General features: G+C 67.8%; 42 protein-coding genes. 24 read left to right on the forward strand and 18 right to left on the reverse strand.

The annotated features are described in order from the left end of the window. The first annotated feature begins 277 nt into the window (after positions 1 to 277). Together FZ983_RS31190 and FZ983_RS31195 are read left to right on the forward strand one after the other, a co-directional pair. Positions 278 to 982 carry a YoaK family protein gene (locus FZ983_RS31190; protein ID WP_149228485.1) on the forward strand — a complete coding sequence of 235 codons (705 nt, stop codon included), beginning with the start codon at positions 278 to 280 and terminating at the stop codon, positions 980 to 982. Between the two features lie 17 nt (positions 983 to 999). Next, the gene (locus FZ983_RS31195) at positions 1000 to 1575 is read left to right on the forward strand and encodes a TMEM175 family protein (protein WP_149228487.1); all 576 of its coding nucleotides are present in this window, start codon (positions 1000 to 1002) and stop codon (positions 1573 to 1575) included. A gap of 7 nt (positions 1576 to 1582) precedes the next feature. On the opposite strand, the gene FZ983_RS31200 is transcribed toward FZ983_RS31195, so the two are convergent. Continuing rightward, on the reverse strand, positions 1583 to 2923 hold the full coding sequence (locus tag FZ983_RS31200) for a ferric reductase-like transmembrane domain-containing protein (RefSeq protein ID WP_149228489.1): 1341 nt from the start codon (positions 2921 to 2923) through the stop codon (positions 1583 to 1585). A 332-nt stretch (positions 2924 to 3255) separates the two neighbouring features. Between FZ983_RS31200 and FZ983_RS31205 the strand changes: the two genes are divergently transcribed. The 3 genes from FZ983_RS31205 (at position 3256) to FZ983_RS31215 (ending at position 8977) form a co-directional block, all read left to right on the forward strand. Beyond that, positions 3256 to 4503 carry a TCR/Tet family MFS transporter gene (locus tag FZ983_RS31205; RefSeq protein WP_149228491.1) on the forward strand — a complete coding sequence of 416 codons (1248 nt, stop codon included), beginning with the start codon at positions 3256 to 3258 and terminating at the stop codon, positions 4501 to 4503. Between the two features lie 192 nt (positions 4504 to 4695). Beyond that, positions 4696 to 6822: a YgiQ family radical SAM protein gene (locus tag FZ983_RS31210; protein WP_149228493.1), complete on the forward strand. Its 2127-nt coding sequence runs from the start codon at positions 4696 to 4698 to the stop codon at positions 6820 to 6822. Between the two features lie 346 nt (positions 6823 to 7168). Then, on the forward strand, positions 7169 to 8977 hold the full coding sequence (locus FZ983_RS31215; protein ID WP_149228495.1) for an ABC transporter ATP-binding protein: 1809 nt from the start codon (positions 7169 to 7171) through the stop codon (positions 8975 to 8977). A 135-nt stretch (positions 8978 to 9112) separates the two neighbouring features. Here the strand turns inward: FZ983_RS31215 and FZ983_RS31225 are convergent, their stop codons facing one another. From FZ983_RS31225 to FZ983_RS31235, 3 genes are read right to left on the reverse strand one after another with little or no spacing between them, the layout of a single operon-like run. After that, positions 9113 to 9514: a response regulator gene (locus tag FZ983_RS31225; protein WP_149228497.1), complete on the reverse strand. Its 402-nt coding sequence runs from the start codon at positions 9512 to 9514 to the stop codon at positions 9113 to 9115. Beyond that, on the reverse strand, positions 9511 to 11391 hold the full coding sequence (locus FZ983_RS31230; protein WP_149228499.1) for a PAS domain S-box protein: 1881 nt from the start codon (positions 11389 to 11391) through the stop codon (positions 9511 to 9513). The genes FZ983_RS31225 and FZ983_RS31230 overlap by 4 nt, the downstream gene beginning before the upstream one ends. A gap of 7 nt (positions 11392 to 11398) precedes the next feature. Further along, positions 11399 to 12076, reverse strand: coding sequence for a chemotaxis protein CheX (locus tag FZ983_RS31235; protein ID WP_247884061.1), 678 nt, complete (start codon positions 12074 to 12076; stop codon positions 11399 to 11401). A gap of 386 nt (positions 12077 to 12462) precedes the next feature. Between FZ983_RS31235 and FZ983_RS31240 the strand changes: the two genes are divergently transcribed. After that, complete coding sequence (locus tag FZ983_RS31240; protein WP_149228501.1) at positions 12463 to 13218, forward strand: DUF2076 domain-containing protein; 756 nt, start codon at positions 12463 to 12465, stop codon at positions 13216 to 13218. 15 nt (positions 13219 to 13233) lie between these two features. On the opposite strand, the gene FZ983_RS31245 is transcribed toward FZ983_RS31240, so the two are convergent. Genes FZ983_RS31245 through FZ983_RS31255 form a run of 3 tightly spaced genes read right to left on the reverse strand, consistent with a single transcriptional unit; the run spans position 13234 to position 19470 of the window. Next, positions 13234 to 14349 (reverse strand): two-component system response regulator, encoded by a 1116-nt coding sequence (locus tag FZ983_RS31245; protein WP_149228503.1) that lies wholly within the window; start codon positions 14347 to 14349, stop codon positions 13234 to 13236. Next, positions 14346 to 18293, reverse strand: a complete 3948-nt coding sequence (locus FZ983_RS31250; RefSeq protein ID WP_149228505.1) for a PAS domain S-box protein — start codon at positions 18291 to 18293, stop codon at positions 14346 to 14348. The genes FZ983_RS31245 and FZ983_RS31250 overlap by 4 nt, the downstream gene beginning before the upstream one ends. 4 nt (positions 18294 to 18297) lie before the next feature. Continuing rightward, positions 18298 to 19470 (reverse strand): FIST N-terminal domain-containing protein, encoded by a 1173-nt coding sequence (locus FZ983_RS31255; protein WP_149228507.1) that lies wholly within the window; start codon positions 19468 to 19470, stop codon positions 18298 to 18300. 340 nt (positions 19471 to 19810) lie between these two features. Here FZ983_RS31255 and FZ983_RS31260 point away from each other — a divergent pair, with 340 nt between their 5' ends. Further along, positions 19811 to 22447: a methyl-accepting chemotaxis protein gene (locus FZ983_RS31260; protein ID WP_149228508.1), complete on the forward strand. Its 2637-nt coding sequence runs from the start codon at positions 19811 to 19813 to the stop codon at positions 22445 to 22447. 107 nt (positions 22448 to 22554) lie between these two features. On the opposite strand, the gene FZ983_RS31265 is transcribed toward FZ983_RS31260, so the two are convergent. Together FZ983_RS31265 and ppc are read right to left on the reverse strand one after the other, a co-directional pair. After that, complete coding sequence (locus tag FZ983_RS31265) at positions 22555 to 22761, reverse strand: hypothetical protein (protein ID WP_149228510.1); 207 nt, start codon at positions 22759 to 22761, stop codon at positions 22555 to 22557. Positions 22762 to 23035: 274 nt separating this feature from the next. Next, positions 23036 to 25807, reverse strand: coding sequence for a phosphoenolpyruvate carboxylase (ppc, locus tag FZ983_RS31270; RefSeq protein WP_149228512.1), 2772 nt, complete (start codon positions 25805 to 25807; stop codon positions 23036 to 23038). Positions 25808 to 26161: 354 nt separating this feature from the next. On the opposite strand from ppc, the gene FZ983_RS31280 reads away from it, so the two are divergent. The 7 genes from FZ983_RS31280 (at position 26162) to uxuA (ending at position 33949) form a co-directional block, all read left to right on the forward strand. After that, positions 26162 to 26920, forward strand: coding sequence for a GntR family transcriptional regulator (locus tag FZ983_RS31280; RefSeq protein ID WP_149228516.1), 759 nt, complete (start codon positions 26162 to 26164; stop codon positions 26918 to 26920). Between the two features lie 157 nt (positions 26921 to 27077). After that, on the forward strand, positions 27078 to 28574 hold the full coding sequence (locus FZ983_RS31285) for a mannitol dehydrogenase family protein (protein WP_149228518.1): 1497 nt from the start codon (positions 27078 to 27080) through the stop codon (positions 28572 to 28574). A 41-nt stretch (positions 28575 to 28615) separates the two neighbouring features. Further along, the gene (locus FZ983_RS31290) at positions 28616 to 29644 is read left to right on the forward strand and encodes a Zn-dependent oxidoreductase (RefSeq protein ID WP_149228520.1); all 1029 of its coding nucleotides are present in this window, start codon (positions 28616 to 28618) and stop codon (positions 29642 to 29644) included. Between the two features lie 70 nt (positions 29645 to 29714). Next, the gene (locus FZ983_RS31295; RefSeq protein ID WP_149228522.1) at positions 29715 to 30740 is read left to right on the forward strand and encodes a TRAP transporter substrate-binding protein; all 1026 of its coding nucleotides are present in this window, start codon (positions 29715 to 29717) and stop codon (positions 30738 to 30740) included. A 189-nt stretch (positions 30741 to 30929) separates the two neighbouring features. Next, a complete protein-coding gene (locus tag FZ983_RS31305; RefSeq protein ID WP_149228525.1) occupies positions 30930 to 31433 on the forward strand; it encodes a TRAP transporter small permease subunit in 504 nt (167 codons plus the stop codon). Beyond that, entirely contained in the window at positions 31433 to 32707 is a 1275-nt protein-coding gene (locus FZ983_RS31310; RefSeq protein WP_149228527.1) for a TRAP transporter large permease, read from the forward strand. Before FZ983_RS31305 ends, FZ983_RS31310 begins: the two co-directional genes overlap by 1 nt. 45 nt (positions 32708 to 32752) lie before the next feature. Further along, on the forward strand, positions 32753 to 33949 hold the full coding sequence (uxuA, locus tag FZ983_RS31315) for a mannonate dehydratase (protein WP_149228529.1): 1197 nt from the start codon (positions 32753 to 32755) through the stop codon (positions 33947 to 33949). Positions 33950 to 33965: 16 nt separating this feature from the next. On the opposite strand, the gene FZ983_RS31320 is transcribed toward uxuA, so the two are convergent. Next, positions 33966 to 35483 carry a sigma 54-interacting transcriptional regulator gene (locus tag FZ983_RS31320; RefSeq protein ID WP_149228531.1) on the reverse strand — a complete coding sequence of 506 codons (1518 nt, stop codon included), beginning with the start codon at positions 35481 to 35483 and terminating at the stop codon, positions 33966 to 33968. A gap of 228 nt (positions 35484 to 35711) precedes the next feature. On the opposite strand from FZ983_RS31320, the gene FZ983_RS31325 reads away from it, so the two are divergent. From FZ983_RS31325 to FZ983_RS31335, 3 genes are all read left to right on the forward strand, one after another. Beyond that, the gene (locus FZ983_RS31325) at positions 35712 to 37556 is read left to right on the forward strand and encodes a histidine kinase N-terminal 7TM domain-containing protein (RefSeq protein WP_149228533.1); all 1845 of its coding nucleotides are present in this window, start codon (positions 35712 to 35714) and stop codon (positions 37554 to 37556) included. 79 nt (positions 37557 to 37635) lie between these two features. After that, a complete protein-coding gene (locus FZ983_RS31330) occupies positions 37636 to 38175 on the forward strand; it encodes a TRAP transporter small permease (RefSeq protein ID WP_149228535.1) in 540 nt (179 codons plus the stop codon). After that, positions 38172 to 39455, forward strand: a complete 1284-nt coding sequence (locus tag FZ983_RS31335) for a TRAP transporter large permease (protein ID WP_149228537.1) — start codon at positions 38172 to 38174, stop codon at positions 39453 to 39455. The genes FZ983_RS31330 and FZ983_RS31335 overlap by 4 nt, the downstream gene beginning before the upstream one ends. Here FZ983_RS31335 and FZ983_RS31340 read toward each other — a convergent pair. After that, on the reverse strand, positions 39452 to 39718 hold the full coding sequence (locus FZ983_RS31340) for a DUF1488 family protein (protein ID WP_149228539.1): 267 nt from the start codon (positions 39716 to 39718) through the stop codon (positions 39452 to 39454). The genes FZ983_RS31335 and FZ983_RS31340 overlap by 4 nt on opposite strands. After that, positions 39715 to 41310 (reverse strand): nitric oxide reductase transcriptional regulator NorR, encoded by a 1596-nt coding sequence (norR, locus tag FZ983_RS31345; protein WP_149228541.1) that lies wholly within the window; start codon positions 41308 to 41310, stop codon positions 39715 to 39717. Before norR ends, FZ983_RS31340 begins: the two co-directional genes overlap by 4 nt. 135 nt (positions 41311 to 41445) lie before the next feature. On the opposite strand from norR, the gene hmpA reads away from it, so the two are divergent. Continuing rightward, positions 41446 to 42621, forward strand: a complete 1176-nt coding sequence (gene hmpA, locus FZ983_RS31350) for an NO-inducible flavohemoprotein (RefSeq protein WP_149228543.1) — start codon at positions 41446 to 41448, stop codon at positions 42619 to 42621. 498 nt (positions 42622 to 43119) lie between these two features. Further along, a complete protein-coding gene (locus FZ983_RS31355) occupies positions 43120 to 45285 on the forward strand; it encodes a methyl-accepting chemotaxis protein (RefSeq protein WP_149228545.1) in 2166 nt (721 codons plus the stop codon). A 52-nt stretch (positions 45286 to 45337) separates the two neighbouring features. Here the strand turns inward: FZ983_RS31355 and FZ983_RS31360 are convergent, their stop codons facing one another. Next, positions 45338 to 46180, reverse strand: a complete 843-nt coding sequence (locus FZ983_RS31360) for a fumarylacetoacetate hydrolase family protein (protein ID WP_149228547.1) — start codon at positions 46178 to 46180, stop codon at positions 45338 to 45340. Between the two features lie 192 nt (positions 46181 to 46372). Here FZ983_RS31360 and FZ983_RS31365 point away from each other — a divergent pair, with 192 nt between their 5' ends. From FZ983_RS31365 to FZ983_RS31375, 3 genes are all read left to right on the forward strand, one after another. Beyond that, positions 46373 to 47299: a MurR/RpiR family transcriptional regulator gene (locus FZ983_RS31365; protein ID WP_149228549.1), complete on the forward strand. Its 927-nt coding sequence runs from the start codon at positions 46373 to 46375 to the stop codon at positions 47297 to 47299. Then, positions 47299 to 47952, forward strand: coding sequence for a bifunctional 4-hydroxy-2-oxoglutarate aldolase/2-dehydro-3-deoxy-phosphogluconate aldolase (locus tag FZ983_RS31370; RefSeq protein WP_149228551.1), 654 nt, complete (start codon positions 47299 to 47301; stop codon positions 47950 to 47952). The genes FZ983_RS31365 and FZ983_RS31370 overlap by 1 nt, the downstream gene beginning before the upstream one ends. 163 nt (positions 47953 to 48115) lie before the next feature. Further along, positions 48116 to 48835 carry a hypothetical protein gene (locus FZ983_RS31375; RefSeq protein WP_149228553.1) on the forward strand — a complete coding sequence of 240 codons (720 nt, stop codon included), beginning with the start codon at positions 48116 to 48118 and terminating at the stop codon, positions 48833 to 48835. A gap of 27 nt (positions 48836 to 48862) precedes the next feature. Here the strand turns inward: FZ983_RS31375 and FZ983_RS31380 are convergent, their stop codons facing one another. Continuing rightward, a complete protein-coding gene (locus tag FZ983_RS31380; RefSeq protein ID WP_149228555.1) occupies positions 48863 to 49531 on the reverse strand; it encodes a response regulator transcription factor in 669 nt (222 codons plus the stop codon). A 167-nt stretch (positions 49532 to 49698) separates the two neighbouring features. Then, positions 49699 to 50742: an OmpA family protein gene (locus FZ983_RS31385; protein ID WP_149228559.1), complete on the reverse strand. Its 1044-nt coding sequence runs from the start codon at positions 50740 to 50742 to the stop codon at positions 49699 to 49701. A 213-nt stretch (positions 50743 to 50955) separates the two neighbouring features. Here FZ983_RS31385 and FZ983_RS31390 point away from each other — a divergent pair, with 213 nt between their 5' ends. After that, entirely contained in the window at positions 50956 to 52041 is a 1086-nt protein-coding gene (locus FZ983_RS31390) for an MBL fold metallo-hydrolase (RefSeq protein WP_149228561.1), read from the forward strand. A 34-nt stretch (positions 52042 to 52075) separates the two neighbouring features. On the opposite strand, the gene FZ983_RS31395 is transcribed toward FZ983_RS31390, so the two are convergent. Further along, positions 52076 to 52282, reverse strand: a complete 207-nt coding sequence (locus FZ983_RS31395) for a hypothetical protein (RefSeq protein WP_014249984.1) — start codon at positions 52280 to 52282, stop codon at positions 52076 to 52078. A gap of 228 nt (positions 52283 to 52510) precedes the next feature. Here FZ983_RS31395 and FZ983_RS31400 point away from each other — a divergent pair, with 228 nt between their 5' ends. Further along, positions 52511 to 52789 carry a hypothetical protein gene (locus FZ983_RS31400; protein ID WP_149228563.1) on the forward strand — a complete coding sequence of 93 codons (279 nt, stop codon included), beginning with the start codon at positions 52511 to 52513 and terminating at the stop codon, positions 52787 to 52789. 81 nt (positions 52790 to 52870) lie between these two features. On the opposite strand, the gene FZ983_RS31405 is transcribed toward FZ983_RS31400, so the two are convergent. Next, on the reverse strand, positions 52871 to 53971 hold the full coding sequence (locus FZ983_RS31405; protein WP_149228565.1) for a branched-chain amino acid ABC transporter substrate-binding protein: 1101 nt from the start codon (positions 53969 to 53971) through the stop codon (positions 52871 to 52873). Between the two features lie 161 nt (positions 53972 to 54132). Further along, positions 54133 to 54243 (reverse strand): DUF6867 family protein, encoded by a 111-nt coding sequence (locus tag FZ983_RS35195; protein WP_348771089.1) that lies wholly within the window; start codon positions 54241 to 54243, stop codon positions 54133 to 54135. Between the last annotated feature and the right edge of the window lie 2 nt (positions 54244 to 54245).

The following is a 54245-nucleotide window of genomic DNA, read 5'->3' on the forward strand; positions in this document are numbered from 1 at the left end:
CACCGTCAAGCCTAAGCCTGACCTACTGACATTCCTACTTTGCGCAAACCACTGACATTTCTATCCGGTTGCAACATTTGTTGTAGGCGCATGTAGGCGCAATGTCAGAATGTCAGTCCCTCGCAACATAGAAGTGTCGGCATCCTGATCGGCGGCGCCGCCACCCCGGCAATATGTGCAGAATTTTCCAAGCCGGCCTTGAACCGACAAGACCGCCATCGCGGCGATGTCCGATGCTGCCGTTTCTCCCACCGGCAACAATGGGAAAGCGACAGCCATGTCCGCACCGGCCGCAACCGGCAACTCCCCCCTGCCCTGGCTTCTGCTTCTTCTGTCGGTGACGACGGGGCTGGTCGATGCCATCAGCGTTCTCGGCCTGGGCAAGGTCTTCACCGCCAACATGACCGGCAACGTCGTCTTCCTCGGTTTCGCCGCCGCCGGTACGCCCGGCTTCCTGGTCATGCCGGCGGTTACGGCACTGGCGTCCTTCCTTGCCGGCGCCCTGATCGCTGGCCGAGTCGGCAGGATGCTGGCGGGACGGCCGATGCGGCATTGGCTGCTGGCTGCGGCCCTGTTCGAGACGTCGCTGTTCTGGATCGCCGCGATGGTCGCCGCCGGTTTCGATGTCGGCACGCAGGCTCCCGCGTCCGGCTTGTATGCGATCATCGCCCTGACCGGTTTCGCCATGGGCTTCCGCAACGCCACGGTCCGGCAGTTGAAGGTACCCGACCTCACCACGACGGTCCTCACCCTGACCCTGACCGGGCTGGCGGCGGATTCCAGCCTTGCCGGCGGCGCCAACACCAATGCGGCACGCCGGATGGCCAGCGTCGCAGCGATCTTCCTCGGTGCCGTGATCGGCGCTGTCATGGTGACGCAGAGCGGTCTGGTGCTTCCCCTGGTCGTCGTCGGCGCGCTGGTGCTGGCGGGGACCGCGGTTTGCGCGCTTCATCCGGTGGCGGCCGCGCCGGCCGCGGCCTGACGCCGGAGATCGGATCCATGAAGGCCGGCCGGCTGGAGGCGTTCACCGACGGGGTGGTGGCGATCGTCATCACCATCATGGTGCTGGAATTGAAGGTGCCGGCGGACGGCAGCCTCGCCGCCCTGGCGGAGCGCATTCCCATCCTGCTGGCCTATGTGCTGTCCTTCATCAATGTCGGGCTCTACTGGAACAACCATCACCATCTGTGGCAGGCGACCGCGCGCATCGACGGGCGGGTGCTGTGGGCGAATCTTTTCCTGCTGTTCTGGCTGTCGCTGGTGCCCTTCGTCATCCGCTGGCTCGATGAAAGCGCCTTCTCGCCGGTGGCGACGGCGGCCTATGGCGTCGTCCTCGGCATGGCGGCGGTCGGCTACAACCTGACCGAACGGGCGATCATCGCCTGCGGCGGGCGGGATTCGGCGGTGGCGCGAGCCGTCGGCTCCGACCGGAAGGGCAAGATCAGCATGGCGTTCTACGCCATTGCCATTCCCTTGGCCTTCGTCCTGCAGTCGTTGTCCATCCTGCTCTACGTGTCGGTGATCCTGCTGTGGCTGGTGCCGGACCGGCGGATCGAGCGCGCCCTGGAGGAATGACGGACGATCACCGCATTTCGAAAAGCTCCTGGTGGAAGCGCCGCTCCACCTGCAGGCCCTGGGCCGCGAAATCCTGCCGCAGCGCCTGCCCGAAGCCTGTCGGGCCGCAGAACCAGATGCTGGCATTGCGCCAGTCAGGCACCGCCGCGCGAATGCGCTCGCCGTCCAGACGGCCGTTGTGGCCATCGACCAGAATGTGGAGGGTTATCCCCGCAGCCGCTGCATCGGCCGTGAGCTTGGCGATTGCGTCCTCGTCATAGTCGCGCGTGGTGTGGAAGAAGTGGATGGTTTGCGGCGGTCGCTCCGGATGCATCCCGAGATACTTCATGCGGGCGATGAAGGGCGTCACGCCGATCCCGCCGCCCACCCAGATCTGGTGAGGGCGGTCGTCATCGAAGGTGAAGCAGCCGTATGGTCCCTCGACCATCACTGCTTGACCGATCCGCAGATTTTCCCGCAGGCGCCGCGTATGGTCGCCCAACGCCTTGATCACGAAGGTGATGCGCTGCTCGGCCTCGTTCCAGGCCGAGGCGATGGTATAGGGATGCGCGCCCTCCGCAGCGTCCGACGTGGCGAAAGCGAACTGGCCCGCCTTGTGCCCCGGCCATCCCTGCGGCACGTCGATCTCGGCCTCGAGCACGCGCAGGGCCGGATAGTAATGGAGAGTGCGAATGCTGCCCGGAACCCGGCGGTCGATTCCGACTCGGCCCAGCAGAGCCACGACGGCGGCCCATGTGCCGCCGGCAAGCAGCACCCCCAGGAGCCAGCCGATGGGCGCAGTCCAGTAAGCGAAGTCGGTGAGCACGACGGTGTGGAACACCAGCACCAGATAGGTGATCGCCAGCAGCCGGTGCATCTTGAAGAACATCCGGTAGGGCACGTTCTTGATCAGCGCGAGCGCGATCAGCACCAGGGCGGCATAGAACGCCCATTCGCCGATCGCCTCCGCCGTGCCGCGAAGGTCCATGAGCGACTGAGCGACAGGGTTCTCCAACGGGGCACGCGGGCCACGCCGCGGCCGGTCCAGCCAGCCCCAGCCCACTGCCCATTTCGTTCCCTGCGCCCAAAGCCAGTGGGCGATTGCGAAGACGAGAGCGCCGATGCCCAGCCATTTGTGCAGGCGGTACATCTTGTCGAGGCCGCCGAACCACCTCTCGGGCCAGCGGGGGCGCAGCGCCAGGATCATGGCGACGCTCATGCAGCCGATGGCAATCACACCGCTATACTGGACCATGCTGGAGCGGAATGGGAAATAGCCGGTCCACTGGAACACCGAGGCATCGGCAGAGAGCCACAGCACGGTCAACAGCGCCAGCAGGCCCCAAAAGGAAAGTTTGACCCTCTGCATGGCGAGTGTCCTCCTTCTGTGCCGCCGGGTAAGCGGCACTGCGCAAATATGATTTTGCTAATGGTGGCGCCTGGCAAGCCCATTCCATGAAACGCAGCCATACGTACCTTGAACAGGTTCGCATCACATAAAATCCGGTGGCAAAGCAGGTCATCTGCGCACCCCCCCCCGAAATACATCCGCAGTCGGATATATTTCACTTCACAACCGGCCGCTTGCCGCCTATGATCCCGCTTCTCTGCGCAACGTCGTTCCGGCTGCCGATTTGGCCGGCGTCGCGTACTCCGCCCGGTTCGGGCGTTTTGATCCGTCGTGTTTTGCAAGGCTGTTCCATGTCTTCCGTTCTTCGGCCGCGCAAGGCCGCAATCGCTTTCATTCTGGTCACCGCAGCGCTCGACATCGTGGCAATGGGCATCGTCATTCCGGTGCTGCCGGCTCTGATCGAGGAGTTCGCCGGGCCCGATGCGCAGGCCGGCACCATCAACGGTGCGCTGGTGGCACTGTGGGCGCTGATGCAGTTCTTCTGCTCTCCGGTGATCGGTTCGCTTTCGGACCGGTTCGGGCGGCGGCCGGTGATCCTGCTGTCGGCCCTGGGACTGGCGGTGGATTACGTGCTGATCGCGGTGGCGCCGAACCTGTGGTGGCTGGTGGTCGGCCGGGCAATTGCCGGCATCACCTCCTCCAGCTTCACCACCGTATTCGCCTATATGGCCGACGTGACGCCGCCGGAGCAGCGGGCGCGGGCCTATGGCCTGATCGGCGCCGCGTTCAGCGCCGGATTCATTGCCGGCCCCCTCCTGGGCGGGGTGTTGGGAGAGCTGTCGCCGCGCGCGCCCTTCTGGGCGGCCGGGGCGCTCAGCGGGCTGGCCTTCCTCTATGGTCTGGCCGTTCTGCCGGAATCGCTGGCGGTGGAACACCGGATGGCTTTTTCCTGGCGCCGGGCCAATCCGTTTGGCGCGCTGCGTCTGCTGCGGTCCCACTCCGAGTTGTCGGGGCTGGCCCTGGTCAATTTCATGCTCCATTTCTCCCACAACGTCTTCCCTGCGGTCTTCGTGCTCTATGCCGCGCATCGGTACGGCTGGAGCGCTTGGGACGTCGGGCTTCTTCTGGCGGTGGTCGGCGCGTTGGACATGGTCATGCAGGGGCTGGTCGTGTCGCGCATGGTGAAGTGGCTGGGCGACCGCGGCACGATGGTGGTCGGCTTGTTCGGCGGGGCCGGCGGGCTGACCTGCATGGGGCTGGCGCCGGACGGCGGCTGGTTCGCGCTGGCCATCCTGCCGAACGCGTTGTGGGGTCTGGCAATGCCGACCATCCAGTCGCTGATGACGCAGCGGGTCTCCCCCTCCGAACAGGGCCAGTTGCAGGGCGCCAACATGAGCGTGGCGAGTGTTGCCGGCATCGTGGCGCCGGTCTTCTTCGGAGCGGTCTATTCCGCCTCCGTCGGGGCCGAGCCGCTGTTTCCCCATTCGGGCGCGGCCTTCGTCAGCGCGGCACTGGTGCTGCTGGTGGGAGCGGTGATCGGCTGGGTGGTGGCGCGGCGCAACGGCCGGGCGGAAGAGGCGGGCGGCGCCGCGGCCTGAGCGGTGCCCCTTCCCTGCCCCCCTAACCTACGGGTGGCCCTTGCACCGGCTGTGGGGCGTCCCACATAGCTGCCGGCAATCCCGCACAATGTCCCATTGCTCCGCTGCGTTATCAGCGGTGGGAATTTGCGGGCCGACAAGGTATGACTGTCGGCTTCCATCCGCATTGACAGCTGAGACCCGGAGAACGCGATGCTCGCGGCCCCCAACCTGTTCGCCCACCGCCCGGACCGGAGCGTGCGCCCCAAGGCGGCGCCCTTCCTGCCGATGTCGCGTGCGGAAATGGACCGGCTGGGCTGGGACCAGTGCGACGTCATCGTCGTCACCGGCGACGCCTATGTCGACCATCCCAGCTTCGGCATGGCGATCATCGGCCGGCTGCTGGAAGCACAGGGCTTGCGCGTCGGCATCATCGCCCAGCCAGACTGGAGCAGTGCGGAGCCGTTCAAGATCCTGGGCAAGCCGCGGCTGTTCTGGGGCGTGACCGGCGGCAACATGGATTCGATGGTCAACCACTACACGGCCGACCGCCGCCTGCGCCACAACGACAGCTACACGCCGAACGACGAGGGCGGCAAGCGGCCCGACCGCGCGGTCATCGTCTATTCCCAGCGCTGCCGCGAAGCCTTCAAGGACGTGCCCATCGTCCTGGGCGGCATCGAGGCGTCCTTGCGCCGCATCGCCCAGTACGATCATTGGAGCGAGAAGATCCGCCGCTCCGTTCTGGTCGATTCCAAGGCGGACATGCTGGTCTACGGCAACGCCGAACGCGCCATCATCGAGATCGCCCAGCGTGCGCTGAAGGGGGAGTCGCCCAAGGCGATGACCGACATCCGCGGCACCGCGATCATGCGCTCGTCCCTGCCGGAAGGCTGGACGGTGGTCGACAGCAGCTCCATCGACGATCCGTCGGCCCCGGTGTCGCCGCGCGCCGCCGGCGCCGACCGCATGGCGGTGCGCCTGCCCAGCTACGAGCAGGTGACGGCCGATAAGGTGCTCTACGCCCATGCCAGCCGCGTGCTGCACCAGGAGAGCAACCCCGGCAACGCCCGCGCACTGGTCCAGCGCCACGGCGACCGCGACGTGTGGCTGAACCCGCCGCCGATCCCGCTGGAAACCAACGAGATGGACGGCGTCTACGATCTTCCCTACGCCCGTGCGCCGCATCCGTCCTACGGCGATGCGCGCATTCCGGCCTGGGAGATGATCCGCTTCTCGGTGAACATCATGCGCGGCTGTTTCGGCGGCTGTTCCTTCTGTTCGATCACCGAGCATGAGGGGCGCATCATCCAGAGCCGGTCCGAAGGGTCAATCCTGCGCGAGATCGAGCATATCCGCGACAAGACCAAGGGCTTCACCGGCGTCATCTCCGACATGGGCGGGCCGACCGCCAACATGTATCGCCTTGCCTGCAAGGACAAGGAGACGGAATCCGTCTGCCGGCGTCCGTCCTGCGTCTTCCCGGACATCTGCAAGAACCTGAACACCGACCACTCGTCGCTGGTGCAACTCTACCGCAAGGCCCGTGCGGTGCCGGGGGTGAAGAAGATCCACATCGCGTCCGGCCTGCGCTACGACCTCGCCGTCCGCAATCCGGAATATGTCAAGGAGCTGGTGACCCACCATGTCGGCGGCTACCTGAAGATTGCGCCGGAACACACCGAGCCGGGTCCGCTGGCGAAGATGATGAAGCCCGGCATGGGCGCCTATGACGAATTCAAGCGGATGTTCGACAAGGCGGCGAAGGAGGCGGGGAAGAAGCTCTACCTGATCCCCTACTTCATCGCCGCCCATCCCGGCACCACGGACGAGGACATGATGAACCTCGCCCTGTGGCTGAAGCGGAACGGCTTCAAGGCGGATCAGGTGCAAACCTTCCTGCCCTCGCCGATGTCGCTGGCGACCGCCATGTACCACAGCGAGCGCAATCCCCTGCGCCCGGTGCGCCGCGTCGGGTCGGAGATGGTGTCGTCGGCGAAGGGGCTGAAGCAGCGCCGGCTGCACAAGGCCTTCCTGCGCTACCACGATCCGGAGAACTGGCCGATCCTGCGCGAGGCGCTGAAGCGCATGGGCCGCGAGGATTTGATCGGACCGGGCGAGGAGCATCTGATCCCCGCTTGGCAGCCGGTCGGCGCTACCGCCAAGCCGCGGGAGAAGGGGCCGAAAGGCAAGACCTTCCTCACCCAGCAGGCCGGCCAGGGCCGCCGCGTGGTGCCGCCGGTGGGCAAGGCGGCGGGGGCGAAGCCGGCTGGGGGCAAACCGGTTGGCACGAACCCGACCGGCATGAAGCCGCGCCAGACGAACCTGAAGGGACGCTGATCCGCAGGCGGCGCCTCCACCGAAGAGGTAATGGCGCCTGCGCAGCAACTTTGTTATACCGTCTTGTCGTTTCATTTCCTGCCGAACGGGAGGCCGCATGCGTACCAAGTGCCTGCTGAACACTCCCGCGCCGGCCAGCCGCGTCCTTTCGGACCGCCACTCCTAGGTCCGGCGCAAGGCGGCATCAGCGCAGGCTGTCCCAAGCCCCGCACCGCTTCCATTCCGCTCTTTCCCGAACGGCGTCGCCGACCCCGGCCCCAGCTTGGCAATGTGCCGGCTCAGGGCCGGTGGCCTGCCCGCCGTGGAGCCGGCGCTTCGCCGCCGGCCCTGCCTCGGTTGGACTCCCATGTCTCTGTCGAAACGCACCCCGCGCCCGAACGCGATCCGCAGCGTTCTAGCCTTCACCTTCCGTCACTGGCGGCGCCAGACCCCGCTGGCCGTCGGCATTGCCGGATCCATCGCCCTGGCGACGCTGGCCGACGTCTTCATGCCGCTGTTCGCCGGCCGGCTGGTCGACGCGCTGACCCTGCTGCCGGGCGACCGCGACGCAGCCCTCCACGAAGCGCTGACCGCCTTCGGTGCCATGGTGGCGCTGGGCGTCGGCATGGTGGTGATGCGCCACGTCGCGTGGAGCGGCGTCATCCCCTTTACCCTGCGCATCATGGCCGATGTCGGGCAGGACAGCTTCCATCGCATCCAGCGCTTCTCCACCGACTGGCACGCCAACAGCTTCGCCGGGTCGGTGGTGCGCAAGATCACCCGCGGCATGTGGGCGCTCGACACGCTGGACGACACGCTGCTGCTGGCGCTGTGGCCGTCGCTGGTCGTGCTGATCGGCACGATGGTGACGCTGGGGCTGCATTGGCCGGCGATGGGGCTGGTCATCGCGTTCGGTACCGCCGTCTACATCGCGATGACGGTGATGTTCTCTACCCTCTACATCGCGCCGGCCGCCCGGCTGTCCAACGCCTGGGACACCAAGCTGGGCGGAACACTGGCCGACGCCATCGGTTGCAACGCCGTGGTCAAGGCCTTCGGCGCCGAGCCGCGCGAGGATGATCGGTTGGCCGGCGTCGTCGACAAGTGGAGCCGCCGCACCCATCGCACCTGGACCCGCCATACCCGCCACAGCACCGTGCAGCTGGTGGTTCTGTTGTTGATCCGCAGCAGCGTAGTGGCGACCGCGCTGTGGCTGTGGTGGCGCGGGCAGGCGACGCCGGGCGACGTGGCCTATGTGCTGACCACCTATTTCGTCGTCCATGGCTATTTGCGCGACATCGGCATGCACATCAACCATCTCCAGCGCTCCGTCAACGAGATGGAAGAACTGGTGGCGATCCATGCCGAGCCGCTTGGGGTGGAGGACCGGCCCGGTGCCGTCCCGATCAGCATTCAGGCTGGCGAGGTGCGCTTCGACCACGTCACCTTCCGCTATGGCGGCCACACCACGCCGCTCTACCGCGACCTGTCCCTGACCATCAAGGCGGGGGAGCGAGTCGGGCTGGTCGGGCCGTCGGGGTCGGGCAAGACCACCTTCGTCAAGCTGATCCAGCGCCTGTACGATGTGACCGATGGCCGGGTGCTGATCGACGGGCAGGATGTGGCGGGGGCGACGCAGCACTCGCTGCGCTCGCAGATCGCCATCGTCCCGCAGGAGCCGATTCTGTTCCACCGGACCCTGGCGGAGAACATCGCGTATGGCCGCCCCGGCGCGTCGATGGCGGAGATCGAGCGGGCGGCCAAGCTCGCCAACGCCCATGACTTCATCGCACGCCTGCCAAAGGGCTATGCGACGCTGGTCGGTGAGCGCGGCGTCAAGCTGTCGGGGGGCGAGCGTCAGCGGGTGGCGCTGGCCCGCGCCTTCCTGGCCGATGCGCCGATCCTGATCCTGGACGAGGCGACCTCCAGCCTGGATTCGGAATCGGAGGCACTGATCCAGGAGGCGATCGAACGGCTGATGCAGGGCCGCACCGCCATCATCATTGCCCACCGGCTGTCCACGGTGCGCACGCTGGACCGCATCCTGGTCTTCAACCAGGGCCGGGTGGTGGAGGAAGGCAGCCATGCCGCCCTGCTCCACCGGCAGGCCGGGCTCTACCGCCGCCTGTTCGAACAGCAGTCGGCGCCGGAGCGGGTCCGCAAGATCGGAGGGTGAGGGAGGTTAGACCCCCACCTATCCTCCCCCGCTGGGCGGGGGAGGGACTGCCGCTGCCTTTCCGAACAAGCACTTGTCCCCTCCCCCGCCCAGCGGGGGAGGGTTAGGGAGGGGGCAACGGCATCCGACACCCCCTCAGACGAACAGCTCCATCGTCTGCGGCACGTTGCGCGGCGTCTCCCCCGCCAGGATGGCGCGGGCGACGTCGACGGCGGCGAGCAGGCCGCTTTCGGTGAAGGGTTTGGGCAGGCAACCGATGCCGGTGAGCGGTCCGTCCTTCTTCAACTCGTCGCGGAACGACGTGATGAACAGGCAGGGCACGCCGAGCGCGTTCAAGCCGCGTGCGGCGTCTATGCCGTTGGTGCCCATGCCCAGATGCACGTCGACCAGCGCCAGGTCCGGCTTGTCGGCCTCGGCCATCTCCACCGCCTCGATCGCCGTGACGGCGGGGCCGATGACGCTGTGACCGACGGATTCAAGGTAGAGCTGCTGCTCCAGCGCGATCAGCACCTCGTCCTCCACCAGCAGGATCTTCATCCGTCGATCTCCTCGGCGGAGGAAGCTTCCAGCAGCGGCACCGCGTCCGGCACCGGAAGTTCGATCCGGAAGGTGGTCCCCTGCGGGGTGGTGTCGATGTCCACGCTGGCCCGGATCTGGCCGGCGAGGCTGGAAATCAGGCGCATGCCCAGGCTGCGGCTCTTGCGGATGTCGAAGTTGGACGGCAGCCCGGGACCGCGGTCGGATACGGTCAGCACCAAGCTTTCCGCCTCGCGCCTGAAGATCACCGTCACCTGCGCCGGCCCATCACCGCGATGTTTCACCGCGTTGGTGATCAGCTCGTTCGCGATCAGTCCCAGCGGTGCGGCATGGTCGATCGGCAGATCGATGACCTCCGACCGCACGTTGATCTCGCACATGCTCTCGCCGCCCGACGCACGGGCGAGATCGTCGCACAACTCGTTCAGGTAGGTGCCGAACTCGATGGTCTGGAACTGGTCGGCCTGATAAAGGCGGTTGTGGACGCGGGCGATCGCCTCGATGCGGCTGCGGGCATCCTGGAAATGCACCCGCACCGCCTCGTCCGGCAGGCTCAAGGTCTGCAGGGTCAGGAGGCTGGACACCAGTTGCAGGCTATTCTTGACGCGGTGGTTGACCTCGCGCAGCAGGGTCGATTTCTGGCCGACCAGCTTGCGCAGCGCCGCCTCCATCGACTTGATCTCCGTCACGTCGATGTGCATCAGCACCGTGCCACCGAAGGGACCGGCCGGCATGGGGGCGGCGAGACAGCGGAACCAGTGCTGGTTGGCGGTGACATATTCCGCCGACACCGGCGGTCCGCCGTCGCTCAGCAGCCTGCTCAAGCCCTCCATCACGTCGTCCGCCCGCGGGTCGGCGGTCTGGCCCCTGCCGCAATGGTGGAGGTAATCGTCGCCGACGATGCAGCCCTGGCCGAGGAAGGTCGTCTCCGGTCCAGCTTCCGCCCAGGCGCGGTTGACCGAGACGATGTGCCCTGACCGGTCCAGCACGGCGATGAAGGCGGGCAGCGCATCCAGCGTCGCCTTGGTCTGTTCGGCCAGCTGCCGCATGGCGAGCGCGCTGGCCCGCAGCTCCTCGCGGGTGCGGCGGCGTTCGGTGATGTCGCGCAGGATGCCGGTGATGAAGCTGCGCCCTTCCGATTCCCAGCGGGCCATCGACAGTTCCAGGTCGATGTGGCTGCCGTCGCGGCGCCGTCCGGACAGTTCCACCGGCTGGGTGACGGCGTCCAGGCTGCCGGAACTTCCCGGTCCGCTGTGCTCGGCCATGGCGATCCAGTCGGGCGCGTCGTCGCCCAGCAGCACCGCCACGCTCTGCCCGATCAGCTCCTCCGGTCGATAGTCGAACTGCCGGGTGGCGGTTCCGTTCATCCACTGCACCATGCCGCGGGTGTCGGTGGTTATGATGGCATCGGGTGCGGTATCGACGATGGCGCGGTAGCGGGCGTCGCGCTGCTCGCGCAGGACGCGCTCGCGGTTGACCGACGCGGTGACGTCGGTCACCTGGATCAGGCAGCGCGCCTCGCCTCCGGCCACCACTCCGGTCGTCCCTCCCGTGGTCTGGGCGTGGACCGGGAGCGGACGGATCACCACATTGTGGACCATCCGCCGCCCGTCCGGCAGGCGCAGCGGGAACAGCATCGGGTTCAGCGTGTGGGACAGCACGCCGGGCGCTCCGGTGGCCAGCGTATCGCGCACCGCGATGTGCAGGCGCGACTCGCGCAGGTTCGGCAGCGCATCGAACAGGTCATGCCCAAGGATCTCCCGGGCGGTAAGGGTGGAGGCCTGCTCCATCCAGCCGTTCCAGTACAGGACCCGGCAATGGCGGTCGAGAAGCAGGATACCTGCATCCAGCGCCCCCAGGACATCCAGGGCCCACATCGGTTGTTCAGGCAATCTGGGGACCATGCGACGTTCCGGCGGATGTGGGATCTTCGGAGGCGATGCCTTCGATGAAGGCGTGGATCAACAGCTGCAGCGACTCCAGCGAGGAGACCCCCATCAGCAAGGCGATGTAGCCGCGGATGCTGCGGCTGCGGATCGTGAAATCGATGTAGAGGAACAGCACCAGTTCGTCGGCGTCCCCCGCCTTGTCCTTCAGGATGTTGGCGCCGTCGCCGCGCAGCACCGCCGGCAGCGAGATGGTCAGCCGGTCCTTCAGGGCGTTGGCGACCACGACAAGGCAGCCGTTCAGGATGATGTTGCCGATCTCCGCCAGGGCGTCCTGTTCCAGATCGACGATTTCCGCCAGGGTCAGGTCGCCGCCCAGCACCGCGCGGGCCAATTCCAGGCTGTTGGCTTCCGGGAAGATCAGCATGGCGCGCCCGTCGAAGGAGCCGTGGAACTGCTGCTCCACCGCCACAAGTCCGCTGCGCTCGCGCGCGCTCAGGAAATCGGACGCTTCCTGCCGGCTGACGATGTCCACGGTCGGGACGGACAGCAGAACCTGGTCGTTGACCATGCGGCTGAGATGGGTGGCGGCGCGGCCGACCCCCATGTTCACCAACTCGGTCAGCGCATCGCGCTCCAGGTCGGTCAGTTCCACCATCTCTCGGCGCCTGTTCATTCTTGGTCTCGGCTTCACAACCGGCGCCGCCCGGCGGTCGCACCCCGAATGTGGCCTATCGACCGGAAAAAGGGCACCCCCGTCAATGTCATATGTTAAGCCGACAACGCCATAGCCGATATAGCCGCCCCTCTTCCCACAATGGTCAGCCCAACGATCCACCAACTCATGCGCCAAGTTCGGAACGTTCGGCAACATATCGGCACTCTAACGCAATATTGCTTTAGAGACGCAATGAAATGGCTTGGCCATTGTTCGGGGTGAGGACAGGACGCTCGAAAGGCGTCTCCCCCAGGGGACTTGTCCGCCGGGGGATGGCGACTCCACATCATGCATAGCGCCTGCGCGATGAACGCCGCCCGAGGAGATGGCGCGAGGAGATGGCGATGACCCCTGAGGAACGCACACTTCTGTCCGACCTGTTCCGCCGCCTGCGCGAGGTGGAAGCACAGCCGCGCGACGGCGAAGCGGAGGACTTCATCCGCCGATCTGTCCAGGACCAGCCGCTGTCCGCCTATTACATGGCGCAGACCGTCCTGGTTCAGCAGCAGGCGCTGACTGCAGCGCAGACCCGGATCGAGGAGCTTGAACGGCAGTTGCGCGACCGACCGGCCCAGCCGGCGCCGTCCGGCGGCAGTTTCCTGTCGAATGCGCTCGGCATCGGCCGCAGCCCGTGGAGCCGGGGTGCGGAGCCGCCCTCCGCCCCTGCTCCGCAGCCGCCTGCCGGCCGCAGCCCGTGGGGAGGCGGACCCGGCGCCGCCTACCCGCAGCAACCCTACGCTCCGCCGCCTTTCCCGCAAGCCGGAACGGCTCCCGGATTTGCGCCGCGCGGCGGCTTCTTCGCCGGAGCGGCGCAGACGGCGGCAGGTGTGGCCGGCGGCATGCTGGCGGCGAGCGCCATCTCCTCTCTCCTGCACCATTCCCCCGGCCCCTTCGGTGAGGCTGCGGCGCAGATCCCCGCGGGCGAGACGATCAACGAGACGGTGATCAACAACAACTACGGCGACGGTCAGGGGCCGCAGGCCGACGCGGTGCAGGATGCCTCCTACGATCCTGGCCCGCCGCCGGCAGACGATGCGTCGTTCGACGATGCGCCCTTCGATGACGGCGGCAGCGGCGACGGTGGCGATTCCTGGATCTGACCGTAGCCAGCCGGCTCACCCCTCATCGCTGTAGCGGTCGGCGATGTCCCTGAACTCGTCCTCCAGGGCGGTGAAGGCGGCGACGACGGCGGGGTCGAAATGGCTGCCGCTGCCCTCGCGGATGATCGCCGCCGCTTTCTCGTGCGGGAAGGGCGGCTTGTAGCAGCGCCGGCTGATCAGGGCGTCGTAGACGTCGGCGACCGCCATCAGGCGGGCCGACAGCGGAATCGCCTCTCCCGCCAGCCCCTGGGGATAGCCGGCGCCGTCCCAGCGTTCGTGATGGCCGTGCGCGATCTCCCGCGCGATGCGCAGGAAGGAGCTTTCGCCGGCAGCCATATCCGCCTGCCCTTCGGCGGCGAAGATGGCGTCGTGACCCAGCGCGGCGTGGGTCTTCATGATGTGGAATTCGTCGTCGGTCAGCTTCCCCGGCTTCAGCAGGATCGAATCCGGGATGCCCACCTTGCCGACATCGTGCAGCGGTGCCGACTTGTACAGCAGTTCGATGGTTTCCTCGTCCAGCTGTCCGGCATGGCGCGGGTCGCGGCTGAGATGGAGGGCGAGCGCCAGCACGTAGTTCTGGGTGCGGCGGATATGGTTGCCGGTCTCGTTGTCGCGGGTCTCCGCCAGCGAGGCCATGGCGCGGATGGTGGCGTCCTGGGCGCGCAGCAGGTCGCGCGTGCGCTCCGCCACCCGGTCTTCCAACTGCCGGTTCTGATCGGCGAGCGCACGGCGGGCCTCGCGCAGGGCGATGTGGGTGCGGACCCGCGCCAGCACCACCGGCGGGGAGATCGGCTTGGTGATGTAGTCGACGGCGCCCACTTCGAACCCGCGGGTCTCGTCGTGGACCTGCCCCATCGCGGTGATGAAGATCACCGGCAGGTCGCGGGTGCGGGCGTCTTCCTTCAGCCGCCTGCACACCTCCACCCCGTCCATGCCCGGCATCATCACGTCCAGCAGGATCAGGTCCGGCAGCGGGTCGCCGGCCAGCCGGGCGAGCGCCTGCGGCCCGTCCTTCGCCACGATCAGCCCATAGCTGTCGCGCAGCATGTCGGCCATGACCTTAAGGTTGATCGGCTCGTCGTCGACAATCAGGATCCGCGGCTTGTCGCCGTTCTGAAGCGGCATGCTCATGTCGCAGTCTCCCTCAGGTCGCGAAGCCGGTCGCGCAGCTCGGCAAGCGCGGTGGCGGCATCCTCGAAATCGAAGGCGCCGGCGTGGCGGTTCACCCGGTCAGCCGCCGCGGCGACCGGACTGCCGACCAGCAGCCGGGCAAGCCCGTCGGCCATGTCGCCGGCCTCCGGGTCGCCGGCGATCAGCAGGCCACCCAGTTGATCGGCGAGCGACAGCGCCGCCCGCAGGGTATCGCGCGGCAAGGTGGCGGATGGCAGGGTGGCGGAAGACTGAGCGGCGGGCGCATCCGCCGCTGCAGCGGCCTCCACCGCCGGCCGGCCGAGGGTGCCGATCCCGTCCACCACCAGTGCGAGCGCGTCGGCAAGCCGGTCGAGCACCCCATCCTCCAGAACGGGCGGCGAGGTCATCGCCCCCCGCTCCACCGCACCCGCCAGGGCCGACAGGTCCATGGCCCCGACGGTGGCGGCGGTGCCCTTCAGCGTATGGGACAGGCGCAACACATCCTTCCACCGCTCCTCCCGCACCGCGGTGGTCAGTCGCACCGCCTCCCCGGCATGGGTGGTGGCGAAATCGATCAGGATCCGGCGCAACAGGGCAAGATTGCCGTTCACGTTGCGCCGGGCGACGGCAAGGTCGAGCGCCGGCAGGCTTTCGGGCAGCGCCGGAGCGGCCGAGACGGCGGCCGCCACTGGCGCCGAAACCGTTCCGGCAGGAGCCCCGCCACCCAGACCGGAGCCCAACCCGCGCACCGGCTTCAGCCAGCGGGCGAGCGCCGCATAGAGCGCCTCCGGGTCGATCGGCTTGGAGACATGGTCGTTCATGCCCGCGTCCAGGCAGCGCTCACGGTCGCCGGCCATGGCGTGGGCGGTCATGGCGACGATGGGCAGGGCCGACAGCTCCAGCTCGCGCCGGATCAGCCGGGTGGTCTCGTAGCCGTCCAGCCCCGGCATCTGCACGTCCATCAGCACCAGGTCGAACTTGACCTCGCGCAGGCATTGCAAGGCCTCCTCGCCGCTGCCGACCACCATCGCCTCGATGCCGACCAGCTCCAGAAGGCCGCAGGCGACCTGCTGGTTGACCAGATTGTCCTCCACCAGCAGGACGGTGCGCCCGACCAGCGCCGACAGCTCCGTCGATTGGGCAGGGTCGTGGATGCGGCGGACGGCGTCCGCCATGCGGGGACCGGCACCGCCGAGCGCCATCATCACCGAATCGAACATGGCCGACGGCGTCACCGGCTTCTCCAGCACGGCGGTGACCGGCCCGCCGCCGGGCAGCGTTTCCTCAAGGGCGCCCTGCACGCCGTCGGCTCCATAGGCCGTGGTCATCACCACCGGCGGCTGGACGCCCGGCAAGGCGCGCAGGCGGCGCAGCGTCTCCACCCCGTCCAGGTCGGGCATGCGCCAGTCGAGCACCACCAGCTCCACCGGCGGCTGGCTGCCTGCCTGCCCATCCTCCAGCCGGCGGAGCGCCGACAGGCCGTCCGCCACCGCTTCCACGGTCAGGCCGAAGCGCTCCAGCATGTCGGTCAGGATGGAGCGTACGGCGTCGCTGTCGTCGACCACCAGGACCCGCCGGTCCATCAGGTGACGCGGCAGCCGTTCGGCGGCCGTCTCTCCTGCCGCGACGCGGCAGCGGACGGAGAAGCGGAAGATGCTGCCCTCCCCTTGCCGGCTTTCCACCGAAACGCGGCCGCCCATCAGTTCCACCAGCTGCCGGCAGATCGCCAGCCCCAGCCCGGTTCCGCCGAAGCGCCGCGTGGTGGAGCTGTCGGCCTGGGTGAAGGGGCGGAACAGCGCCGCCGTCTGGTCCGGCGACATGCCGATCCCGCTGTCGCAGACCTCGACCTCCAGCCGGTAATCGTCGCCGGTGCCGATGCGGCCGCCCACCGTCACCACCACCTCGCCCCGCTCCGTGAACTTCACTGCGTTGGAGACGAGGTTCAGGATCACCTGCCCCAGCCGCAGCGGATCGCCCACCAGCGTGCCCGGCACGTCGCCGTTGAGGTCGACGATCAGCTCCAGCCCCTTTTCCCGCAGCTTGGGCAGGACGACGGTCGCCACCTCCTGCAGGACGTCGCCGACATGGAAGGGGATCGCCTCGATGGTCAGCTTGCCGGCCTCGACCTTGGAGAAGTCGAGGATGTCGTTGATGATACCGAGCAGGCTGCGCGAGGACGCGTGGATCTTGTCCAGGTAATCGCGCTGCCGCGGCGTCAGATCGGTCTTCATCATCAAGTGGCTGAGACCGATCACCGCATTCATCGGCGTGCGGATCTCGTGGCTCATGTTGGCGAGGAAATCGCTCTTCTGCCGGTTGGCGCGGTCGGCCTCCTCCTTGGCGCGCGCCAGTTCGTCCTCGGTGCGCTTGCGGTCGGTCACGTCCTTGTGGATGCCGGTGATGCGGGTGGGCCGGCCCGCCGCGTCGCGGTCCGTCACCTTGCCGGCCGACAGGATCCAGACCCAGGCGCCGGATTTGTGGCGCATGCGGAACTCGACCTCATAGACCGCGACGCGCCCGGCGACATGCTCCTCCAGGATGGCGAGAACCCGGTCCCGGTCGTCCTCGTGCAGCAGCCCCAGCCAGGTGGCGCCGCAGGGCGGAAGCTCGCCGGGGGCGTAGCCCAGCATCCCGAGCCAGCGGTCGGAGAAATAAGCGTGATCGCTCACCGGGTTCCAGTCCCACAGCCCGGTGTTGGAGGCGTCCAGCGCCACGGTCAGCCGCTCCTCGCTCTCCTGCAGGGCGGTCAGCATGCGCTGGCGTTCGGTGATGTCCTGGAAGACGGTGACGGAGCCGACGATGCGCCCTTCCTCGCGCAGTGGCACCGCCGTGATGGCGATCGGGAAGACGGTGCCGTCGCGCCGGACGAAATGGTCGGTTTCGGACCGATAGGCGTCACCGCGGCGGACGCTGTTCAGGACGGCACAGTTCGTCCGGTCGACCGGCTGCCCTTGCGCATCCTTGTAGTGCACCGCGTCATGCAGGGTCAGCCCGCGCAGATCCTCCAGCGACCAGCCGAGCAGCCGTTCCGCTTCCGGGTTCAGGAAGGTGCAGAAGCCGTTGCGGTCCAGCGAGAAGACGCCCTCGCCCATGCTGTCGGTGATGCTCTGCAGGAAGCGGCGGCTTTCCTCCAGTTCCGCTTCCATCCGCTTGCGTTCGGTGATGTCGGTGCGGATTGCGATGTACTGGTGCGGCTGTCCGTCGGCGGTCAGCAGCGGCACGATGGTGGCGGCCACCCAATAATCTTCGCCCGCCTTGGTCCGGTTGCAGATCTCGCCGTGCCAGACCTGCCCGTCCATGATGGTGTGCCACATCTCCGCGAAGAAGCCGGACGGGTGACGGCCCGAATTCACGATGCGGTGCGAACGGCCCAGCAGTTCCTCGCGGGGAAAGCCGCTGATCTGGCAAAACTTGTCGTTGGCGTAGGTGATGATGCCGCGGTGGTCGGTGATGCTGACGATGGCATGCTGGTCCAGCGCGAATTTCTGCTGTTCCAGCGCCCGCTGCGCAGCGGAGCGTTCCTCCACCAGCCCTGCCATCAGCTGGCTCAGCCGCTCCAGGCTGTCGGTCGGGCTGCTGTCGGCGGAATCCGGCAGCTCCGGGCGACCGTCGGCGCGCAGCAGGCTGTTGGCGACGCCGCGCAGGCGGCGGATCGCATGGGCTTGGGTCGCCGCCTCCCGCCGCAGCCGCTCGTTGGCGTCGGCCAATTCCTCCGAACTCAGTTGAAGACTGCGCGCCCGCAGGGTCAAATCGCGGTCGGCCTGCTCATAGCTCTGGCCGATCCGGCCGAACAGGGCCGGCAGTTCCGCCAGCATTCGCGCCGCCTCCGGCGACAGGCCGTCTTGGCCGGCGAACGCCTTCAGCTCCGCCAGGACGGACTCCGCCGCCTCCGCGCTTTGCAGGCCCAGCACGCGCTTGAACTGGCTTTGCAGCAGGCGGTGCATGCGCTCAACGTTCCGTCAGCAAGGCGACCGTCATCGTCTGGTTGTGCAGCCGGCAGTCGACCAGATCACGCATCGGCCCGATCTCGCCATAGGAGTAGAAGCCGGTCAGCAAGGTGCCGGCCCCCAGCCGGTCGGCCACCGCCTGCACCTCCTCCTCCACCCGGTCGCCAAGCACCAGCTTGCGCCCGACGCAGCTGACCAGCAGGGCGAGCCGGTCCCCCTCTGCTGCCTTTCCGGCGCCCGCCTTCCCGGTGTCCGACTCCGTGCTGGCGGCGGCGATGGCGCCCGCCTGCTCCGCCCCGTCTACCAGCCCGTCCGTGCTGGCATGCATCAGCCGGAGATAGAAGCCCTCCTCCACCGTGCCGGCCAGGATCAGGCCGCCCGCTGCCTCGTCAATGCCCAGGATGGTGCGGATCAGCCCGACCGAATCATGGTTTCCGTTCAGAAGCTCGAACGGGAACAGCAGCCCCGACGCCGGCAGGTCGCTGGCATAGTCGCCGAGATAGCGCTTGTAGACGTTCAGCGCCGGTTCCCCGTCCAGCTGCAGCAGCAGGTTGCCGACGGCCCGCGTAACCTTGCGCGCCGGCCCGAACGGTTCCCACCCGCCGACGGAGCCGAGCCCGAGATGCGGCCCGTCTCCATAAAGGCCGACCGCCACCGCGCGGGCGTCCGATACGCCGGACGGCGACAGCACCAGCGTGCGGACGAAGGCGCCGCCATCGCCAGCCAGCCCGCCCGACACCGGCACCCCGGCCGGCAGGCGCGACATCAGCCCATCGATCAACGCGCTGCCGTTCACCGCCACGCCGCGGGCGAACAGAAGCACCCCCGCCAGCCCCGGTCGGGCGGCAAGCGCCTCTCCCAACGCCTCCCCCGCCGGCTGGCTGTCGTCGATGGCCGCGATACCGGCCTCTGCCGCGATGACGGCGCCGCGGTCGAAGCGGATGGCGGTGACGGTGCAGGAGTCGTCGAGCACGCCGTCGCCGACGATCTCGCCCGCGGTGCTGCATCCGGCGAGCACGGCACCGGGAAAGGCATCGGCGAGCCTCGTCGTGAAGTCCGGCGCGTCGAAATGGGCAACCGAGCCGAAGACCAGCACCAGATCGGCCTGTTGCGGGACGGGCTGCGGAGACACCTCCGCCGCCGAGGGCGCGAACACCGTCTGCCAGACCCGCATGCGTCTCCCCATCCCCGATGTCTCACGCGAAAGACTAACACGGCGGTTGCGGGGGAGAAGAGCCTCTATAACGTTCGTCCCAGGCTGATGGTCATAATGACGCATGCCGCTCCGCCGGTCCGCCGGCGTATCGCCGAAAGCGACTATGCCGATGAATGGCAAAAAATGAGAGTTCCCCCGTAAGGATCTGTCAACCACACTGCAGTATGGTTGGTCTGCCAAGCAGTGCAGGTCCGGATCGAATCGCGCAAGCGGGGGCTGCCGGCCGCAGAGGCAGGAACGAACAAGACGGGCGCCAAGCCCGGCCAGTCACATCATTCCGGGGGAGCAGGGACGAAACATGACGATCGATGTCCGCGACGACACCATGATGCCGGACCGCAAGGACGGCGAGTCACGCGCCCGCCGCCTGGGCGTCCGCGGCAAGCTTCTGCTCGCCTTCGCCGGCATGGCCGGCATGACGGTCGCCGCCAGCATCGTCGGGCTGACCTCCTTCTCCGCGGTGGAAGCGCCGCTGACGCGGATCGTCGGCACCGGGCTGCCGGAAATGGAATTGGCCAAGCGCCTGTCCGGCGAAAGCAGCGGCATCGCCGCCGCCGCCCCGGTGCTTGCCGCCGCGGAAAGCCAGAGCGAGCGCGAACGCGTCTATGGCGAAATCATGGGCAACGGCAAGGCGCTGGGCGCCCTGGTGGAGGAGTTGGCGACCCGCCGCTCCGGCGATCCGCGGATCGCGGAACTGCGCGGCAAGACCCAGGGCCTGATCGCCACGCTGGAGCGCGGCAACGCCGCCGCCAATCTGCGCCTGTCCGTCCGCGGCACGCGCGAGACGATGTCGGTCGAGCTGGCCAAGTCCTACGACGCCTTCCTCGCCAGCCTCGCCCCGCTGACCGACCGGGCGGGCGCCACCCTGCGTGACAAGGGCGAAACGCTGGACAACAGCACCGAACGCGACATGAACGCCATGGGCGACGCCGTCCGCTCGCTGATCACCATGTATGAGGTGCGCGGCGACCTGAGCGTCTCGTCGGAAGCGCTGACCCGAGCCGGCAGCGCCGAGACCGCCTTCGCCGTCACCCAGCATCAGCAGTCCTATCTGGAGGCCGCCGCCCGCATGGTCAGCGCCACCGCGCAGATCGGCGGCCGGCTGAGCAAGGAGACATCCGACGGGCTGGACGCCTTCTTCCTGCTGGGCGACGGCGCCACCGGTGTCTTCGACTTGCGCCGAAAGGCGCTGGAACTGCCGGCCGGCAGCGCGGAGCGCGACGGCCTGCGCCAGAAGGTGGCCGACGTGCTGGCCGACGCCGCGCGCCGTCAGGCCGCCCTGCTGGAGCAGATGGAATCGCCGCTGATGCGGCTGAAGGCCGAGATCAAGCTGTCCAGCGTCAACGTGCGCTCGCAGACCCGCGACTCCATGCAGGATCTGCTGGGCGACGGTCTGGCCCGCTTCCGCACATATCTGGAGTTGTCGACCTACGCCGCCGCCACCGTCGGCGCGCTGAACGAGGCGGCCCAGGCGCCCAGCACCGACCGGCTGGCAATGCTGGAAACCCGCTATGCCGCCGCCGCCAAGGCGATGGACGAGCGGCTGAAGGCGCTGCAGAAGGCGGGGGATGACGGCCTGCCGAAGCTGGTCAAGAGTGCGGAGGTCCTGGCCGGCTTCGGCAAGGGGGAGAACAGCCTGTTCAAGCTGCGCCGCTCCGAACTGGATGCCGCGGCGGAGAACGAGAAGGTTCTGGCGGAGAACCGGCTGATCGCCCGGCAATTCGCCGGCACCGTCGACGAACAGATCGCGGCGATGAAGCAGGAGGCGGATTCCGCCGCCGCCGGCGCCACCGACGCGCTGTCCGCCGGCCGCATGATGCTGATCCTGTTCGCCGCCGCCAGCCTGATCGGCGCCGCGGCGCTGGCCTGGTTCGTGGTCGGCCGGAACATCGTGGCCCGCCTCAGCGCCCTGTCGGATGCCATGCGGGCCATTGCAGCCGGCAACCTGAACGCTCCGATCCCCGCCGCCGGCACCGACGAGATCGGCGACATGACGCGCGCGCTGATGGTCTTCCGCGACACCGCCAACGAGGCCAATGCGGCCAATGCCCGCGCCGAAACCGAACGCAGCCGGGCCGCCGGCGAGCGCCGCCGGGCGATGGTCGAGATGGCGGAGAATTTCGAAAGCAGCGTCCGCGGCGTGCTGGATCGCGTCGCCCGTGCGGCCGGCGAGATGCAGGACATGGCTCAGCGCATGAGCCGCAACGCCGAGGCCACCACCGGAGAGGCCGCGACCGCCGCCAGCACCTCGCAGCAGGCCGAAGGCAGCGTCAAGGCGGTTGCCGCCGCGACGGAGGAACTGTCGGCCTCCATTCAGGAGATCGGCAGCCAGGTTCACGCCTCCAGCCAGATCGCCCGCAAGGCGGCCGGCGAGGCCGAGCGCACCGACCGCACGGTGGAGGGGCTGTCGCAGTCCGCCAACAAGATCGGCGAGGTGGTGCAACTGATCAACGACATCGCCAGCCAAACCAACCTGCTGGCCTTGAACGCGACCATCGAAGCGGCGCGCGCGGGCGAGGCCGGCAAGGGCTTCGCGGTGGTGGCCTCTGAGGTGAAGAGCCTCGCCACCCAGACCGGCAAGGCGACGGAGGAGATCTCCAGCCAGATCCAGGCGATGCAGTCGGTGACGCAGGATGCGGTGGACGCCATCCGCTCCATCGCCGGCACCATCCGCGAGATCAACGAGATCGCCGCGACCGTCGCGGCGGCGGTCGAGCAGCAGAGTGCGGCCACCCGCGAGATCGCCCGCAATGTGGGCGAGGCGGCCGACGGCACCCAGCATGTCCGCCGCAACATCGATTCCGTGGCCCGGGCCGCCGCGGAATCGGGTGAATCCGCCACCCGCGTGCTGACGGCGTCCTCCACCGTGGCGGACGAGGTGCGCTCGCTCGGCTCGCAGGTCGACAGTTTGGTCAACCGGATGCGGGCGGGCTGAAGAAAGGCCCCGCTGGTAAAGGGGACAGGAAGCCGGCTGGCTCTACCCCGTCGTGCGCAAGGCGCGGCGGCGGGGTAGAGCCAGGATCTCGACCATCCCGGAACCGGTCACCGCCGATTGCTTCCCTGGACGGTGATCGGCTGCCACAGGATCGCCGCCCCGGCACCGGCGCCGCAGGCACCGCCCCAGACAAGACGCTCTTCCTGTTCGCCGGCGGCGGTGGCGCCCGGCTGGATGCCGGCAGCGCCGGCCGTCCCTTGCGCCCGAACCTCTCCCGGCTGGGCCATCTGCTGCTGTTGCGACTGAGTGGTCATACCAATCCTCCTGGTGAGGCCGCGACAGCTATCAAACTATTCGTCTGCCTTCAATTCGGATTTTTGAAAGAACCCATGACTTTTTGCGGCTCAGCCATTCGAATATGCCTGCGTCATTTTGCAGCGGCGAAGACTTGAACGGCACTGCACAAGAACAGGGAAAGATCGCTGACCAAATTGATTTTGCACTTGCTCACAAACAAAGCGAGCCCCTCTTCCGCAGGGAAGAGGGGCTCGTTTCGAATGGTCCTGCCGGTGGGAAAATGCCGGCGGATCAGCCGCTGTTGCGCAGGCCGGCGGCGATGCCGTTGATGGTCAGATGGATGCCGCGGGCGATCTGCTCACCGCTGTCGCTGGTGCGGTGGCGCTTCAGCAGCTCGACCTGGACGTGGTTGAGCGGGTCCAGATAGGGGAAGCGGTTGCGGATCGACCGTGCCAGCAGCGGGTTCTTCTCCAGCAGGGCCGACTGCTCGGTGATCGCCAGCAGCACTTCGATGCAGTCCTGCCACTCCGCCCGGATGCGGGAGAAGATGGCGTCGCGAAGCTCCGGGTCGGACACCAGCCCGGCATAGCGGGACGCAATGGCGATGTTCGACTTGGACAGCACCATGTCCATGTTGGACAGCAGCGTGCGGAAGAAGCCCCAGTCGCGGTGCATGGCGCGCAGCCGCTCCATGCCGTCGGGATTCTGGGCCAGATAGGCCTTCACCGCCGAGCCGAAGCCGTACCAGCCCGGCAGCATCAGGCGGCATTGCGCCCAGCTGAACACCCAGGGAATGGCCCGCAGATCCTCGATGCTGGTCGACTTCTTGCGCGAGGCCGGACGGCTGCCGATGTTGAGGTTGGCGATCTCGCCGATCACCGTCGATTCCCAGAAATACTTCTCGAAACCCTTGGTCTCGTAGACCAGCCCGCGATAGGCCTTGAAGGCGTGCTCCGACAGCTCTTCCATGGTCTGGAGGAACACGTCGGTGCAGGGCTCCGCCGATTCAGGGTGCAGCAGGGTCGCTTCCAGCGTCGCCGCCGCCAGCGTTTCCAGGTTGCGCCGGCCGACCTCCGGGTTGGAATACTTGCCGGCGATGACCTCGCCCTGCTCGGTGATGCGGATGGCGCCCTGCACCGCGCCGGCCGGCTGGGCCAGGATCGCCTGATAGCTGGGGCCGCCGCCGCGGCCGACCGAGCCGCCGCGGCCGTGGAACAGGCGAAGCCGCACGCCATGCTTGGCGAACACCTCCACCAGCGCGATCTCCGCCTTGTACAGCTCCCAGCCGGAGGTGAGGAACCCGCCGTCCTTGTTGCTGTCCGAATAGCCGAGCATCACCTCCTGCAGGTTGCCGCGGCTTTCCAGGAAGCGCCGGTATGTCGGGATCGACAGCAGCCGGTCCATGGTGGCGGCGCAGTTGCGCAGGTCGCCGATGGTCTCGAACAGCGGCGCGATGTTCAGGTCCAGCGCCTTGTCCTTTGGCCGCAGCAGCCCGGCTTCCTTCAGCAGGACGGCGACCTCCAGGATGTCCGACACGCCGTCGGTCTTGGAGATGACGCAGTTCACCACCGCGTCCGACCCGAAGCGGGCGCGGGCATCGGCGGCGGTGCGCAGGATGTCGAGTTCCGACGCCGTTTCTTCCGAGTAATCGGCATAACGCGAGGCCAGCGGCCGGTTGGTCTCCAGTTCGCGGACCAGCAGCTCGATCCGCTCGTCCTCCGACAGCGCCGTGTAGTCGACGCCGGCATCGGCGAAGGACAGCAGTTCCGCCACCGAACGCTCATGCACGTCGGAGTTCTGGCGCAGGTCGATGCTGGCCAGATGGAAGCCGAACAGGTCGACCGCGCGGCGCAGGTGGCGCAGCCGGCCCTTGGCGAGCGCGGCCGAGCCGTTGACGGTCAGCGACCGGTCGATGATGTCGAGATCGGCGCGGAACTCGGCCGGCGTCAGGTAGGGCGGCGCATCGCCCACGGCGTGGCGCGGCGCCTCCAGCCCGTCCAGAGTCCGCAACGTCGCGGCGACCCGCGCATAGAGGCCGGAGATGGCCCGGCGGTACGGCTCCATCTTGCGGTGCGGCGACGGGTCGGGGGAGCGTTCGGCCAGCTGGCGCAGCGGTTCCGACACGTCGATGACGCGGGTGCTGAGCGACAGCTCCGACCCCAGCGTGTGCAGTTCGTCCAGATAGAATTGCAGGGCGCGGGTGCTCTGCATCCGCATCGCCTGACGCAGCACGGGGGCGGTGACGAAGGGGTTGCCGTCGCGGTCGCCGCCGATCCAGCTGCCCATGCGCAGGAAAGACGGCAGTTCCGTCGTCGCCCAGGACGGATCCATCCGCCGCAGATGGTCTTCCAGCTGGGCGTAGAAGCGCGGCATCTCGCGCAGGAAGGTGTAGTCGTAGAAGGTCAGGCCGTTCGACACCTCGTCCGTCACCGCCAGCTTGGTGGCGCGCAGGATCGCGGTCTGCCACAGCGTCAGCACGGCGCGCTGCAAGGATTCGAGGTTGGTTTCCTCCTCCTCCGGGGTCATCGGGCCGTGGTCGCGCTCCGCCAGCAGCTTGGCGACGGCCATCTGCACGGTCAGGATGCTCTTGCGCTGCACCTCGGTCGGGTGGGCGGTCAGCACCGGGCTGACCAGCGCGCCGTCGAAGAACTCCTTCAGCTGCTGGGTGGTGATGCCGGCCTTGGTCGCCTCGTCCAGCGCATGGGCCATGGTGCCGTCGCGCGGCGCCGACCCGGCGAGCGCATGGGCGCGGGTGCGGCGGATGTGGTGCTGATCCTCGGCGATGTTGGCGAGGTGCGAGAAGAAGCTGTAGGCCCGCACCACCCGCGCCGTCTGCGGCGGCGACAGGCTGTTCAGGATGGCTTCCAGCTCCTTGCGGGCGCCCTGGTCCTCTTCACGGTGGAACCGCAGGGAGGTCTGGCGGATGCGCTCGACGATGTCGAACACCGCCTCCCCTTCTTGGCTGCGGACGGTATCGCCCAGGATGCGCCCCAGCAGGCGGATGTCTTCGCGGAGCGGCTGGTCCTTCGTCTCGGAACTTTCCTGCAGCAGGATGGCGGACATGGGCGACGGTTTCCTGGTCGAGGATGGACGGATACGGGTCGATGCGCGAGCGCCGGATACATGAATTTGGATGATCAAATTCCGGGCAGGAGCATGCCCCTGCGCGCGAAGTGGTCAGACCATCGGCGACAGCATGCCGATTCCTCAGGAAGTTTCAACCGTCCGTGTGCTGGTGCGAAATGATTTCCATAAGTCGCAGCGCTGTGAAATGCGACGTCGCATAAGGGCGCCGCGCAGCGCGAGGCTTGCTTCCCAACTAGTATGGTAGTATGCTTGACTGATTGTTTCCTCCTGCCCATGCTCCGTATGACGAAGCGGGCGGGGAGAAGGGCGGACTGACAGGATGGCGAAGCGATGCTGAACAAGATCGACGTGGACTCCGGGGAGCCGATCGCTCGGCGCGTGTACCGGGTGCTGCGCCAAGCCATCGTGACGATGCAGTTCCGCCCCGGTCAAGCCCTGTCCGAGCAGGAGATCGCCGACCAGCTCGGCGTCAGCCGCCAGCCGGTGCGCGAGGCCTTCATCAAGCTGAGCGAGTCCGGCCTGCTGACCATCCGGCCGCAGCGCGGCACCTTCGTCGTCAAGATCTCGGTCAAGCAGGTGCTCGATGCCCGCTTCGTCCGCGAGGCGGTGGAGACCGCGGTCGTCCGCAAGGCTTGCGAGACCATCACGCCGGCCGGCCTCGCCGAATTGCGCGACAACCTGAAGGCCCAGTGGGACATCGCCGACGAACCGGTGCCGGTGCGCTTTCTGGAACTGGACGAGGCCTTCCACCGCACCATCGCCATCGGGGCGGAGTGCGATTACGCCTGGCGCATCGTGGAGGAGACGAAGGCCCAGATGGACCGCGTGCGCTACCTCAGCGTGCCCTACGCCACGCCGATCCGCCGTCTGATCTCGCAGCATCAGGCGGTGCTGGAGGCGATCGTGGCCCGCGACCCCGCCAAGGCCGAAGCGGCGATGGGCATGCACCTGCGAGAGATCCTGACGTCTCTGCCGGAACTGGAAGGCAAGTTCCCCGACCTGTTCACGCTGGAGGATGGGGGGACGCCTCCCGCTCCCAAGGCGTCCTCGCGGTCCGCCGGCCGCTCGAAGGTTGCCGGATTGCGCTGACCGCCGCAGCATCGGCCTGTTTCCTTATCAGGACGCCATACCATTTTACTGCGGAACAATCCGGGTTGCCCCCGCCCGCAGTCTTTGACATACTACCATACAAGAATGCGAGCCAACGCCTCGCGCAATCGCTCCGCCGGGAAGGAAACCAACCCACATGCAATCCCCTGCGACCTCTTCCCTGCCCCGTCTCGGTGCCACCAGCCTGTCTACCCTGCCGGCGGCGGTGGCGCGGCCGGCCTACGACCGCAAGGCGTTGGAACTCGGGGTCGTCCATCTCGGCGTCGGCGCTTTCCAGCGCGCCCATCAGGCAGCCTACACCGACGCCTTGCTGGAAAAGCGGTTCGGACCCTGGGGCATCGCCGGCGTCAGCCTGCGCAGCCCCGACACCCGCGACGCGCTGGAGCCGCAGGACGGGCTCTATACCGTCGCGGTGCGCGATGCGGAGGGGGAGCGGCTGCGGGTGATCGGCTGCCTGCTGGAACTGCTGGTGGCACATGAGGACCCGCAGGCGGTGCTGGAGCGGATGTGCCTCCCTTCGGTGCGCATCGTCACCCTGACGGTGACGGAGAAGGGCTATTGCCACGATCCGGCCACCGGTGCGCTGAACGAGGATCATCCCGACATCCGCCACGACCTGGACAATCCGGCCAAGCCGCGCACCGCCATCGGCTTCATCGCGGAGGCGCTGGCCCGCCGCCGTGCCGCCGGGCTGCCGCCCTTCACCGTGCTGAGCTGTGACAACCTGCCGAGCAACGGCGACACGGTCGCCCGAATCCTGCGCCGCTTCGCCGAACTGCGCGATCCGGACTTCGGTGCCTGGGTCGGGGAAACCGTCGCCTGCCCGAACAGCATGGTCGACCGCATCGTCCCCGCCACCACGGAGGCGGACCGCGCCCGCGTGTCCCAATCGCTCGGCCTGCAGGATGCTTGGCCGGTGGTGACGGAACCCTTCACCCAATGGGTGGTCGAGGACCGCTTCCCCGCCGGCCGCCCGGCCTGGGAGGAGGTGGGGGTCGAGCTGGTCGCCGACGTCCATCCCTATGAGACGATGAAGCTGCGGCTGCTGAACGGCAGCCACTCCACCATCGCCTATCTGGGCTATCTGGCGGGCTACGAGACGGTGTCGGACACCATGGCCGATCCCGCCTTCGCCACTCTGGTCCGCAACCTGATGGACCGGGAGACCGGCCCGACGCTGCACATGCCGCCCGGCGCGGATCTGGAGCAGTACAAGGACGCGCTGATTGCCCGCTTCCGCAATCCGGCGCTGCGCCACCGCACCTGGCAGATCGCCATGGACGGCACGCAGAAGCTGCCGCAGCGCCTGCTGAATCCGATCCGCGAGCGCCTCGCCGCCGGGGAGTCCATCGACCGGCTGGCCTTGGCCGTCGCCGCCTGGATGCGCTACGTCGCCGGCATCGACGAGAAGGGCCAGCCCATCGATGTGCGCGATCCGCTGTCCGCCCGGCTTGCGGAGATCGCCGCATCCACCGCCGGCAACCCGGACCGGCTGGCCGAGGCGCTGTTCGGCCTGACCGCCGTGTTCGGCGACGATCTGCCGCGCGACCCGCGATTCACCGGACCGGTTACCGCCGCGCTCAAGCGCCTGTTCGCCGAGGGTGCCCGCGCCGTGGTCGCCGCCACCGCCTGACCCCGCTTTCACAGCATCACCTTATCCTGGGGAGTGTTCCCGTGGTTGCCTTGACCGTCGAAAAGCCGCATGTGCTGGCCCTTCGCCCCGAAAACGCTCCGGATGCCGGGCCGGTCAAAGCCGGCGAGGTGCTGGTCCGCGTCCAACGCGCCGGCATCTGTGGGTCGGACCTGCACATCTACCACGGCTCCAACCCCTTCGCGGTCTATCCCCGCGTGATCGGACACGAGTTCGCCGGCACGGTCGAGGCGGTCGGCGACGGCGTGGGCGACGTCGCGGTCGGCGACCATGTGGTGGTCGATCCGGTGGTGTCCTGCGGACGCTGTTATGCCTGCCGGGCCGGCCGCAGCAACGTCTGCGCCAACCTGGAGGTGTTCGGCGTCCACCGCGACGGCGGCTTCCGCAATCATGTGGTGGTGCCTGCCGCCAATGCGGTGAAGGTGCGTTCCGACCTGCCGATTTCGATCGCAGCATTGGCGGAGCCGCTGTCGATCGCCGCGAACGTGCTGTCGCGCACCGGCATCGGCGCCGACGACACGGTGCTGGTCTATGGCGCCGGGACGGTCGGGCTGACGGTGGTGCAGGTCGCCAAGCTGCACGGCGCCCGCTGCATCGTCGCCGACCTCGACGACAAGAGGCTGGAGCGCGCGAAGGAGTTCGGCGCCGATGTCGTGCTCAACTCCTCGCGCGTGTCGGTTCCCGATGCCGTGCGCGACGAAAATGACGGGCTCGGCCCGACGGTGGTGATCGACGGGGCGGGCGTGCCGGCCCTGCTGGAGGAGGCCTGCCGCCTCGCCAGCCCGGCCGCGCGCATCGGCCTGCTGGGCTTCTCGCCGGCCCCCTGCAACATCAGCCAGCAGGAGATCGTGAAGAAGGAACTGACGCTGGTCGGCTCCCGCCTGAACCGCCGCCTGCTGCCGCAGGTGATCGAGTGGCTGGAGAGTGGCAAGCTGCAGCCGGCGGCGATGATCACCCAGGTCTTCCCGATCACCGACGCGGCGAGCGCCTTCTCCCTGATCGAGACCGACCCGTCCAGCACGATCAAGGTGCAGCTCGACTTCGAAAGCTGATCGACGGCCAAAGGGCATCCATCAGCAAACAATGGCGGACTGGATCCGCCGAAAACGGAGGAACACCAGGATGAACAGCAAGACCCCGATCTCGCGCCGCACGCTGGCCAAAAGCATCGGTCTCGGTGCCGGCATCGCCGCCGGCGCGACGCTGCTGGGCGGCATCGCCGCACCCGCCATCGTCCGCGCCCAGGCCAAGACGACGCTGAAGCTCGGCCACCTCGCCAACGAGGAGAATGTCTGGCACAAGGCCTCGCTGGTCTTCGCCGAGGAAGTTGCCAAGCGCACGAACGGCGCGGTCGAGGTCAAGGTGTTCCCCAACGAGCAGCTTGGCAAGGAAACCGACCTGATCAAGGGCATCCAGCTCGGCACCATCGACTTCACCATCACCGGCGAATCCCTGCAGAACTGGGCGCCGGCCGCGGCATTGCTGGCGGTCCCCTACGGCATCCGCGACCTCGACCATCTGGACAAGGTCGTCACCGGCGAGCCGGGCCGCAAGATCGCCGAATCCATCGAGCAGAAGACCCAGCTGGTCCCGCTGACCTACTTCGCCCGCGGCCCGCGCAACCTGACCAGCAAGCGCCCGATCAAGTCGCCGGACGAGTTGAACGGCCTGAAGATGCGCGTGCCGAACGTGCCGCTGTTCGTGTCCTTCTGGCAGGGGCTGGGCGCCAAGCCGACGCCGATGGCCTTCTCGGAAGTGTTCACCGGCTTGCAGAACGACACCATCGAGGCGCAGGAGAACCCGCTGGCCCTGATCAAGTCGGCCAGCTTCTACGAGGTCCAGAAATACGTGAATCAGACGGAGCACGTCATCAGCTGGATCTATCTGGTCGGCGGATCGAAGAAGATGGGCCGCCTGCCGGCGGAGCAGCGCACCGCCATCATGGAAGCAGCCAAGGCGGCGCAGGCCGCCGAGCGCAAGCTGTTCATCGAGGACGAGGCCAAGCTCGCCGCCGACCTGAAGGCCAAGGGCATGGAGTTCGTCACGGTCGACAAGGCGGCCTTCGCAGAGAAGGGCCGCGCCGCCGTGGTCGCCGCCCTGTCGCCGGAGATCAAGCCGATCTACGACGAAATCCTCGCGGTGAAGTGAGGGGGATTGACCCAGGCCCTCTCCCGCCTTGGGAGTGTCCCCTCTCCCCCCCGGGGAGAGGGTTAGGGTGAGGGTGGCGAGGATTCTCGCGATAGCCACGCCATGCATCCCCCTCACCCCGACCCTCTCCCCGGGGGGGAGAGGGGGATCTCCTCGGGTGCGCTTTCCCCAACCGCAAGAGCCTTCTCCATGCGCACAGCCTTTGCCGCCGCGGTGTCGGCCGTATCCGCCCTTTGCCGTTGGGGTACCCTGGCGGCGATCGGCGTCCTCATCGTCGTCGTGACCATCCAGGTGCTGGGGCGCGTCCCCGGCTTTCCTTCCCCGGCCTGGACGGAGGAGGTGGCCCGTTTCGCGCTAGTCCATCTCGTCGCCTTCTCCTGCGGTCTGGCGCTGCTGCGCGGCGAGCTGGTGAACGTGGACATGTTCATCCTGCTGTTGCCCAAGCCGGCGCAATGGGCGGTCGCCCGGCTGGTCGACGTGGCGATCCTGGTCTTCGCCGTCGCCATCATCCCCGGCGCCTGGGACTACGTCGTCGGCAGCATCGGTGAGCGCGCGCGCTCCATCAACGTCCCGATGATCTGGGTCTATGTGGTGACGCTGATCATCCCGGTCTCGCTCGCCTTCTTCTCCATCGCCCGCCTTGCCGGGTTCGGACGCGACTCCGCGCCGCCCAGCCATGGGGAAACCGTCTGATGGTCACCGCACTGTTCCTTACCTTCGCCATCCTGCTGATCCTGGGCGCGCCGGTCGGCATCGCGCTGGGCGGCGCCTCGGCGGTCTATCTCGTCGGCAGCGATATCGATCTCGCGGTGGTTCCGCAGTTCATGTATGCGGGTATGGACAGCTTCGTGCTGCTCTGCATCCCCGGATTCGTGCTGGCCGGCAACCTGATGAACGGCGGCGGCATCACCGACCAGATCGTTCTGTTCAGCAACCGGCTGGTCGGCCATATCCGCGGCGGCCTCGGCCTTGCCAACGTCACGGGCTCGATGGTGTTCGCCGGCATTTCCGGCACCGCGGTGGCGGAGACCGCCTCCATCGGGTCTGTGATGATCCCGGCGATGCGCAAGTCCGGCTACGATGCGCCCTTCGCCGCCGCGGTGACCGCCGCCGCCTCCACCGTCGGGCCGATCATCCCGCCCAGCGTCCCGATGATCATCGTCGGCACCCTGACCGGCCTATCGGTCGGCAAGATGTTCATGGCCGGCGCCATTCCGGGCCTGCTGCTGGGTCTCGGCATGATGCTGACGGTCTGGATCCTGGCCCGCGTCCGCAATTACCCGCGGGAGCCGTGGCAGGGCTTCGGCGCCCTGCTGCGGGCCAGCCGCGGCGCCTTCTGGGCGCTGCTGATGACGGCGATCATCCTGTTCGGCATCGTCGGCGGCTATTTCACCCCGACCGAGGCGTCCATCGTTGCGGCGCTCTATGCCTTCGTCATCGGGCTGTTCGTCTACAAGGGCTTCACCCTGCGCCAGCTGCCGGCGATCCTGCTGGAAAGCGCCATCGGGTCGGGCGGGCTGATCCTGCTGGTGGGCCTCGCCAACGTCTTCGGCTGGATCCTGACAAGCGAGCAGATCCCGCAGGCCATCGCCGCCTCCATGCTGGCGCTGACCACCAACAAGTACCTGATCATCCTGATGATCAATATCCTGCTGCTGATCGTCGGCACCTTCATGGAGACGATCGCGGCGCTGATCATCCTGTTCCCGCCGCTGCTGGCGGTGGCGACCCAGGTCGGCATCGATCCGATCCATTTCGCCACCTTCGCCGTACTGAACCTGATGATCGGCCTGACCACCCCGCCGGTCGGCGTCTGCCTGTTCGTCGCGGCCAACATCGCGAAGATCTCGCTGGGTGCGATCACCAAGGCGATCTGGCCCTTCCTGCTCTGCAACATCGTGATCCTGTTCCTGGTGTCCTACGTGCCGGCATTGTCGCTCTGGCTGCCGAGCCTGCTTTTCCGCTGATTTTCCAAATTCCAAAGCCCCTCTCTTTCCAAGGAGTTCGAAGCCATGGAACAATCCTGGCGCTGGTTCGGCCCCGAAGACGCCATCAAGCTGAACCACATCCGCCAAGCCGGCGCCACCGGCGTGGTCACCGCCCTGCACCACATCCCCTACGGCGTCGTCTGGTCGGTTGAGGAGATCCAGAAGCGCAAGGCGATGATCGAGTCCGACGAGGAGCTCGGCCTCAGCTGGACCGTCACCGAAAGCCTGCCGGTGCACGAGGCGATCAAGATCGGCGAAGGCGACCTGACGGAGCTGTTCGACAACTACCGCCAGTCGATGCGCAACCTCGCCGCCTGCGGCGTGACCACCATCTGCTACAACTTCATGCCGGTGCTGGACTGGACGCGGACGGAGCTGGCCGCGGCGCTGCCGGGCGGCGGCACCTCGCTGCGCTTCAACGCCCATGAGCATGCGGCCTTCGACGTCTACATGCTGGAGCGTCCGGGTGCGGAGGACGATCACTCCCCGGAGGTGATGGCCAAGGCGAAGGAGTGGTTCGACCGCTCCTCCGAAAGCGACCGGGCGAAGCTGCTGTCGAACATCATGGCCGGCCTGCCGGGCGCCTACGACCGTTACGACATCCCCGGCCTGCGCAAGATGATCGCGCGCTTCAACGGCATGACCGCCGACGGCCTGCGCGAGACGCTGGCCCGCTTCCTGCGCGAGGTGATCCCGACGGCGGAAGAGGTCGGCATCCGCATGGCGATCCATCCCGACGACCCGCCCCGCCCGCTGTTCGGCCTGCCCCGCGTCGTCAGCACCGAGGACGACCTCGCCCACCTCATTGGCGCGGTGAAGTCGCCCAACAACGGCCTGACCTTCTGCACCGGCTCGCTGGGAGCGGGGCAGACCAACGACGTACCGGCGATGGCCAAGCGCTTCGTCGAGGACATCCACTTCGTCCACCTGCGCAACGTCGCCAAGGAGCCGGACGGGTCCTTCGAGGAAGCCGACCATCTCGGCGGCGACGTCGACATGGTGTTGGTCGTCACCACCCTGCTGGAGGAGCAGAAGCGCCGCCGGGACGCCGGCAACGACAACTGGCGCCTGCCCTTCCGCCCCGACCATGGCCATGAGCTGCTGGACGACATCGGCAAGCCGACCCACCCCGGCTACCCGATGATCGGCCGCCTGCGCGGTCTGGCCGAGATCCGCGGCGTGATGACCGCCGTCGCGGCGATGAAGCAGCTGCCGGTGTGAGGACGTCGCGCCGGCCTCACCCGCCGGCGCGCATCCCCAGCCGGGCGAGCTTCTTGTAGAAGGCGGCGCGGGAGATGCCGAGCGCCCGTGCCGCCTCCGTCGCCCGGCCACCGCTGGCGGCGAGCGCACGACCCAGCAGCCCACGCTCGAACTCGTCGAACGCCGCGTCGTAGCCCGGCAGGGGCTGCGATTCCGCTTGGACCAACTGCTGGACCGGCGCCGGACGAGCCGTCTCGGCCAGTTCAACGTCCCCCAAATCCGGCAGCGCCTCCGCAAGGTCGGCGGCGGTAAGGCGGCGGTTGTCGGTCAGCAGGCAGGCGCGTTCCAGCACGTTGCGCAGCTCGCGCACGTTGCCCGGCCAGCGGTGGCGGCCCAGCGCCTCCACCGCCTCCGGGGTCAGGCCGCGCAGGGGAAGCCCGGTGCGGGCGGCGATCTCCTGAAGGATGGATTCGGCGATGGCCTCCAGTCCGCCACCCATCTCGGCCAGAGCCGGCAGGCGGATCGGCAGCACGTTCAGCCGGTAATAGAGGTCGGAGCGGAAACGGCCGTCGCGGATCCGCTGCTCCAGATCGACGTTCGTCGCCGCGATCACCCGCACATCCACCTTCACCGGCCGGTCGGAGCCGAGCGGTTCGATCTCCTGCTCCTGCAATGCCCGCAGCAGTTTGGCCTGCAGCCCCAGCGGCATGTCGCCGATCTCGTCAAGGAACAGGGTGCCGCCGTTGGCGGTCTTGAAGCGCCCTTCCCGCCCGCGGCGGTCGAGCCCGGTATAGGCGCCGGGCACCGCGCCGAAGAATTCCGCCTCCAGCAGCGTTTCCGGGATTGCCGCCACATTGACGCCGACGAAGGACCGGCCGCTGCGGGCCGACAAGCCATGGATTGCCTGGGCGATCAGTTCCTTGCCGGTGCCGGTCTCGCCCAGCAGCAGGATCGGCGCATCGGTGCGGGCGGCGAGACGGGCCTTGCGCTTGACCTCAAGGCACACCGGGCTGTCGCCGACATAGCTCTGCAGCGTGTAGCGCGGCTGCCGCCCCTCGTCGAGCCGGCGTTTGGTCGCCGCCAGTTCCGCCTCCAGCCGCGACAGTTCGGCCAGCAGCGGCTTCAGCCGGTGCAGGCTGTCATACAGGACGAAGCCGACGGCGCCGATTACCGCGCCGTCGTCGTCGGTCAGGGGGAAGCGGGTCACCACCAGCCGCTGGGTGCCGAACAGCATCAGGTCGAGCAGGATCGGCTGGCCGGTCGCCAGGACCTGGCGCATCTGCGAATGGGGGATGATCTCCTCCACCTCGCGGCCGATGGCCTCGGCGGGGTCGGCGATGCCCAGCATGCGGGCGTATTTGGCGTTGATCCACACCACGCGGGCGTCGCGGTCGACCGCCACGGTGCCTTCGGACTGGGTCTCCAGCGCCTCGAAAAGCGACGGGATGGCGCGGCGATGCAGCAGAGCGGCGCCGCCTTCGAAGGCATCGCCGTCGAAGGGACGGGCGTCCAGCCCATCGCCTGACAACCTGTCGCTGTCCGTTCCCTGCGTCACCCCGGCCGCTCCCCTGTGTCCGTCCGTGCCATCCCCCGTGTTATCGGGACCGCGCGCTGAATCCGCAATGGCGGAACGGGCCGCCGGCCTACTCCGACCATGGTGCCGCACCCCCTTGCGGAGTTGCGGCGGGCCGGTCCATGCTGCGCCCGCGCCATGGTCCGGACCCGTCGCGGCCCGGCAGCAGCTGTCCACCGGAGCCGTCTTGCCCTTGCCGTCCGCCCCGTCATGCTGAGCCTGCCTGCCATCCTCCTGCTGGCCGCGGTGCTGGCGACGCTGTGGACGGCGTGGCGCAGCTGGGTCCTGCCGCCCTTCCCCGGCCGGTTCAACTTCGTGGCGATGCAGCTTTCGGCCTCCTGGTGGGCGACCGCCGCCGCCATCGAGACCATCGTCCCGGCACCGGCGGACAAGCTGTTCTGGGCGGAGATGGCCTGGCTCGGCATCGTCGGCGCGCCGAGCTTCTGGGCGCTGTTCCTGTGGTCCTACACGCGGGAGGAGCTGCCGTCGCGCTGGCGGCTGGTGCCGGCCGTGGTGGGGACGGCGACCTGGGCGGCGGCGTTGACCAACGACAGCCACCGGCTGATGTACACCACGGTCCACCCCGTCAGCGACGCGCCGGGTGCCGCCCTGGTCTACGGCCACGGGCTGCTGTTCTTCGTCGTCACCATCTATCTCTACGCCTTCATGGTGATGAGCATCGTCGTCACCGCCAACGGCGTCCACCGGGCCACGCCGGCCTACCGCACCCACTATCTGGGATTTCTGGTGGCGATGGCGGTGCCGTGGGTGGCGAATGTCGGCTATGTCACCGGCAACCTGACCCTGTTCGACCTGGACCCGACCCCTTTCAGCTTTCTTCTCATGGGAGCGGTCTTTTATTGGTTGATCACCCGGCGGCGTCTGTTCGACCTGCTGCCGGTCGCCCGCGACGCCCTGCTGGACGCGGTGCCGGATCCGGTGTTGGTCCTGGACGCCGACGGCACGGTGGTGGAGGCGAACCCCGCCGCTCGGGCGCTGGTGTGCGACCGCCAGCCGCTCGGCCGCCGGCTGGCCGAGCTTCCCGGCCTGTCGGTCCTGTCGTTCGGCACCTCCGCCACGCTGCCGGTTCCTCTGACGCTGGAGTGCGACGGCGGCCAGCGCAGCTTCGAGGCGACGCGGGTGCCGCTGACCTCCGGCAGCCGCGGCGGCGGACGGTCGGGACCGCGGGAGGTCGGCTGTCTGCTCATGCTGCGCGACGTCACTCACCGCCGCCGGGCGGAGGCGCGGCTGGAGGACACCGTCCGCCGCCTGGACCTTGCCCGGCTGGAGGCGGAGGAACGGCTTGTCGCGGAGCAGGAGGCCAAGCGGGCGCTGAAGGGTTTCCTCTCGATGACCGCGCACGAGTTCAAGACGCCGCTCGCCATCATCGACGGCGCCGCCCAGATCCTGCTGCTGGATGCGGAGATGAAGGCTCCCGGCATGCTTCCGCGGCTGGAAAAGATCCGCCGTGCAGTGCGCCGGCAGGTCAACATCCTGGAGACCTGCCTTGCCGACGACCGGCTGAGCGACCCTGCCTTCGCTCTGCGCCGCGATCCGCTGGACCTGCCGGCCCTGCTGCGCGCTGCGGCGGCGGCCCAGGGCGACGCCGCTCCCGGCCGGCGGATCGAGCTTGACCTGAAGGACTGCCCGGCGGGCATGACCGGTGACGGTCCGATGCTGGAGCTGTGCGTCCACAACCTGCTGAACAACGCGCTGAAGTACTCGCCGGCCGGCTCGCCGGTGCGGCTGCGCGCGTGGATCGAGGTGGGGCCGGGCGGGCAGTCGGAACTGGCGCTGTCCGTGGCCGACCAGGGCATCGGCATTCCGGCCGACGAGGTGGAACGGGTGTTCGACCGCTTTTTCCGCGCCACCAACACCGGGACGGCGGCGGGAAGCGGCGTCGGGCTGAACATGGTCCGCCGCATCGCCGCGCTGCATGGCGGAACGGTGACGGTGGACAGCCGGCTGGGCGAGGGCAGCGTCTTCACGCTGCGCATCCCGCTCCGCCAGGAGGCGCTCTGCGAGGAAGGGATGGCGGGCATGCCGGCGGAGTAATCCGCTGGGGAGATCGTTTCTTGCATTGATTGCCCGGTGAAGGGAATAATCCCGCTCCCTCCATCTGGACCCTGGCAATATGAGCGATCACGACCCCACCGTCGTCCGGCCGGTGCCGAAACCCCGCGTCCCCCTTGGCATCGAAGAGGTGCTGGTCGCCGTCACCATGGCGGTGGTGGCGCTGATCACCTTCGCCAATGTCGTGGTGCGCTACCTGACCGACGTGTCCTTCGCCTTCACCGAGGAATATTCGATCGCCCTGATGGTGATCCTGACCTTCCTTGGCGCCTCGGCCGCGGTGGTGAAGGACCGCCACATCCGCATCACCTTCGTCACCGACAAGATGTCGCCCGCCAACCGTCGCAGGGCGGAACAGTTCGCCATGGCCTGCGTGGCGGTGATGTACGGGCTGCTGGTGGTCTACGGCGCCTGGACGACCTGGGACGACTACCGGTTCGAAGTGACGTCGCCGGCGCTGGGGCTGCCGCAGTGGATCTACACGATCTGGCTGCCGGTGCTGTCGCTGGTGGTGCTGGCCCGCACGGTCGGCCGGATGATCCGCATCCACAAGGGCACCGAGCCGCTGGAAACCGGCCATATCCCGGAGGGCGAGCCGTGATCACCACCCTGCTTTTCGGGTCCTTCCTGGTCATGATGGTGCTGGGCGTGCCGATCGCCGCCGCTCTGGGGCTGGCGGGTACCGCCGCCATCGCCTTCGCCCATCTCGGCGTCATTTCGGTCCCGACCAGCGTCTATACCGGCATCGCCAAGTACCCGCTGCTGACCATCCCGATGTTCGTGCTGGCCGGCACCATCTTCGACCGGTCGGGGGTGGCGCAGAAGCTGGTGCGCTTCGCCACCGCCATCGTCGGCCAGGGCAAGGGCGCGCTGGCGGTCATCGCGGTGGTGGTGGCGATGATGATGGGCGGCATCTCCGGTTCGGGTCCCGCCATCGCCGCCGCGGTCTGCGGCGTGATGGCGCCCAGCATGATCCGCGCCGGCTATCCCCGCCCCTACATCGCCAGCGTCATCGCAGCGGCGGCGGCCACCGACATCCTGATCCCGCCGTCGGTGGCGCTGATCATCTACAGCGTGCTGGTGCCCGCCGCCCCGACCACCTCGATGTTCGCCGCCGGCATCATTCCCGGCACGCTGGCCGGCCTTGCCCTGATCGTTCCGGTCTATTGGCTGGCGCGGAAGCACAACCTGGGCGCCAAGCTGTCGCACGAGCCGCGTCCGCCCTTCTGGCGCAGCCTGTGGGATGCCGCGCTCGGCCTGTTCGCCAAGGTCATCATCCTGGGCGGCCTGCGCTTCGGCATCTTCACCCCGACCGAGGCGGCGGTGATCGCGGTGGCTTACGGCCTGCTGCTGGGCATGGTGGTCTACCGCACCATCCGCTTCCGCGACCTCTATTCCATGCTGGTGGACGCGGCGGAGATTTCGGCCATCATTCTGACGGTGATCGCGCTTGCGAGCGTGTTCGGCTGGGCGCTCAGCACCCTGTCGGTGATCGATCCAATCGCCGATGCCATCATCCATTCCGGCCTCGGCGAGTATGGCGTGCTGGCGCTGTTGGTGGTGATGCTGACGGTCATCGGCACCTTCCTGGACGGCATCTCGATCTTCATCATCCTGCTGCCGCTGCTGATCCCCATCGCCCAGGCCTACAACTGGGACCTGACCTGGTTCGGCGTCATCCTGACCCTGATGATCGCCGTCGGCCAGTTCACCCCGCCGATGGCGGTCAACCTGATGGTCGCCTGCCGGATGACCGGTTGCAGGATGGAAGACACAGTGCGTTGGGTGCTGTGGCCGCTCGTCACCCTGCTGCTGGTGGTGGTCGCGGTGATCGTCTGGCCCGATCTGGCGCTGTGGATGCCGCGGCAGATGGGGTTCTAAAGAGTGCGGGCGACGTCGCGGCTGGTCAGATGCAGGCTGGCCGCGGCGTCGTAGCCGCGCCTTGCGATCTTGCCAGCCGCTGCCGCCTCGAACGCCGCGCGATGGGCGGCGGCATGAGCGAGGCAATCAGCCGGCGTCGGCTCCCGCAGGCCGAGCAGGGCGCGGAAGGCCAGCCGATGGACGGCGCACCAGCCGCCATGCCCCGCCGGTCGGAAGACCAGCGCGTCGATGTCGTTCCGCCAGGTCAGGCCCTCCGCGGTCATTCGCGCAGACCCAGCCGCTTGGCGAGCCGGAACAGGTTGCTGCGGTCGAGCCCGAGCGACCCGGCCGCCTTCGCCCAGTTTCCGCCGTGGCGGTTCAACTGGTCCTGGATCATGCGCCGCTGAAGCTCCTCCACCGCATCCCGCAATGGGAGATTCTCCGCCGGCAGATGGGCCGGCGAATCCGGCAGGCGGGGCTGCGGCATGGCTGCCGTCGGCGCTGCGATCCCCTCCCCCACCTCCTCCAGTCCGAGATCAGCCGGGGTCAGGGTCAGAACGCCGCCATCCGGCGGGCGGGCGGCGCGGGCGCGGATGGCGCCGCGGCCGATGGCATGTTCCAGTTCCCGCACGTTCCCAGGCCAGGGGTAGGACAACATGCGCCGCTCCGCCGCCGCCGACAGGCGCAGGTTGCGCAGGCCCAGCCGCGCCCGGTTGCGCTCCAGGAACAGGCCGGCCAGCCGCAGGACGTCGGTGCCGCGGTCGCGCAGCGGCGGCACCCGCAGCGGATAGACGCTGAGCCGGTGATAGACGTCGGCGCGGAAGCGGCCTTCCCGCACTTCCGCCGCCAGATCGCGGTTGGTGGCGGCGATCACCCGCACGTCCACGGTGATGTGGCGGTCGGAGCCGACGCGCTGGATTTCGCCGTTCTGCAGCGCCCGCAGCATCTTCGCCTGTGCCGCAAGCGGCAGCTCGCCGACCTCGTCGAGGAACAGGGTGCCGCCGTCGGCCAGTTCGAACTTGCCGCGCCGGTCGCTCACCGCACCGGAGAAGGCGCCGCGCACATGGCCGAACAGCTCGCTTTCCACCAGCGCGTCCGGCAGCGCCGCACAGTTCACATGAACCAGCGGGCCGGCCACACGGCTGGAGCGGGCGTGCAGACGGCGGGCCACCAGTTCCTTGCCCACCCCGGTCTCACCCAGCACCAGGACGACGAGGTCGCTGGCCGCCACCGTGTCGATTTCCGTCAGCAGGGCCGCCATCGCCGGGCTGGTGCCGACCGTGCCGGATTCGAGGTCCGCCGGCGGATCGTCGATCTCCCTGATACCCGGGCTGCCGCCATTTGTGAGAGCCGCGCGCCGTTCCACCGCGGTGGCGAGGTCGGCGGCCAGCCGCGCCCAGGCTGCGATCGCCCCCTCCCAGCCGTCGAAGCGTCCTTCGTTCAGCGCATCCAGGGTCAGCATGCCCCACCGACGTCCATCCACGTTCAGCGGTGCTCCGACGCAGTCATGAACATGCAGCCGCTGCTTCAGGTCGGGGATCAGCCCGTCATAGGGGTCGGGAAGCTCGCAGTCGGGGGGAAAGCGCAACGGCCCGCCGCCCGTTTCGGCGATCGCCCGCAATCGGGGATGATCATCCAACGCGAAGCGCCGGCCAAGCGTGTCCGGGCTGAGCCCGCGCGTGGCGAGCGGAACCAGCAATGCATCGCTTGAGCGACCGTCATGGCGCAACAGCGCACAGGCATCGCAGGGCAGGTGCCGCGCCATCAGATCCAGCAGCAGCGGCCACAGCCGCACAGGATCATCCAGCATGCGCAGCAGCGCGCCGGCTTCGTCCAGCGTGAGAAATGTTGTCGGAATGACCGCGCCGTTGTCCATCAGACATCATAGCCGACGTGGTCGCTTTGACAACATTCCTCCCGCACCGCACGGAATTCCGCCCCTGCGTCGCTTTGGCACAGGGATTGCCAGTCAGTTGCGACATCGTGACGCGCAAAAGGATTGCTCACTCTCATGCTGACGCCTGCCCAGATCGCCGTCATCAAGGCCACCGCCCCGGTGGTCGCCGCCAACGCCAACCGGATCACCGGCACCTTCTATCCCCTGATGTTCGAGCGCTTCCCCGAGGTGCGCGCCGTCTTCAACCAGAGCCACCAGCGCAACAGCGCCCAGCCGGAAGCGCTGGCCAACGCCATCATCGCCTATGCCTCCAACATCGACCGGCTGGAGGTTCTGGATCCGGCGGTCGAAGGCATCGTGCAGAAGCACGTCTCGCTGAACATCACACCCGACCAGTACAAGATCGTCGGCACCTGCCTGATGGAAGCCATCGGCAAGGTCCTGGGCGATGCCGTGACGGCGGAGGTCGCCGATGCCTGGGGCGCGGCCTACTGGCAACTCGCCGACCTGCTGATCGCGGCGGAAGAGAAGGAATATGCCCGCAAGGCTGCGCTCACCGGCGGTTGGCGCGGTGCGCGCCGTTTCAGGATCGTGGAGAAGACGCCGGAAAGCGCCGTCATCACCTCCTTCCGGCTGGCGCCGGTGGATGGCGGGCGGGTGATGGATTTCCAGCCCGGTCAGTATCTCGGCCTGCGGCTGGCCGTCGACGGAGAGACCGTCCACCGCAACTACAGCCTGTCGGCCTCGCCCAACGGCCGCGATTACCGCATTTCGGTGAAGCGGGAGCCGCAGGGGGTGGTCTCCGGATTCCTGCATGACCGCGCGCAGGTCGGCGACGAGATCGACGTCTACCCGCCGGCCGGCGAATTCGTGCTGCGCGAGGGGACCGGCCCGCTGTTGCTGATCACCGGCGGCGTGGGGCAGACCCCCGCGCTGCCGCTGGCCGAACAGGCACTGGCGGCCGGCCGCAAGGTGATCTACGTGCATGCGGCGCTCAACGGCTCGGTCCACGCATTCCGCGAGCAGATCGACCGTCTGGCCGAACTGCACGACAGCCTGAAGCCGGTCTATTGCTATGCCGATCCGCAGCCGGGCGACCGGCCGCACATGGTTGGCCTGCTCGACCAGGATCGCTTGGGCGGCCTGCTGCCGAAGGATGCAGGGGTTGCTGCCTATGTCGTCGGCCCGAAGCCCTTCATGGCCGCGGTGGTGAAGGCGCTGACCGCGCTGGGCCTTCCGGAGTCGGCGATCGTCCACGAGTTCTTCGGCCCCCGGGAAGCGCTCGCCTGAAGCTCGCCTTACCGGCGGCACCTGATCATTGTCTCCACTCTGGCGGTTCGGCCCTTCCACCTTGGGCCGGCCCGTCCTTGCCTCTGCCTCGCGGATGTCACGCCCGCGCTCGCCGGTTGTGAGTAAAACTGTTATATCACTACGAATACGCGACCATCAGACGGACATGCGCCATTACAAGCGGCATGAATAAGCCATCGCTGCGCCTATTCGCTGAAGCCGTTCTATGACCACGACAAACCGCCATCGCAGCGCAGCAACTTTCATCCCGGTTGGCGGAAAGATCGTGGATTCTCCTTATTTATTTCTTAGCGAATTTGGCGCTTTCCTAGTCACGTAACTGTCAAATTATTTACAAAGTGTTCCCTTCCTGTGACATCGCCACCAACAGTCCGGCGAAGGGGGCGGATGCAACGACCAATGCGGCGAGAGCCGGAACGGCCGGCCGCAGAAGAGACCTGAATGTGCCTGTGCGCGAGCGCCAGGGGGGAGGACGGGATGTCGAACGATAGTCACCGGAACAAGCCCGCGAAGGGCAATGCCTGGTATTCCGGCCTGCGTGGAAAGCTGATGATCGCCATCGGCGTCGTGCTGTCCGGCACGCTGGTGGCTGCAGCCGTGGCGCTGATCGGCTACGCCAACGTGCGCACCACCATCGACGCCATTGTTGGCGAGGCGGTGCCGGCGATGACCGAAGGCATGGGCGTGGCACAGCAGGCCGAACGGCTGGTCGCGCTGGCGCCGGAACTGACCTCCGCCGACAAGGCCGCCGCGCGCGAGGCGGTGTCCGCCCGCATCGCCGCGGCGAAGGAGGAGTTCAACGCGCGCCTCGACCGGCTGCGGGCCACCGGTTCCGCCGGTGCCCAGCTGACCGCCATCGAAGACTCTTCGAAGGGGCTGCTCGGCAACCTCGCGCAGCTCGATCAGGCGGCGGCGGATCGGGTCGCGCTTGCCGCGGCGCGGGAGGTGATGCTGCCCAAGGTTACGGCTGCGGAAGCGGAAATCCAGAAGTTCACCGCGCCCTGGACCTCCGTCCTGAACAATGAGGAGGAGCAGGCGCGCTCGACCCTGGCCGAGCCCGACGCCGAGCCCGCCATCCTGCGCGAGGCGGCGACCACCCTGAACCGGGTCATGGCCCAGAAGAAGCCGTTGGCCACGGTCACCGCCGAAGCCGCCAACGTCCGCAACATGCTGATGGAAGCGGCGAGCACCCGCGACGACCAGCGGCTTGCGATCATCGAGACGCGCGTCGGCGTGTCGCTGGCCGGACTCGCGAATGCCGCGCAGGCCTTGCCTGAACGTTTGGCCACCGTCGCCACCAAGCAGGCGGAGCTTCTGACCGGATATTCCGTCGGCGAGGAGTCGATGGTCACCCTGCGCCAGAAGGAGCTGGCGATCGAGGGCTATTTCGCCCAGCTGCTGGAGAGCAACCACGCGCTGGCCGGCACCCTGTCCAAGGGCATCGCCACGCTGGTCGACGCCCAGAAGCAGGGCATCTCGGAGGCCAGCGGCGCCACCACCCGCATGCTGGACAACAGCCGCCTGACCCAGATCGCGGTGGCGGCCGTCAGCATCCTGGTGTCGATCCTGGTCGTCTGGCTCTATATCGGCCGGGTCATCATCGGCCGGATGCTGGCACTGAAGGCCGGAATGGGCCGTATCGCCGCCGGCGACTTGGATGCGGAGATCGCGCTGCATGGTCATGACGAGATCGCTGAGATGGGGGCGGCACTGCTGATCTTCCGCGACACCGCGCGCGAGGTGGAAACCACCCGCGCCGCTGCGGAGGCCGAACGCCAGCGGGCGGCCGGCGAACGCCGCGACGCCATGCTGTCGCTGGCCGACCAGTTCGAGAACGGCGTGAAGGTGGTGGTGGAGACGGTGTCCGCCGCCGCGACCCAGATGCACCAGACCGCCGCCGGCATGGTGGCGACCGCCGACGACACGTCCCGCCAGGCCGGCAGCGCCGCCGAGGCGGCGGAGACCGCATCGGTCAACGTCGACGGTGCGGCCTCCGCCGCCCATGAGCTGTCGCAGTCGATCAGCGAGATCGCCCGGCAGGTGACCGAATCGGCGGCGATCGCCGCCAAGGCTGCCAGCGAGGCGGAGCGCACCGACGGCACGATGCGCGAGCTGAACGAGGCGGCCAGCCGGATCGGCGCCGTCCTGGACCTGATCTCCGACATCGCCGGCCAGACCAACCTGCTGGCGCTCAACGCGACGATCGAGGCCGCCCGCGCCGGTGAGGCTGGCAAGGGCTTCGCCGTCGTAGCGCAGGAGGTCAAGCAACTGGCCAGCCAGACGGCCAAGGCCACCGACCAGATCGCCGGCCAGATCGGCGCCATGCAGCAGGCGACCGGCGAGGCGGTGAACGCCATCCGCAGCATCGGCACGACCATCGGCCGGCTGAACGACATCGCCGCCAGCATCGCCGCGGCGGTGGAGCAGCAGGGTGCGGCCACCTCGGAAATCGCCCGCAATGTCCAGCAGGCGGCGGGCGGCACCGCCCAGGCCTCGCAGAACATCGGCGAGGTCCGCACCGCCGCCGGCCAGACCGGCCAGTCGGCGCAGGAGGTCCTGTCGGTCGCCCAGGAGGTCACGAACCAGACCAGCCACCTGCAGCAGCAGATCGACCGCTTCCTGCGTCAGGTGCGGTCGGCGTGAACTTCATCTGGTAAAGCCCCTCTCCCCTTGTGGGAGAGGGGGATCGTCCAAATCAGCCCTGGACGACCGTCTGGCGCTGGGTGCCGAGACCCTCGATACCCAGTTCCACCACGTCGCCGGCCTTCAGGAAGACCTGCGGCTTCTGGCCCATGCCGACGCCCGGCGGGGTGCCGGTGGAGATGATGTCGCCCGGCTGCAGGCTCATGAAGCGCGACAGGTAGGACACCAGATAGCGCACGCCATAGACCATGGTGGCGCTGCTGCCGTCCTGATAGCGGTGGCCGTTGACCTCCAGCCACATCTTCAGCTTCTGCGGGTCCTCGACTTCGTCACGCGTCACCAGCCAGGGACCGGTCGGGCCGAAGCTGTCGCAGCTCTTGCCCTTGGTCCACTGCCCCTGCTTTTCGATCTGGAAGGCGCGCTCGGACACGTCATTGACGATGCAATAGCCGGCGACATGGTCCATCGCCTCGTCCTCCGAGACGTATTTGGCCGTCTTGCCGATCACGAAGGCCAGTTCGACCTCCCAATCGGTCTTCTCCGACCCGCGCGGCAGTTCGATCGGATCGTTCGGACCGACGATGGCGCTGGTCGCCTTCATGAAGATGATCGGCTCCGGCGGCACCGCCATCCCGGTCTCCGCCGCGTGGTCGGAGAAGTTCAGGCCGATGCAGACCATCTTGCCGACACGCCCGACGCAGGGGCCGAGGCGCGGGGTGCCCTCCACCAGCGGCAGCGTCACCGGGTCGATCGCCCGCAGGCGGTCCAGCCCGTCCGGCAGCAGCGCCGCACCGGCGATATCGTCCACATGGGCGGACAGGTCGCGGATGCGGCCTTCGGCGTCGAGCAATCCCGGCTTTTCCTGGCCCGGCGGGCCGTAGCGCAGCAGTTTCATGAACACTCTTCCCTGATAGGAGTTCGGCGCCCGCCGATCCTGACCGGACGGCGCGGAAAGTAAAGGGGGTGAACGAACGAAATGTAGCGTTACTTCACAGATCGGTCGACAACGCCGCAAGTCTGTAGTAAAACTACATCAGGTTCGCAGGCAGCCGGAACGGCCGCCGCACCTCCCCAGGTGGACTCCCGCATGCTGGACACGATCGCATCCTCACTCGACAGGCTCCGCCGGGCGGAAGCCGCGGTGGCGCGTACCGTGCTGGCGGCACCCCATGCCGCCGTGCGCGCCAGTCTGGCCCAGCTCGCGGGCAAGGCCGGGGTCAGCGAACCGTCCGTCCTGCGCTTCTGCCGCACCGCCGGCTTTGGCGGCTTCCATGAATTCAAGATCGCGCTGGCCCAGCATCTGGCGGCATCCGCCGCACGGGAAGAGGCCGGCGACCGCCCGACCCCGCTGGTGCGCGACCTCTCCCCCGGCGACAGCGTCGCCAGTGCGACGGAAAAGGTGCTGAACCGCTCCATCGACGCGCTGGTCCGCCTGCGCAGCCGTCTGGACACCGTGGCCCTGGAGCGCGCGGCCGGCGTGCTGGCCTGTGCGCAGCGGGTGCAGATCGTCGGCGTCGGCGCGTCCGGCACCGTGGCGCTCGACGCCCACCACAAGCTGTTCCGCCTGCTGCCGCAGGTGACCGCCAGTGCCGACGCCCATTTCCAGGCAATGGCGGCCGCGACGCTTGGCCCCGGCGATGCGTTGCTGGCGATCTCCAAGACCGGCACCAGCGACGAGATCTTCGACGTCGCCGCGATCGCGCGCGACGGCGGTGCGACGGTGATCGCCATCACCGCATCGGCCACGCCGCTCGCCGAACGCGCCGACATCCGCCTGACCGTCGATGTGGACGAGGACACCGCGGTCCACACCCCGATGGCCTCCCGTCTTGCCCAACTGGCTCTGATCGACGCCCTGACCGTCGCCGTCGGCCTGCAGGCTCCTCCCGGTCTGGACCGACGCCTTGCCCGCATCAAGGCCGTGCTGGCCGGGCATCACCGCGTGCCGGACCGTCCGGCCTCCGCCGCTCCGTCACTTTCCCTGTCCCCCCAGAAGAGTCCCGAGGAATCCTGATGTCCACCATCCCGACCGCTTCCGAGATCCTGGACCAGCTCGCCGCCTACGGTGTCGTGCCGGTCATCCGCAACAGCTCCGCCGATCTGGCGCGCACCGCCGTCAGCTGGCTGCGCGAGGCCGGCTACGGCACCTTCGAAATCACGATGACCACCCCCGGCGCCGTCGGCCTGATCGAGGAGCTGTCGGCGGAGGGCGGCGCCCTGATCGGCGCCGGCACCGTCCTGACCCCGGCGGCGGTCGCCGACGTGGTGAAGGCCGGCGCCAAGTATGTCGTGTCGCCCTGCGTCGTGCCGAAGGTGGCCGCCGCCTGCCGCGACCATGGCGTGGCCTGCCTGATGGGCGCCCTGACCCCGACCGAGGTGCATGCCGCCATCTCCGCCGGTGCCGACGCCATCAAGATCTTCCCGGCCTCCACCGTCGGCCCGGCGCACATCAAAGCGCTGAAGTCGGTCTTCCCCGGCGTCCGCTTCGTCCCCACCGGCGGCATCGACGCCACCACCGTGGCCTCCTATGTCGCGGCCGGCGTGGCCTGCGTCGGGGCCGGCGGCAAGCTGGTCGACGAGGGTCTGGTCAAGAAGGGCGACCGCGAGGCCATCATGGCCGCCGGCCGCCAGTTGATGGACGCCTATCGGGCCGCCAAGGGCGCCTGATACCCGCTGGGAAAATCCTGCCGCCCGGCCGGGGCAAAGCTGCCGGGCGGCAGGATAGGCGCATATGATTTCCATTTACTATCAATAGCTTACGCTTGGCCTGCATCCTGCAAAGCCCTGGTCGACATCCCTTCAGGGGATGCGGAACGAGGGAGAGCACGCCATGGTCAGCCTGTCCAGCTACGCCGATGTCGGCAGCATGGCGCAGAGCCTGCAGCAGTCGATCGATGCCGCGGTCAAGCGCGTGCAGCAGCAGGCGGCCGGCAATGGCGGCGCGACCGGCAAGGTCCAGGAGTACGAGCAGACCGTCAACAAGTCGGCGCTGAACGCCGCGCCCTTCGCGACCAGCATCGGCACGCTGGTGAAGGACACGAGCAGACTGAACGTCTTCAGCTCGCTGGCTTCCAACGATCCCGCCGACTTCTATAAATTCACCGTCACCAGCTCCGGCACCCCGACGCTGGGGACGGTGGGGGATGCCGGGGTGCGGCTGCAGCTGATGGACCGTGGCGGCAAGGTCATCGCCGACAGCAACAAGGATGCCGGCGCCACGTATGACGCCTTCCAGAAGCTGAAATCCGGCCAGCTCACGCTGGACAAGGGTGACTACACGCTGCGCATCGCCCGCGACAAGGACGTGCCGGTCAAGGATGCCAAGAGCTACGGCGTCCAACTGCGCATGGGAAATTACAGCAAGGACTACGACACCATCGCCAAGCAGCCGGCCAAGGGCGACAACCCCTTCGGCAACAACACCAAGCTACAGGGGCTGGCCGCGATCCTGGGCGCCGGCAGCGCCTCCATCAATCCCGCCTCGATGATGCTGGGGGGATCCGGTGGCAGCTATGGCGGCCGCGGGTCGCTGCTGAACGCGCTGCTTTAAAAGCGACGCCCAGCCCCGAAGCCGGCCTCAAACCAGCCGGTCGCGCCCCGATTCCTTGACCAGCAGGACCGCCTGGGTGCGGCTGCCGACGCCGAGCGCCTTCAGAACGCCGGTGACGTGGGTCTTCACCGTGGACAGGTTCAGGCCCAGCCTCTCGCCGATCTCCTGGTTCGACAGGCCTTGGGCCAGCAGATCCAGAACCTCCAGCTGCCGGCGGGTCAGCCCGTCGAACACGCTGGGTGCGCCGCCCCGTGCAGGCGCGGCCCCGGCCGCCGCGGGCGCTCCCGGCATGCCCAGAACCGGCGGGACATAGGATCCGCCCGCCATCACCAGCCGCAGGATGTTGACCACCAGCACGTCGTCGGTCGATTTCGGGATGAAGGCGCGCACGCCGCGCGACAGCACCGCGCGCATCTCGTCCGGCGAGTCGATCATGGAGAAGACGGCGACGGGGACCGGCGCCACACGCTTCACCAGCGCCTCGACGTCGTCCAGCCCGCCCAGGCCGGGCATGCGCAAATCCATCACGATCAGGTCGAATGCGATACCGCCCTCGAGCATCGACGCGTCGAGGATGGCGTTCAACTGGCTGAAGCTGGTCGCGGCCACCACGGTGGCCTGTTCGTCCAGTTCACCCACCAGATGGGTCAAGCCGCTGCGGACGATGGAATGATCGTCGGCGATCAGAACCTGCATGTAACGTCTCGGACCGAAGATGCCTCGCGTGCAGCATCGTCATACGCTGACGCAACGGTCAGCGCTACCTCCTTCGCACGTCCGGGCACGGCAATGCCGGGAGGAACCGTAAAGAAAAACGCGGAGGAGGTCATCCGCCCCCTCCCCCGCGTGCAGGTTCGCTGCGATCAGGAGATCTTGATGAGGATCTGGGCGCGCCGGTTCGACGGCTCGCGCACGTTCGGACCGGTGGGGACCATCAGCTGGTTCTCGCCCACGCCTTCGATCGAGATCATGTTGGCCGGCGTGCCGCGCGCGACCAGCGCCTGGCGCACCGCCTCGGCCCGGCGGAGCGAAAGCCGCTGGTTGTAGGTCGGCGAGCCCGAAGTGTCGGTGTGGCCGATCACCTGGATGCGGACGGCACGGGCACGGCTGGCCGCGTCGGCGGCATCGCCGATGATGCTTGCGGAATTCGGCGTGATGGTCGCCTTGTCCCAATCGAAGAACACCTGATACTCGCTCTGCGGCTGGGCGGCCATCGGCGGGGCGGCAGGCGCCGGGGCCGCGACCGGCGTGACGCGCGACGGTCCGCCGAAGGTATAGCGCAGGCCGGCCAGGATGGTGTGGTTGCGGTATTCGCTCTTCGAGGTCACCGGACCCAGTTCGAACTCCGGATCGACGGTGGCGAAGTAACGGTAATCCAGCGTCAGCGCCACATTGTCGTTGATCGCATAGGACGCGCCGACGATGCCCTGATAGGCGAAGACCCAGTCGCGGTCGCTGGCGCCGTTCAGCGTCTTCTTTACCCCGGCGATACCGGCACCGGCGCCGATATAGGGCGTGATCGGCAGGCCGATGTTGAAATCATACAGCAGGTTGCCCATGAAGGCGACCGAACTCGTCTTGCCGCCCAGGCCGTTCAGGCCCGGAGTGGCACTGCTGGTGTCGTCCACGCTGTTGCGCCAACGCCAGGCGGCCTCCAGTTCGGCGCGCAGGCCCATCGCGGTGGCATAGCCGACCGAAATGTCGCCGATGCCGCCGAGCTTGAACTCCTCCTTCAGACCCAGGCCCGGGGCCGGATAGCTGCTGAGGTCGGCATCCTCGGTCCAGTTCACGCCGGCCCCCGCGCCGACGTAGAAGCCTTCCGGCGCGGCAAAGGCGGCAGTCGGAATGGCCAGGGAAGGAACGGCGACGGCCAGTGCCGTGCCCAGCAAAATCCCACGCATCGTCATGTTCTTGTTCCCATCGTTGACGGCGTTGGCGGATCGGGACATCCCGGCCTGCGGCGAAACGCGTGACAGAACGGGCTCCGGCCCCGACAATGGAATCAGCACGCGCGGCTTCCAATCCCGCCCACGCACGGCCGCTTTTTCTGTTGCAGATTTGCCGCAGCGCTCCTGCTGGCATTTCCTTTTGTGATAACAATGAGTTGGATACCCACCCCGATGCCCTCTACCCCGGACGATGCGATCGACTACCCCATCTGCACCACCCCGGATCCCGGGGGCTGGCAGGAGGTGGCGCCGGGCGTGTTGTGGATCCGGCTGTCCCTGCCATTCCAACTCGACCACATCAACACCTGGGCGCTGGACGGCGGAGCGGACGGCTGGACGCTGATCGATTGCGGGCTGGGTGACCGGCACACGCTGGCCCTGTGGGAGGGGTTGCTGCGTGACGCGCTCGGCGGCCGGCCGGTACAGCGGGTGGTCGCCACCCATTTCCATCCCGACCATATCGGTGCCGCCAACTGGCTGGTCGAACGGACCGGTGCGGCCTTCGCCACCTCGCTGACGGAATGGCTGTTCGCCCGCATGCTGTCGGCCGGCAACGATGCCGGCACCGACGCCGCGGTGGAGCGTTTCTACCGCCGGTGCGGGTTGGCGCCGGAGACGCTGGACGCCGTGCTCGCCCGCAAGGGTGCCTACAGCCGCGGTGTCCCCGGCGTGCCGGCGACGCTGACCCGTCTGCGGGCCGGCGACAGACTGCCGGTGGGCGACCGTCTCTGGACCGTGATCGGCGGCAGCGGCCATACGGCCGAGCCGATCAGCCTCTACCGGCCGGGTGATGGCGACGACAATGGCAACGGCTTGGCCCTGGTGATCTCCGGCGACCAGATTCTGCCGCGGATCAGCCCGAACATCAGCGTCTGGCCGACCGAACCGGACGCCGATCCTCTCACCGACTATCTCGCCAGCTTGAAGGATTGGGCCGCTCTGCCGGCCGACACGCTGGTTCTACCCTCACACGGCCGCCCATTCCGCGGCCTGCACCGGCGTGCTGACGATCTGGCCCTCCATCATGCCGAACGGCTGGCAGAGATCGAATCGCTCTGCGCGTCGTCCCGGACGGCGGCGGAGGTGACGCAGGCGCTGTTCCCGCGCCCGCTCGACCCGCACCAGACCGTCTTCGCCGTGGGCGAAGCCGTTGCACACCTCAACCATCTGATCCGCAAGGGGCGACTGGAGCGTGTGTCCGGCGGCAGGACGGTTGGGCCGGACATCGACCTTTACCGGCGGCCTGTCACCGGCTAGCCCTGACGACCCGAGGTGCTTGTCGGACAGGTCGCTACTCGGTGACGATCTCGAACTGCTGGGGGTCGAGCAGGGTCGACACCGACAGGGTCTTCAGTGTCTTCGGGTCGTCGGTTCGCTTCATCTGAGCATGCTGAGTGCCCATGCCGTCCTTGCGGATAGCGACCACTTCCCAATAGCCGCCGCTGGGGGACAGCTTGCGATAAATCTGGCCCTCGATCACCTCGCGCTTCCTGCGCATTGTCGTTCTCCAAAACCCATCCCATACCGGTTGCCGTCACGGCCGCCGCGAAGGGCGCCATTGAACCACAAAACACCCCCGTCGTGGCGAGTGTCCGTTCGGTGACCGTTCACCGATGCCGCAGATGCGCTGTTGCAGTGCAGCACGTCCGGGGCACCCCCGATGACCCTTTGCCGCAGTGCGGTTTCCAGCTGGAACAAAAGTCCCGGTTGTGGGTTCATAGCGGTCATGAACACCGATCTCGACGTGCTTGTCTTCGCGACCCGCCTGGTTGATGAACTGGGCGAAACCGCGATTCGAATGAGCCGCGTTCGTCTTGTCGAACTCACGGCCGCCAACCACACCCGTGCCGCCGCCTTCTGGCGGGAGGTGATGCGGACTTCCGAACGACTGCTGAACGAGCGGTCGGTTCGCCGGGTTGCATCCGGCCTCTCCTCGCCGGCGATTGCCGCGGGGCAACCGTCCGTGTCCCAATCCGTCGCCTATGTTCCCCGACCTATTCCCTGACCCGGCACCAAGGCGGGTCGAATAAAAAAGGGCCGGCATGGAAGTGCCGGCCCCATTCAGCGGAACGCTGATGCGCTTCGCTTACTTCACTTCGGCGTACTGGCCGTTCTGCCACTTGTACCAGACATAGGCCGGGCTGGTGACGTCGCCCTTCGGGTCGAACCCGATCTTGCCGATGACGGTGTTGTAGTTGCCCTTGCGCATGACGTCGGCAACCTTGGCGGCGTCTGTCGAGTTCGCCTGCTTCACTGCGTCGGCCCAGATCTGGAGCGCAGCGTAGGTGTACAGGGTGTAGCCTTCCGGCTCGTAGCCCGCCTTGCGGAACTTCTCCACGACGGCCTTGGCGTCCGGCTTCTCGCGCGGATCCGGACCGAAGGTCATCATGGTGTTCTCGCCGGCGTCGCCGGTGATGGCCCAGTACTCGTTGGTCACCAGCGCGTCACCCGACACGATGATGGCCTTCATGCCCTGGTCCTTCATCTGGCGGGCGATCAGGCCGGCTTCGGTGTGGTAGCCACCGATGTAGACGGCGTCGACGTTCGCCTGCTTCAGCTTCGAGACCAGAGCGGAATAGTCCTTCTCACCGGCCGTGTAGGCTTCGTAGATGGTTTCCTTCTGGCCGCCGGCGTTCAGCGCCTTCTGCGTCTCGTCGGCCAGACCCTTGCCGTAGGCCGACTTGTCGTGAAGGATGGCGACGTTCTTGCCCTTGTACTTGTCCAGCAGATACTTGCCGGCGATCAGGCCCTGCTGGTCGTCACGGCCGCAGACGCGGAAGACGTTCTTCAGGCCCTGCTCGGTCAGCTTCGGGTTGGTCGAAGCCGGGGAGATCTGCAGCATCCCTTCCTCGGCATAGACCTGGCTGGCCGGGATCGACGAACCCGAGCAGAAGTGGCCGGCCACGAACTTCACACCGGCCTTGGCCAGCTGGTTGGCGACGGCGACGGCCTGCTTCGGATCGCAGGCGTCGTCGCCGACTTCCAGCTTCAGCTTCTGGCCCAGGACACCGCCGGCGGCGTTGATGTCCGCGACGGCCTGCTCCATGCCCTTCTTCATCTGCTCGCCGAAGGTGGCGTACTGGCCGGTGATCGGACCGGCGGTGGCCACCGCGATATCGGCCTGGGCGGCCGTGGCGGAGAGCGCGGTCGCCGCGATCGCGGCGAGAAGGGACAGCTTGAATTTCATGGGTGTGCTTCCCTGTTCTGTGAATGGTCCCTGTTGCAACATACCCCCGGCCCTTGCGGGCCTTGCCGCCGGGTCCCCTCCGGCGGTTTCCAGATTACCATACCCCAAGTGGTGCGGTGTGCGACAGTTTCACGGGCACCAATCAGCCGTACGGCTTATTCCTAATGAACTATTTTTTCCTCGGCCATACCCGTCTTCTCCCGCCAGCCGAACGGCCCGGCAGTCTCGTAGAGCCACGGATACTGGTTGACCATGCGGCGGGCGATGGCGATGC

Origin of the sequence: Azospirillum sp. B21 (genome assembly GCF_008364825.1) — a bacterium.
In the GTDB taxonomy this organism is placed as follows: domain Bacteria; phylum Pseudomonadota; class Alphaproteobacteria; order Azospirillales; family Azospirillaceae; genus Azospirillum.

Bases quoted from the DNA above. Each gene is read 5' to 3' on its own strand.
- FZ983_RS31190 (WP_149228485.1), top strand. From the start codon at position 278: ATGTCCGCACCGGCCGCAACCGGCAACTCCCCCCTGCCCTGGCTTCTG.
- FZ983_RS31195 (WP_149228487.1), top strand. From the start codon at position 1,000: ATGAAGGCCGGCCGGCTGGAGGCGTTCACCGACGGGGTGGTGGCGATC.
- FZ983_RS31200 (WP_149228489.1), bottom strand. From the start codon at position 2,923: ATGCAGAGGGTCAAACTTTCCTTTTGGGGCCTGCTGGCGCTGTTGACC.
- FZ983_RS31205 (WP_149228491.1), top strand. From the start codon at position 3,256: ATGTCTTCCGTTCTTCGGCCGCGCAAGGCCGCAATCGCTTTCATTCTG.
- FZ983_RS31210 (WP_149228493.1), top strand. From the start codon at position 4,696: ATGCTCGCGGCCCCCAACCTGTTCGCCCACCGCCCGGACCGGAGCGTG.
- FZ983_RS31215 (WP_149228495.1), top strand. From the start codon at position 7,169: ATGTCTCTGTCGAAACGCACCCCGCGCCCGAACGCGATCCGCAGCGTT.
- FZ983_RS31225 (WP_149228497.1), bottom strand. From the start codon at position 9,514: ATGAAGATCCTGCTGGTGGAGGACGAGGTGCTGATCGCGCTGGAGCAG.
- FZ983_RS31230 (WP_149228499.1), bottom strand. From the start codon at position 11,391: ATGTGGGCCCTGGATGTCCTGGGGGCGCTGGATGCAGGTATCCTGCTT.
- FZ983_RS31235 (WP_247884061.1), bottom strand. From the start codon at position 12,076: ATGAACAGGCGCCGAGAGATGGTGGAACTGACCGACCTGGAGCGCGAT.
- FZ983_RS31240 (WP_149228501.1), top strand. From the start codon at position 12,463: ATGACCCCTGAGGAACGCACACTTCTGTCCGACCTGTTCCGCCGCCTG.
- FZ983_RS31245 (WP_149228503.1), bottom strand. From the start codon at position 14,349: ATGAGCATGCCGCTTCAGAACGGCGACAAGCCGCGGATCCTGATTGTC.
- FZ983_RS31250 (WP_149228505.1), bottom strand. From the start codon at position 18,293: ATGCACCGCCTGCTGCAAAGCCAGTTCAAGCGCGTGCTGGGCCTGCAA.
- FZ983_RS31255 (WP_149228507.1), bottom strand. From the start codon at position 19,470: ATGCGGGTCTGGCAGACGGTGTTCGCGCCCTCGGCGGCGGAGGTGTCT.
- FZ983_RS31260 (WP_149228508.1), top strand. From the start codon at position 19,811: ATGACGATCGATGTCCGCGACGACACCATGATGCCGGACCGCAAGGAC.
- FZ983_RS31265 (WP_149228510.1), bottom strand. From the start codon at position 22,761: ATGACCACTCAGTCGCAACAGCAGCAGATGGCCCAGCCGGGAGAGGTT.
- ppc (WP_149228512.1), bottom strand. From the start codon at position 25,807: ATGTCCGCCATCCTGCTGCAGGAAAGTTCCGAGACGAAGGACCAGCCG.
- FZ983_RS31280 (WP_149228516.1), top strand. From the start codon at position 26,162: ATGCTGAACAAGATCGACGTGGACTCCGGGGAGCCGATCGCTCGGCGC.
- FZ983_RS31285 (WP_149228518.1), top strand. From the start codon at position 27,078: ATGCAATCCCCTGCGACCTCTTCCCTGCCCCGTCTCGGTGCCACCAGC.
- FZ983_RS31295 (WP_149228522.1), top strand. From the start codon at position 29,715: ATGAACAGCAAGACCCCGATCTCGCGCCGCACGCTGGCCAAAAGCATC.
- FZ983_RS31305 (WP_149228525.1), top strand. From the start codon at position 30,930: ATGCGCACAGCCTTTGCCGCCGCGGTGTCGGCCGTATCCGCCCTTTGC.
- FZ983_RS31310 (WP_149228527.1), top strand. From the start codon at position 31,433: ATGGTCACCGCACTGTTCCTTACCTTCGCCATCCTGCTGATCCTGGGC.
- uxuA (WP_149228529.1), top strand. From the start codon at position 32,753: ATGGAACAATCCTGGCGCTGGTTCGGCCCCGAAGACGCCATCAAGCTG.
- FZ983_RS31325 (WP_149228533.1), top strand. From the start codon at position 35,712: ATGCTGAGCCTGCCTGCCATCCTCCTGCTGGCCGCGGTGCTGGCGACG.
- FZ983_RS31330 (WP_149228535.1), top strand. From the start codon at position 37,636: ATGAGCGATCACGACCCCACCGTCGTCCGGCCGGTGCCGAAACCCCGC.
- FZ983_RS31340 (WP_149228539.1), bottom strand. From the start codon at position 39,718: ATGACCGCGGAGGGCCTGACCTGGCGGAACGACATCGACGCGCTGGTC.
- norR (WP_149228541.1), bottom strand. From the start codon at position 41,310: ATGGACAACGGCGCGGTCATTCCGACAACATTTCTCACGCTGGACGAA.
- hmpA (WP_149228543.1), top strand. From the start codon at position 41,446: ATGCTGACGCCTGCCCAGATCGCCGTCATCAAGGCCACCGCCCCGGTG.
- FZ983_RS31355 (WP_149228545.1), top strand. From the start codon at position 43,120: ATGTCGAACGATAGTCACCGGAACAAGCCCGCGAAGGGCAATGCCTGG.
- FZ983_RS31360 (WP_149228547.1), bottom strand. From the start codon at position 46,180: ATGAAACTGCTGCGCTACGGCCCGCCGGGCCAGGAAAAGCCGGGATTG.
- FZ983_RS31365 (WP_149228549.1), top strand. From the start codon at position 46,373: ATGCTGGACACGATCGCATCCTCACTCGACAGGCTCCGCCGGGCGGAA.
- FZ983_RS31370 (WP_149228551.1), top strand. From the start codon at position 47,299: ATGTCCACCATCCCGACCGCTTCCGAGATCCTGGACCAGCTCGCCGCC.
- FZ983_RS31375 (WP_149228553.1), top strand. From the start codon at position 48,116: ATGGTCAGCCTGTCCAGCTACGCCGATGTCGGCAGCATGGCGCAGAGC.
- FZ983_RS31380 (WP_149228555.1), bottom strand. From the start codon at position 49,531: ATGCAGGTTCTGATCGCCGACGATCATTCCATCGTCCGCAGCGGCTTG.
- FZ983_RS31385 (WP_149228559.1), bottom strand. From the start codon at position 50,742: ATGACGATGCGTGGGATTTTGCTGGGCACGGCACTGGCCGTCGCCGTT.
- FZ983_RS31390 (WP_149228561.1), top strand. From the start codon at position 50,956: ATGCCCTCTACCCCGGACGATGCGATCGACTACCCCATCTGCACCACC.
- FZ983_RS31395 (WP_014249984.1), bottom strand. From the start codon at position 52,282: ATGCGCAGGAAGCGCGAGGTGATCGAGGGCCAGATTTATCGCAAGCTG.
- FZ983_RS31400 (WP_149228563.1), top strand. From the start codon at position 52,511: ATGAACACCGATCTCGACGTGCTTGTCTTCGCGACCCGCCTGGTTGAT.
- FZ983_RS31405 (WP_149228565.1), bottom strand. From the start codon at position 53,971: ATGAAATTCAAGCTGTCCCTTCTCGCCGCGATCGCGGCGACCGCGCTC.